This is a genomic window from Streptomyces sp. NPDC043908, from assembly GCF_056435525.1.
This window is the reverse complement of the sequence record NZ_JBWKEI010000010.1, coordinates 1-56673: the sequence shown is the minus strand read 5'-3', so window position 1 is coordinate 56673 and position 56673 is coordinate 1. Positions and strand designations below refer to the sequence as shown.

The following is a 56673-nucleotide window of genomic DNA, read 5'->3' as shown; positions in this document are numbered from 1 at the left end:
GACATCCGCACCCTCCTGGAGGGCGCGAAGTACCTCTTCTCCAACGAGTACGAGAAGGGGCTCATCGAGTCCAAGACCGGCTGGAGCGACGAGGAGATCCTGGGGAAGGTCGACTACCGGGTCACCACGCTCGGCTCGCGCGGCGTGCGCATCGAGCGCGTCGGCGAGGGCGCGATCGAGGTCGGCTGCCCGGAGGAGGACGCGAAGGTCGACCCGACCGGCGTCGGCGACGCGTTCCGCGCGGGCTTCCTCTCGGGGCTGTCCTGGGGCGTGGGCCACGAGCGGGCCGCGCAGGTGGGCTGCATGCTCGCGACGCTGGTGATCGAGACGCTCGGCACCCAGGAGTACCAGCTGCGCCGGGCGCACTTCATGGACCGCTTCACCAAGGCGTACGGGACGGACGCGGCGGACGAGGTCCGGACGCACCTGTCCTGACACCCGGCGCCCCCTCCCGTCGCACCTCCGGCGGGGCCGCTGTGTGTGGGGCCCCGTTGCTCCGGGCCCGCCGCCGCTGTCAGCGCCCCCGGCGCCGCTGTGGCCCCCCCGCGCCGCTGTGGGCATGCGTGCCGCTAGGGGCGGCACGGGTGGGCACAGCGGCGCCCCCGTTCCCGCCGGGCTGCGCACCCCGTCTGCCACGGTTCCGCCGTCGGCGGGTGCGGGTGCGTGGGGGGCTGGTCGCGCAGTTCCCCGCGCCCCTTAAGGGCCTGGGCTGCGCCCGGCCCCCCAGTACGCCCCCAGAGCCCCGCTCAGGAGACGCGTCGCACCACGTACGCCGAACCCCGCTCCCGCGCCTCCTCGCCCACGTACTCCTGTCCCCGCATCGCGCACCACGCCGGGATGTCGAGCCGGGCGGCCTCGTCGTCGGCGAGGACCGTGACCGTGCCGCCGACCGGGACGTCGCCGATCACCTTGGCGAGTTCGATCACCGGGATCGGGCAGCGCTTGCCGAGGGCGTCCAGGGTCAGGTCGCCCGAGGGCGCGGCGGGGGCGGGGGAGGACACCGGGGCGCCCAGCCGCGCCCGCACCGACGCCACCACTCGGGGCAGCACCTCGAGGAACCGGTCCACGTCCGCCGCCTCGGTGCCCGACGGCAGCGAGACCCGGACGTTCCCCTCGCTCAGCACCCCCATCGCGCGCAGCACATGGCTGGGCGTCAGGGTGCTGCTCGTACAGGACGAACCGGACGAAACCGAGAAACCCTCGCGGTCCAGCTCGTGCAGCAGGGTCTCCCCGTCGACATAGAGACAGGAGAAGGTGACCAGATGGGGCAGGCGCCGCACCGGGTCCCCGACCACCTCCACGTCCGGCACCAGCCGGGCCACCCCGGCGCGCACCCGGTCGACCAGCTCGCGCAGCCGCTCCGCCTCGGCCGCCGCCTCCGCCCGTACCGCCCGCAGCGACGCCGCCGCCGCCACGATCGCCGGGATGTTCTCGAAGCCGGCCGCCCGGCCCGACTCCCGCTCGTCGGCGGGGCCCTGGGGGGCGAACCGGACGCCCTTGCGGACCGCCAGCAGCCCGACCCCCGCGGGGCCGCCCCACTTGTGCGCACTCGCGGCCAGCAGCGACCAGCCCTCCTCGACCGGACCCCAGGCCAGCGACTGGGCCGCGTCCACGAGCAGCGGCACCCCCGCCTCCCGGCAGGCCGCCGCCACCTCGCCCACCGGCTGGGCGGTGCCCACCTCGTGGTTGGCGGACTGGAGGCAGGCGAGCGCGGTGTCGGGGCGCAGGGCGGCGGCGTACGCGGCGGGGGAGACCGCGCCGGTCCGGTCGACCGGCACCTGGGTCATCTCGCCGCCGTCCGCCTCCAGGGCCCCGCCCGCGTGCAGGACGGAGGAGTGCTCGACCGCCGACACCACCAGATGGCGGCCGACACGCCGGCGCCCGGCGACGGAACCGTAAATTCCGGAATGCACCGCCCGGGTACCCGAAGAGGTGAACACGAGCTCGTCCGGGCGGCACCCCACCGCCTCGGCCGCGGCCTCCCGGGCCGCGTCGAGCAGCAGCCGGGCCCGCCTGCCCTCGCGGTAGAGCCGGGCGGGATCGGCCCACCCCTCGTCGAGGGAGGCGACCAGGGCCTGACGGGCGACGGGGTGCAGGGGGGCGGAGGAGGCGGCATCGAAGTAGGGCACCCGATCACGCTATCCCCGGGGGGCAGCGGGGCGCCGGGTGCGGGGCCGTCCCCGGGGCGCGCCCCGGCTGTGTCCGGGGCGCCGGGTGCGGGGGCGTCCGGGAATGCTCCGGGCCTGTTGCCGCGCCGCCTCCGGGGGCTCCCCGCGCCGCTTCCGGAGGCTCCCCGCACCGCCTCACCCCCCGTACACCCGTACGGAAAGACCCGTCAGATGGCTCCCGGAGGCCCGGATTCCACCCCTTCGGGGGCCCCGGCGGCGCGTTGGGCACCCTCCCCGCGCGACCCCAAATAGCGTCCAGTAGGGTTTGGTCCGCATAAACATCCAAACCCCTGCCCGCGGCCAGGGCGGCGACCGACCAGCGAGACGGACGGCCGGAGCCGGCCGGCGCGGGCGAGACTCTCGGGAAGGCGCTACGTGAGTCCCAACGGCTCCGACCTCCCCCGCTGCCTAGAGGGCGCGGGCGGTTCCCCCACGTCGAGGCGCCCGATGCGGCGGAAGCTGCTGCAGGTGTCGACTGCGGGCCTGGTCCTGGCTACCGCCTCCGGTTGCTCGTACAACTGGAAAGACTTCCCTCGCCTAGGTATGCCCACCCCGGTGACGGAGGAGGCTCCGCGGATCCTGTCCCTCTGGCAGGGTTCGTGGGCGGCCGCGCTCGCCACGGGCGTGCTGGTCTGGGGCCTGATCCTGTGGAGCGTCATCTTCCACCGGCGCAGCCGCACCAAGGTCGAGGTACCTCCGCAGACCCGGTACAACATGCCCATCGAGGCGCTGTACACGGTCGTCCCCCTCATCATCGTCTCGGTGCTCTTCTACTTCACCGCGCGTGATGAGTCGAAGCTCCTAGAGCTCTCCCCGAAGCCGGCCCACACCGTCAACGTGGTCGGCTACCAGTGGAGCTGGGGCTTCAACTACGTCGAGAACGTGGACGGCAACCCGGCCACGGGCGACGCCGCGAAGTCCAAGGAGCTGTCCGCCATCCCGGACCGCTTCACCAAGGCCTTCCCGGCGGGCGCCGACGGCGTGTACGACGTCGGCATCCCCGGCACGCGGAACCCGCAGACCGGAAACCCCGGGCCCACCCTGTGGCTGCCCAAGGGCGAGAAGGTCCGCTTCGTGCTGACGTCCCGTGACGTCATCCACTCCTTCTGGGTGGTCCCCTTCCTGATGAAGCAGGACGTCATCCCGGGGCACACCAACTCCTTCGAGGTGACCCCGACCCAGGAGGGCACCTTCCTCGGCAAGTGCGCCGAGCTGTGCGGTGTCGACCACTCCCGGATGCTCTTCAACGTGAAGGTCGTCTCCCCGGAGCGCTACCAGCAGCACCTCAAGGAGCTGGCGGCGAAGGGTCAGACCGGCTACGTGCCGGCGGGCATCGCTCAGACCGACCCCGCCAAGAACGCGGAGACGAACAAACTGTGAGCATCCTCAACGAATCCCAGGGTGCCGCGGCAGCAGACGACTCGTACGAGAACGAGCTGCCGGTCCGGCGCAAGCAGCCGGGGAACGTCGTCGTGAAGTGGCTGACCACCACTGACCACAAGACGATCGGCACGATGTATCTGGTCACGTCGTTCGCGTTCTTCTGCATCGGCGGGATCATGGCGCTCTTCATGCGCGCCGAGCTCGCCCGCCCCGGCACGCAGATCATGTCGAACGAGCAGTTCAACCAGGCGTTCACGATGCACGGCACGATCATGCTGCTGATGTTCGCGACGCCGCTGTTCGCCGGTTTCGCCAACTGGATCATGCCGCTGCAGATCGGCGCGCCCGACGTGGCGTTCCCGCGGCTGAACATGTTCGCCTACTGGCTCTACCTGTTCGGCTCGACCATCGCGGTCGGCGGCTTCCTCACCCCGCAGGGCGCGGCCGACTTCGGCTGGTTCGCCTACTCCCCGCTGTCGGACGCGGTCCGCTCGCCGGGCGTCGGCGCCGACATGTGGATCATGGGTCTGGCCTTCTCCGGCTTCGGCACGATCCTCGGCTCGGTCAACTTCATCACCACGATCATCTGCATGCGCGCTCCCGGCATGACGATGTTCCGGATGCCGATCTTCGTGTGGAACGTCCTGCTGACCGGTGTGCTGGTCCTGCTCGCGTTCCCGGTCCTGGCCGCCGCGCTGTTCGCCCTGGAGGCGGACCGCAAGTTCGGCGCCCACATCTTCGACGCGTCCAACGGCGGCGCGCTGCTGTGGCAACACCTCTTCTGGTTCTTCGGCCATCCAGAGGTGTACATCATCGCCTTGCCCTTCTTCGGCATCATCTCCGAAGTCATCCCGGTCTTCTCCAGGAAGCCGATGTTCGGCTACATGGGCCTGGTGGGCGCGACGATCGCCATCGCCGGTCTGTCCGTGACCGTGTGGGCGCACCACATGTACGTCACGGGCGGCGTGCTCCTGCCGTTCTTCTCGTTCATGACGTTCCTCATCGCGGTACCGACCGGTGTGAAGTTCTTCAACTGGATCGGCACGATGTGGAAGGGCTCGCTGTCCTTCGAGACCCCGATGCTCTGGGCCGTCGGCTTCCTGATCACCTTCACCTTCGGTGGTCTGACCGGCGTCATCCTGGCCTCGCCCCCGATGGACTTCCACGTCTCCGACTCGTACTTCGTCGTCGCGCACTTCCACTACGTCATCTTCGGCACCGTGGTCTTCGCGATGTTCTCCGGATTCCACTTCTGGTGGCCGAAGTTCACGGGCAAGATGCTGGACGAGCGCCTGGGCAAGATCACCTTCTGGACGCTGTTCGTGGGCTTCCACGGCACGTTCCTGGTGCAGCACTGGCTCGGCGCCGAGGGCATGCCGCGCCGTTACGCGGACTACCTCGCCGCGGACGGCTTCACCGCGCTGAACACGATCTCGACCATCAGCTCCTTCCTGCTGGGCCTGTCGATCCTGCCGTTCATGTACAACGTCTGGAAGACCGCCAAGTACGGCAAGAAGATCGAGGTCGACGACCCGTGGGGCTACGGCCGTTCGCTCGAATGGGCGACGTCGTGCCCGCCGCCGCGGCACAACTTCCTCACCCTGCCGCGCATTCGCTCCGAATCCCCGGCGTTCGACCTGCACCACCCGGAGATCGCGGCTCTCGACCAGCTCGAGAACCACGGCGCCGGTGACAACGCGGCTCTCGCCGGCGGCAAGGAGGCGGGCAAGTGAAGATCCAGGGCAAGATGTTCCTTTGGCTCTCCGTCTTCATCCTGATCATGGCCGTCGTGTACGGCGTGTGGTCGAAGGAGCCGGCCGGTGCCACCGCTCTCGTGATGGCCTTCGGCCTGAGCGTGATGATCGGCTTCTACCTGGCCTTCACGGCCCGGCGGGTCGACGCGGGCGCGCAGGACGACAAGGAGGCCGATGTCGCGGACGACGCCGGTGAGCTGGGGTTCTTCTCCCCGCACAGCTGGCAGCCGCTGTCGCTCGCCATTGGTGGCGCGCTGGCGTTCCTGGCCATCGCGATGGGCTGGTGGCTGCTGTACTTCTCGGCGCCGCTGATCCTCATCGGCATCTACGGCTGGGTGTTCGAGTACTACCGCGGCGAGAACCAGAACCAGTAGGTCCCCGCACGCACCCGTGAAGGGCCCCGCGGCTCGTACGAGTCCGCGGGGCCCTTCCGCGTACCCGGGGGCCGCTCACGGGCCGCCCAGGGGGTGCGCCGCCCGTTTGCAGTCCTCCGGCGCGCCGAACCGGTCCGCTCTTCATAACGTGTGGGCATGAGTCAGGCACCGCGTACCCGTACCGTCCTCGGCTGCACCCTGCTGGTCACCGCCCTGGGGGCGGGCGCCGCCGGGTGCGGCGGCCACTCCGACGGCAACCCGCTCTCGGCCAAGCCGTACGACGCGGCCGGCCAGGTCGCGTACAACGGTCCGGCGGGCAGTGCGAAGGCGGACCCGGACAAGCCCCTGGAGATCACCGCCAGGGGCGGCCGCGGCCGGATCACGGACGTGACGGCCGCGGACGCGGCGGGCCGCTACCTCGCGGGCGAGCTCGACGGCGACGGCAACCGCTGGCACTCCACCTCCCCGCTGGTCGCCGGGACCCACTACACGGTGGTGGTCTCCACGGAGGACACGGACGGCGCTCCGGGGCGCCGTACGCTCACGTTCGACACCACCGCGCCCAAGGACACGGTGAAGGTCGAGTTCGGCCCGGACGCGGGCAAGTACGGCGTCGGGCAGCCCATCACGGCGGAGCTCAGCAAGCCGGTGAAGGACAAGGCGGCCCGCTCGGTCGTCGAACGCGCCCTCAAGGTCGAGTCCAAGCCCTCGGTGGAGGGCGCCTGGTACTGGGTGGACGACAAGACGCTCCACTACCGGCCCAAGGACTACTGGCCCGCGCACGCGACCGTCCGGGCCACCTCGCGCCTGGAGGGCGTGCGGATCGCGGACAAGCTGTACGGCGGTCCCGCCAAGCCCCTGAAGATCACCACGGGTGACCGCATCGAGGCCATCACGGACGCCGCCACGCACTACATGACGGTCAAACGCAACGGAGAAGTGATCAATACCATTCCGGTGACCACCGGGAAGCCGGGCTTCTCCACCCGCAACGGCGTCAAGGTGGTGCTGGGCAAGCAGTACTACGTACGTATGCGCGGGGAGACGGTCGGGATCTCGGCCGGCAGCGCCGACGCGTACGACCTGCCGGTCTACTACGCCACCCGGGTGACCTGGAGCGGCGAGTACGTGCACGCGGCCCCCTGGTCGGTGGGCTCGCAGGGCGCGGCGAACGTCAGCCACGGCTGTACGGGCATGTCCACCGGGAACGCGGCCTGGTTCTTCGAGACCGTGACCGAGGGCGACATCGTCAAGGTCGTCAACAGCATCGGCGAGGACATGACGCCCTTCGACAACGGCTTCGGCGACTGGAACGTCGACTGGGAGAAGTGGCGCAAGGGCAGCGTGCTCCAGGCCGACGCGAAGGCCGGGCAGAGCAAGCTGAACTCCGCCCGGCTGCGACCGCAGGTCTAGGGCCTGCCCGGTGGGGGTCGGGGTGGGGGGATCAGCCCTTGGTGGCCAGGGCACCGTCCGGGCGCCGCTGGCGCAGCAGGGCGGCCAGCGCGGCCGCGAACTCGACCGGCTCGACCGGGAGGGTCACCGCGGCGTCCGCGCGGCTCCAGGTGGCCAGCCAGGCGTCCTGCGGGCGCCCGATGAGCAGCAGCACGGGCGGGCACTGGAAGATCTCGTCCTTGATCTGCCGGCAGATGCCCATGCCCCCGGCCGGGACGGCCTCCCCGTCCAGGACGCACACGTCGATGCCGCCGCGGTCCAGCTCCTTGAGGACGGCGTGCGGGGTCGCGCACTCCAGGAAGGTCACCGGGGGAACGTCGGAGGCTGGCCTGCGCCCGGCGGCGAGCCGCACCTGCTCACGGGTGTTCGCGTCGTCGCTGTAGACAAGTACGGTGGCGCTCGACTGCATTGTTCCTCCGATTCGACGGCGGTACGGGCTCGGGAGCCGATGCGCGGATGCTACTCCGTCCGACACCGTGTCAACACCGGTTCGGCAAGCGCCCGGATGGGCCGTTCGGGCAGGACACGGGGTGCGGACACACCGAACGGCACCCCCCGGAGTGAGCGCGAGATAAGCGACCGACATAATGTCGGTCGTGGCGACAGCAACGACAGTAGAAACCGGGCACGCGCACCCGTCGGTCAATCGGCCGAACCTCACCAGCGTCGGAACCATCATCTGGCTGAGTTCCGAGCTGATGTTCTTCGCGGCCCTCTTCGCGATGTACTTCACCCTGCGATCGGTGACGGGTGCCGAGCACTGGAAGGAAATGGCGTCCTCGCTGAACCTTCCGTTCTCGGCGACGAACACCACGATCCTGGTGCTCTCCTCCCTCACGTGCCAGCTCGGCGTCTTCGCCGCCGAGCGGGGCGACGTGAAGAAGCTGCGCACCTGGTTCATGATCACTTTCGTGATGGGTGCGATCTTCATCGGAGGCCAGGTCTTCGAGTACACCGAGCTGGTGAAGAAGGACGGCCTCTCGCTGTCCTCCGACCCGTACGGCTCGGTGTTCTACCTGACCACCGGCTTCCACGGCATGCATGTGACAGGCGGTCTCATCGCCTTCCTGCTGGTTCTCGGCAGGACCTACGCGGCCAGAAGGTTCACCCACGAACAGGCGACCGCCGCCATCGTCGTGTCCTACTACTGGCACTTCGTCGATGTGGTCTGGATCGGCCTCTTCGCCACGATCTACCTGATCAAGTAATCGGGCACGCAGACCCGACACCATCCCGCACTGACGCAGAAGATCCTGACACCGGGGTAATCCGTGAAAAAGCTCTCCGCACGACGACGCCATCCGCTGGCGGCGCTCGTCGTCCTACTCCTCGCGCTGGCGGCCACCGGGGGGCTGTACGCCGCGTTCGCGCCCGCGGACAAGGCGAAGGCCGACGAAACCGCCCAGTCCCTCGCCATCGACGAGGGCAAGAAGCTCTACTCCGTCGGCTGCGCCAGCTGCCACGGAACCGGCGGTCAGGGCACCTCTGACGGCCCGTCCCTGGTCGGCGTCGGCTCCGCCGCCGTGGACTTCCAGGTCGGCACCGGCCGGATGCCGGCGCAGCAGCCCGGCGCCCAGGTGCCGAAGAAGAAGGTCATCTACTCGCAGGCCGAGATCGACCAGCTCGCCGCGTACGTCGCCTCCCTGGGCGCCGGCCCGATCAAGCCGACCGAGAAGCAGTACAGCCCGGAAGGCGCGGACATCGCCAAGGGTGGCGAGCTGTTCCGCACCAACTGCGCCCAGTGCCACAACTTCTCCGGCAAGGGCGGTGCGCTCACGCACGGCAAGTACGCCCCCAGCCTGGAGGGTGTGGACCCGAAGCACATCTACGAGGCCATGCAGACCGGCCCGCAGAACATGCCGTCCTTCCCCGACACGACGATGCCGCAGAAGCAGAAGCAGGACATCATCGCGTACCTGGACGCCGTGAACAGTGAGAAGACGGCGAGCCCCGGTGGCCTGTCGCTGGGGGGCCTCGGTCCCGTCAGTGAGGGTCTGTTCGCGTGGATCTTCGGCCTCGGTGCCCTCATCGCAGTCGCCATCTGGATCGCGGCCCACTCCGCTAAGGCCAAGAAGTCATGAGTAGCCAAGACAATTCCGAGAACCTGCCCAGCGAGCAGGACCCCGAGCACGGCTCGGTCGAGCGCGCCCGCGACCCGTTCGCGGACCCGGGGCTGCCGCCCCACCGTCCGCGCGTCCAGGACATCGACGAGGCGGCCGCCAGGCGCTCCGAGCGCGTGGTCGCCGGTCTCTTCATGCTCTCGATGGTCGCCACGGTCGCCTTCATCGCGTCCTTCGTGATCTTCCCGATCGACAAGATCGTCTACATCTTCCCGTTCGGGCACGTCAGCGCGCTGAACTTCTCCCTGGGTCTGACCCTGGGTGTCGCGCTGTTCTGCATCGGCGCCGGCGCGGTCCACTGGGCCCGCACGCTGATGGCCGACGAGGAGATGTCGGACGACCGTCACGAGATCGCCGCTCCGCCGGAGGTCCGCGAGAAGGTCATGCAGGACTGGGCGGACGGCGTCCGCGAGTCCGGCTTCGGCCGCCGCAAGCTGATCCGCAACACCATGTACGGCGCGCTGGCCATGGTGCCGCTGGCCGGTGTGGTGCTCCTGCGCGACCTGGGCACCCTGCCCGAGGACAAGCTGCGCAAGACGATGTGGGCCAAGGGCAAGGCCCTCATCAACATGAACACCAACGAGCCGCTGCGTCCCGAGGACGTGGCCGTCGGTTCGCTCACCTTCGCCAAGCCCGAGGGCCTGGAGGAGGACCAGCACGACTTCCAGACCCAGATCGCCAAGGCCGCCCTGATGATCGTCCGGCTCCAGCCGGAGAACATCAAGGACAAGCGCGAGCTGGAGTGGTCGCACCAGGGCATCGTGGCGTTCTCGAAGATCTGCACCCACGTCGGTTGCCCGATCAGCCTGTACGAGCAGCAGACCCACCACGTGCTCTGCCCGTGCCACCAGTCCACCTTCGACCTCTCCGACGGGGCCCGCGTCATCTTCGGCCCGGCCGGTCACGCTCTGCCGCAGCTGCGCATCGGCGTGAACAGCGAGGGTTACCTCGAAGCGCTCGGCGACTTCGAAGAGCCCGTCGGTCCTGCCTTCTGGGAGCGCGGATGAGCACCACCACGACTGACGAACGCCGCGAGGCCGGCAAGGGCGAGAAGTTCGCCGACTGGGCCGACGGCCGGCTGGGGATCTACACCCTGGCCAAGACCAACATGCGCAAGATCTTTCCGGACCACTGGTCCTTCATGCTCGGCGAGATCTGCATGTACACGTTCATCATCATCATCCTCACGGGCGTGTACCTGACTCTGTTCTTCCACCCGAGCATGAACGAGGTCGTCTACGACGGCTCCTACGTTCCGCTCCAGGGCGTACAGATGTCCGAGGCGTTCAACTCGACCATGCACATCAGCTTCGATGTGCGCGGTGGTCTGCTCATCCGGCAGATCCACCACTGGGCGGCGCTGATCTTCCTCGCCGGCATGTTCGTGCACATGATGCGCGTCTTCTTCACGGGCGCGTTCCGCAAGCCGCGCGAGGTCAACTGGCTCTTCGGCTTCCTGCTGTTCTTCTGCGGCATGTTCACCGGCTTCACCGGCTACTCGCTCCCGGACGACCTGCTCTCGGGCACCGGCGTCCGCTTCATGGAGGGCGCCATCCTGGGCGTGCCGGTCGTCGGCACGTACCTGTCGTTCTTCATCTACGGCGGCGAGTTCCCCGGCGGCGACTTCGTGGCCCGGTTCTACTCGGTCCACATCCTGCTGCTGCCCGGCATCATGCTCGGCCTGATGATCACTCACCTGATCCTGGTCTTCTACCACAAGCACACCCAGTTCGCGGGCCCCGGCCGCACCAACAAGAACGTCGTGGGCGCCCCGCTGCTGCCCGTCTACACGGCCAAGGCCGGCGGCTTCTTCTTCCTGGTGTTCGGTGTCATCGCGGTCATCGCCGCGATCGCCTCGATCAACCCGATCTGGGAGATCGGCCCGTACCGCCCGGACCAGGTGTCGACCGGCGCCCAGCCCGACTGGTACATGGGCTTCGCCGAAGGCCTCATCCGTGTGATGCCGGGCTGGGAGATCAACCTGTGGGGCCACACGCTGGTCCTCGGTGTGTTCATCCCGCTGGTGATCTTCCCGCTGGTGCTCTTCGCGATCGCGGCCTACCCGTTCATCGAGGCCTGGATCACCAAGGACACCCGCGAGCACCACATCGCCGACCGTCCGCGCAACGCTCCCGTCCGCACCGGTATCGGTGTGGCGTGGGTGACCGCGTACATGGTGATGCTGGTCGGCGGTGGCAACGACCTGTGGGCGACCAACTTCAACCTGTCGCTCAACGCCATCACCTGGTTCGTCCGGATCGCGTTCTTCGTCGGACCGGTCGTCGCGTTCATCGTCACCAAGCGGATCTGCCTGGGCCTCCAGCGCCGGGACGCCGAGAAGGTGCTGCACGGTCGCGAGACCGGCATCATCAAGCGGCTGCCGCACGGTGAGTTCGTCGAGGTCCACGAGCCGCTCGACGCGGGCCAGCTGTACAAGCTCACCGCGCACGAGCAGACCCGTCCGGCCGAGCTGCCGGCGGCCGTCGACGAGAACGGTGTCAAGCGCAAGGTCTCCCGCATGGAGAAGCTGCGCGTCAAGCTCCACAAGGGTTACTTCGGCGAGCAGAGCCAGATCGCCAAGCCGACCGCCGAGGAGTACGAGGAGATCACCAGCGGCCACGGCCACCACTGATCCCCACCCAGCGCGACGCTGTACGCCACACAGCACGGGGCCCCGTCCAGGCGATGGACGGGGCCCTTCGCCGTACCCGGGGCTGGATAGGGTGTTCCCATTCCCTATCCGTCGGTGGACCCAGGAGCGGACCATGAACGTTGTGACCCCGGCAGGCGGCGACAGCGTGGCGGCCTACTCCTGGCCGGGCGTACTGGACGCCCTGCTCAGCGGCACCGACCAGAGCGCCGAGGCGACCGCCTGGGCGATGGACTCGATCATGCGCGGCGAGGCGACCGACGCGCAGATCGCCGGGTTCGCGGTGGCCCTGCGGGCCAAGGGCGAGACCGTCGCCGAGATCACCGGCATGGTCCGCGCGATGTACGAGCACGCCAACCTGATCGAGGTGCCCGGCCGGACCGTCGACATCGTCGGCACCGGCGGCGACGGCGCGAAGACCGTCAACATCTCCACCATGTCGGCCATCGTGGTCGCGGGCACCGGCGCCAAGGTCGTCAAGCACGGCAACCGGGCCGCGTCCTCCGCCAGCGGCGCCTCCGACGTCCTGGAGAAGCTCGGCGTCAACCTCGACCTCACGCCCCGGCAGGTGGTCCAGGTCGCCGAGGAGGCGGGCGTCACCTTCTGCTTCGCGGTGAAGTTCCACCCCGCCCTGCGGTACGTCGCCGCGGCCCGGCGCGAACTCGGCATCCGCACCACCTTCAACTTCCTCGGCCCGCTCACCAACCCCGCCCGGGTGACGTCCCAGGCGACCGGCGTCGCGGACGCCCGGATGGCGCCGATCGTGGCCGGGGTCCTCGCCGAGCGCGGCTCCTCGGCGCTGGTGTTCCGGGGCGACGACGGCATGGACGAGTTGACGACCACCGCGACCTCCCGCGTCTGGGTGGTACGGGACGGGGCCGTGCGCGAGGAGGCCTTCGACCCCAGGGACGTGGGCATCGACCTGGTGCCGGTGGAGGCGCTGCGCGGGGCCGACGCCTCGTACAACGCGGACGTGGCCCGGCGGCTGCTGGCCGGGGAGACCGGGCCGGTACGGGACGCGGTGCTGCTCAACTCGGCGGCGGCGCTGGTCGCGCTCGACCCGGGCCCGGGCACCCTGGTGGAGCAGATCCGGGACGGGATCGCCCGGGCGGCCGAGTCGGTGGACTCCGGATCGGCCAGACGGGCCCTGGAGCGGTGGGTGGCGGCCAGCAACGCGTAGCCGCCGCCCGAAGGTGTGACGCACGGCGCGGTCCGGATGCCGGACCGCGCCTTGCGCGTACGCCGACGTATGGCAGGATGCTTTCCAAGGTCATGAGTGACAGCGACTACGGCCCCGGCCCGCTGTCCGGCAACCCTCCGTCCGTGGCGGGGTGCCCCGGGTGAAGACCAGGCCGCAGGCAGCGAGGTCGGCGGCAAGCGCGGACCCCTGCGCACCCGTTCTCCGGGTGGCGCGCCCCTGGGGTCCTGGTCCTCAAGGGAGCAGTCTCGTGAGCAAGCGAATGCGATAGGGCCTCCGGCCCCTTCTTCTGTACACCTCCGTACGCCCTCCGCGCGTACGTCGAGGTCACCCCCCGTGCATCCGGCGCCGCCGGTCGGTCCGCCGTGCCCCGGGGGTTCCACAGCCGATTCGGCTTGTCCCGCCGGGAGATACCGCCATGTCCGCATACGCGTCCACGTCCACCTCCGCCCCCGTCTCCACCGCCGCCGTTCCGTCCCCGGCCGAGGAGGCCTGCTGCGCGGGGCCGCTGCCGGTGCTCGGCCGGGACGTCACCGTGCCGCTGGTCACTGGCGGCGAGGTGACGTACGCGGCCCTCGACTACGCCGCGAGCGCCCCCGCCCTCCAGCGGGTGTGGGACGACGTGGCCGCGTACGCCCCCTACTACGGCAGCGTGCACCGGGGCGCCGGCTACCTCTCGCAGCTCTCCACCGACCTGTTCGAGAACAGCCGGGCGACGGTGGCCGAGTTCCTCGACTGCCGCCCCGGCGACCAGGTGGTCTTCACCCGGTCGACGACGGACTCGCTGAACCTGCTGGCCCGGGTGCTCCCCGCCGACTGCCAGGTCTTCGTCTTCGAGACCGAGCACCACGCGTCGCTGCTGCCGTGGCGGGACGCCCAGGTCACGTACCTCGACGCGCCGCGCACGCCGCAGCAGGCGGTGGCGATCCTGGAGCGCGCGCTGGCCGACCGCGAGCCCTACGGCCCGGCGCTGGTCTGCGTCACCGGCGCCTCCAACGTCACGGGCGAGCTGTGGCCGGTGAGGGAGCTGACGGCGGCTGCCCACGCGCACGGGGCGCGGATCGTGCTGGACGCGGCGCAGCTGGCGCCCCACCACCCCGTCTCCGTACGGGAGTCGGACGTCGACTGGATCGCCTTCTCCGGGCACAAGCTGTACGCGCCGTTCGGCTCGGGGGTGCTGGCCGGGCGCGCGGACTGGTTCCAGGAGGCCGAGCCGTACCTCGCTGGGGGCGGGGCTTCCCGTACGGTCGCGCGGCGCGCGGACGGCGGGGTGGACGTCGAGTGGCACACCACGGCCGCCCGGCACGAGGCCGGATCGCCGAACGTGATCGGGGTGTACGCCATCGCGTCCGCCTGCAAGGCGCTCACGGAGGCGGGCTTCGACGCTCTGGTGGAGCGGGAGCGGCACCTGATCGCGAAGGTGCGGGAGGGGCTGGCGGCGGTGCCGCAGGTGCGGGTGCTGTCCCTCTTCGGCGACGACGCGCCGAGGGTCGGGGTGATCTCGTTCGTCGTGGACGGCTGGAACAGCTCGCACTTCGCGGCGGCGCTGTCGGCGGAGTACGGGATCGGGGTCCGGGACGGCCTGTTCTGCGCCCACCCGCTGGTACGGACGCTGCTCGGCGGGGAGCCGCAGGAGCAGGGGGAGTGCGGGGCGCCGGAGGGGGAGCCGGGGCAGCGGTCCCTGAACGCGATCCGGGTCAGCTTCGGGGCGGGGACGCCGGACGAGCATGTGGAGCGGTTCGTGGGGGCGGTGCGGGAGTTGGTGGGGGAGGGGGCGAAGTGGGCGTACCGGGTGGAGGGGGGCCGCTGCGTCCCGGCGAAGTAACGTCCCCGGGACTACGCCCCGGCCCCCTCCGGGGGCTGCGCCCCCACCCCCTCGTTCGCCTGCGGACCGTGCCGGCTTGCTCGCGCAGTTCCCCGCGCCCCTGAAACCTGCGGTCTTCTGCGGGCCGTGGTCGGTTGCTCGCGCAGTTCCCCGCGCCCCTGAAATGCCGCTGCGCGGCATCCCCGGGGCGCCCCGAAGGGGCGCTTTGAGGGGCGCGGGGAACTGCGCGAGAAGCCCCACCGGCCCGCAGCCGAAGTCCGGGCCCTGAAGGGGCGCGGGGAACTGCGCGAGCGGCCACAGACGGCCCGCGGACGACAGCGCGTCCGGGGTTGCCCATGCGCCCCGCATCGGAGTTCGCCTGAGGAACGCACCCCGGACCGCTGTGCCGCCCGCTCAAGGGCTACGCGTCGAGGCCGATCGCGAACGCCGCCTCCAGGTCGTGCTGGGAGTACGTCCGGAACGCCACGTGCGTGTCCGTCACCTCGACCCCGGGGATCTTGCTGATCCGGCCGGGGATGATGTCCGCGAGGTCGTCGTGGCGGGCCACCCGGACCAGCGCGATCAGGTCGTAGGTGCCGGTCACCGAGTACACCTCGCTGACGTTCTCCAGCGACGCGATCGACTCCGCGATCTCGGGGATCCGGTCCACGCTGGTCTTGATGAGCACGATCGCGGTGATCACGGCTGGTTCTCTCCCTCGGTGGCGGCCGGCGCCGACGGCTTCGGCCGTTGCGGTCGTTTCACTCTAGCCGTCCCGCGGAACCGGACCCAGGCGTAGAGAAAGCCCAGGCCGAAGCCGACGAGATGGGCCAGATAGGCCACTCCGGGGCCCGCCGGAGCCGCCCGTACGGCCAGCCACTGGAGCACGAACCAGAACACCAGCACCGGCGCCGCGGGGAAGCGCAGCGGCAGGAAGAAGAGGAACGGGAAGAGGCTGGTCACCCGGGCCCGGGGAAAGAGGTACAGGAAGGCGCCCAGGACGCCCGAGATCGCCCCCGACGCGCCCACCAGCGTCTGGTCGGACGCCGCGTGCGCCACCGCGTACGCGAGCAGGGCGAGGTAGCCCGCGCCGAGGTAGAACAGCGCGAAGCCGAGCCTGCCCATGCGCTCCTCGGCCATCACGCCGAAGACGTAGAGGAAGAGCATGTTGCCCAGCAGGTGCAGCCAGTTGCCGTGCACGAAGAGCGCCGTGAGGGGGGTGAGGAGCGCGCCGGGGTCACCGGCCGTGAGTTCGTTCGGGATGACACCCCACCGGGCGAAATACGCGCTCTGGGCGGCGAGCAGCGCGTCCCCCGTCCCGTAGGAGGGGTTGAGGCCGGAGACGGGGCTGACGAGGAAGACCAGGCAGCAGGTCGCCAGCACGGCGTAGGTGACCGTCGGGCCCCGGACCACCGCCACCCGGACGGCGCTCGGCTTGATCATGAACAGAGCATGGCGTACCGGGACCGAACGGTACAGACCGCCTCGCCGTGCCGGGGGGTACCCGCTAGGCCGTAGGGTTACGGGCAGTACATCCGCAGTTCGACGGCGCACCGCGAGATCCCCGACCACATCTTCGACACGAACCGTGGGAAGACCGTGAAAAGAGGACAGCACCACATGACGAGCGTTCCCCTGCCCACCGCCACCACGCGGTGGCGCTGCACCCTCTGCGGCAATCTGACCCGCTTCGACGTGACCCGCTCGTCCAAGGTCGTCGAGTACGTCCATCTGGACCTCGCCGGAGAGCCGAAGGTCGAGGAACGCGAGGTGGTCAGTGAGACCATCGAGTCGGTGCGCTGCCGCTGGTGCAACGCGGTGGACCAGATCGAGCTGGTGGACAGGCCGGGTGCCGGCTCCGAGTGAACCCGCCCGGTGAGTGACGGACGACAGTTGAGGTGACGGATCGTGGAGCATGCAAGCGGTGCCGAACCGGCCGGTGCTGCCGGTGACGGCCCCGCCGAGGTGCTCGACCGACCGCTGCCCGAAGGGGTGCGGCGCCGGGTCGTCGCACTGGTCTCGGACGCCTTCGGGGGGCTGACCGTCGCCGAACTGCCGCCCCAGTTGCGGCAGTACGCCCGTTTCACCCGGACGCGTCGGGCCAAGTTCGCCGGCACCGCCATGGCCGCGGCACTGGAGTCCGACCCGGTCTTCCGGCAGCGGATCGGGGAGCGGTTCAAGGAGGCGCAGCCGGAGCTGGCGGGCGCGCTGGAGTCCGGCGCGCCGCCCGCGGCCGCCGACCCCGTGGACGTGGCGGCCGCCGCGTACGTCCTGCGCCCCGTCGGCTGGGTGAAGCTGGTCGCGGCGGCCGGCGAGGAGGCCCAGCGGGCGGATGCCGAGCGGGCCGACGAGGAGGGCCGGCGCGAGCTGGAACGGCTGCGCCGGGAGCTCGACGAGGCGCACGAGCGGCTGCGCACCGAGCAGGAGGAGCTCCGCGCCGACCTGGCCGCCGCCCGCAAGGAGGCCGAGGCGCTCCAGCGCAAACTGCGCAGCGCGCTCAGCGACGTCAAGCGCGGCGAGGCCGCCCTGCGCAAGGTCACCGGGGAGATCGACGGGATCAGAGCGGAGGCGGCGGCCCGGGTGGCCGCCGCCGAGAGCGAGTCGCGGCGGATCAGGACCCGGCTCACCGAGGCCGAGGCGTCCGCCGAGGCGAGCCGCCGCGCGGTGCGCGAGGGACGCTCGATCGAGGACATGCGGCTGCGGCTGCTCCTCGACACGGTCCTGGACGCCGCCTCCGGGCTGCGGCGCGAACTCGCCCTGCCCCCGGCCTCGGTACGGCCCGCCGACACCGTGGAAGCGGTCGAACCGGGGCAGATGACCCCGAAGGACATCGCGGCCCGGGCGCTCTCCGAGACCGATCCGGCGCTGCTCGACCAGCTGCTCGCGCTGCCGCAGGTGCATCTGCTGGTGGACGGCTACAACGTCACCAAGACCGGCTATCCGACGATGCCGTTGGAGAAGCAGCGGCTGCGGCTGCTCGGCGGTCTCTCCGTGCTCGCCGCGCAGACCGGCGCCGAGGTCACCTGCGTCTTCGACGGCGCGGAGCTGGCCGCGCCGGTGCTGCTGGCGCCGCCCCGAGGCGTCCGGGTGCTCTTCTCCAAGCCGGGGGTGACCGCCGACGAGCTGATCCGCCAGCTGGTGCGGGCGGAGCCGTCCGGGCGGCCGGTGGTGGTCGTCTCGACCGACCGCGAGGTGGCCGACGGAGTGGCGAAGGCCGGGGCGCGTCCGGTTGCGTCCGTCATGCTCTTGAAGCGGCTTTCGCGCGTCTAGCAACTCCTGCGTTCAATGCCCGAATTCGGGCGATCGGTTCCCAGCGCTCTGTCAAGTGCCCATTACTACGCGTGGGATGACTGTAAAGAATCCTTCTGTCGACCGAGTTTTTTCCTATCAGGATTTGAACTGATCACAGGGAGGTCACTAGGGTCGGCTCGAACCTTCACGCGGTTGATCACTCGTCCGGGTGGCCGTGGAGGTACCGCCGAGTCCTTCGCTGTTCGGCGCTGAGGAAGAAGGAGCTCGCCTTCGTGGCGTCCCACCGTCGACCCAAGCCTGCGAGCCGCACCCGCGTGACCGTGCTCACCGCGACCGCCGCCGCAGCCGTCGCTCTCACGTCCCAGGCCGCGCAGGCGGACCCGAAGCCGTCGAAGAGCGAAGTGAAGTCCAAGGTCGACAAGCTCTACGACGAGGCCGAGCAGGCCACCGAGAAGTACAACGGCGCCAAGGAGAAGCAGGACCAGCTGGAGAAGCAGGTCGGCGCGCTCCAGGACAAGGTGGCCCGCGGCCAGGACGAGCTCAACAAGCTCCGCGACGGCCTCGGTTCGATGGCCTCCGCGCAGTACCGCTCGGGCGGCATCGACCCCTCGGTCCAGCTCTTCCTCTCCGCCAACCCGGACGACTTCCTGGACAAGGCGTCCTCCCTGGACCAGTTGAGCGCCAAGCAGACCGAGGCGCTCCAGAAGATCCAGGAGAAGCAGCGCAGCCTGGCGCAGCAGCGCAAGGAGGCCCAGGACAAGCTCAAGGACCTCGCGGACACCCGCAAGGAGCTCGGCACCAAGAAGGCCGAGACCCAGACCAAGCTCGCCGCCGCGCAGAAGCTCCTCAACTCGCTGACCGCCGCCGAGAAGGCGTCGCTCGCCGCCGACGACGCGCGCGCCAACCGCACCAACGAGCGCGTCGACCTCGGCCACGAGGCGCCCGCCTCCGGCCGCGGCGCCGCGGCCCTGGCCGCCGCCCAGACGCAGATAGGCAAGCCGTACGTGTACGGCGCCACCGGCACCGCCTCGTTCGACTGCTCCGGCCTCACCTCCTGGGCCTACCGCCAGGCGGGCATCTCCATCCCCCGCACCTCGCAGGCCCAGGCCGGCGCGGGCACCCAGATCGGCCGCAGCCAGCTCAAGCCGGGCGACCTGGTCCTCTTCTACGGCGACCTGCACCACGTCGGCCTGTACGCCGGCAACGGCCAGGTGCTGCACGCCCCGAAGCCGGGCGCCAACGTCCGCTACGAGGCCATGGGCAACATGCCGTTCCAGTTCGGCGTCCGCATCGCCTGAGGTCCGGGCCCCGCGGCCCGCCGTATAACAACTCGGTTGCCACCGCCCTCCGAACGGGCGAATTCCGGCAACGCGCGCTGACGCCACGCCCCGCCGGTGACCTGTGTTCTCCGGCGGGGCGTCACTGTGCGTACACATCTTGGTCTTTGGACCCCGTGTGCTCGTCCGACTACTCTCCGGCGTGCGGTTCCCCGTGATCGTCCGAACTCGTCCGCCCGCCCGGGCGGCAGGGGCCCGCACCAGCGGAAGGAGTGCGGCTTCCCGTGGCGTCCCATCGCCGTCCCACGCAGTCCGGGCTCTCCCAGAGCACCCGGGTCACCGTCCTGTCCGCCGCGGCGGCCACCGCGGCCGCGGCCTTCGCGGCCCCCGCCGGCGCCGAACCGGCCGACACCGGCAAGGAGCGGGTCGACCGGCTCTTCGCCCAGGCGGAGGAGGCCACCGAGCAGTACAACAAGGCGGACGAGCGCGCCGACCTCCTGCGCGAGCAGGTCAAGCACGCGCAGGACAGCGTCGCGCGCGGCCAGGAGCGCATCAACCGGATGCGGGGCGCGCTCGGCGCGATCGCCGGAGCCCAGTACCGCTCGGGCGGCCTCGACCCCTCGATCGCGCTGCTGCTCTCCGAGGACCCCGACACGTATCTCGACAAGGCGGCGGCCCTCGACCGGATCGGTGAGCGCCAGAGCACCGAGCTGCGCGAACTCCAGCACGAGCAGCGGCGGATCGGCCAGCAGCGCACCGAGGCCACCCGCAAGCTCGCCGAGCTGGAGCGCAGCCGTCTGGAGGTCGCCCGGCACAAGCGGACCGTCGAGTCCAAGCTCGCCGAGGCCCGCCGGGTGCTGCTCGCGCTGCCGAGCGCCGAGCGGGCCGCCTTCGACCGGGTCTCGCGCTCCGGGCGCGGCGCGCTGCCCGACCTGAGCGGGGCGGTGCCCGCCTCCGGGCGCGCGGCGGCCGCGGTGGCGGCGGCCCGCCAGGCGGTGGGCCGGCCCTATGTGTGGGGCGCCAACGGGCCCTCCGGCTTCGACTGCTCGGGCCTGATGCAGTGGTCCTACGCGCACGCGGGCGTCGGGCTCCCGCGCACCTCGCAGGCGCAGCGGTACGCCGGGCGGCGGGTCTCCCTCGCCGAGGCGCAGCCCGGGGACCTGGTCGCCTACCGCTCCGACGCCAGCCACATCGGGATGTACGTGGGCAACGGCCAGGTCATCCACGCCCCCTACCCGGGCGCGCCGGTGCGCTACGACCCGGTGGGCATGATGCCCATCTCCTCGATCACCCGGGTGTGACCGTACGATCGGGGGGATGGCGGACGGCTGGCTGAGCGGCACAGGGCGACGGCGCACGGCGGGATACGGTCTCGCCGCGCTGCTGTCCGTGTCCGCCTGCGCGTCCCCCGCCCCGGCCCCCGACCCCGTCACCGGCCAGGTGCAGCGCACGCTGGACGGCCGGGCGGCGGCCGTCCTCGGGCACGACGAGCGCGGCTATCTGGCCGCCCTGGACCCGGGCGCGGCGGGTCTGCGGGACGCCCAGCGCGCCGAGTTCGCCAATCTGCGCCAGGTGCCGCTGAGCGCCTGGGCGTACCGGGTCACCGGCGTCAGCCGCCGGGGCGACCGCGCCACCGCCCGGGTCGAGCTGCGCTACCGGCTCACCGGGTACGACAGCGCGCCGGTGACCTCGGCCCGGGTGGTGGACCTCGACGAGCGGGCCGGGCGCTGGTACGTCACGGGGGACCGGGCGGGCGAGGGCGCGGCCGAACCGCTGTGGCGCCAGGGCCCGGTGTCGGTGGTGCGCGGCGCGCACAGCCTGGTGCTCGGCGTCGGCCAGGAGCGGCGGACCCTCCAGCGGATCGCAAACACCGCCGACCGCGCGGTGCCCGCCGTCTCGGCCGCCTGGCCCGGCCGCTGGGCGGGCCGGGTGGTGGTCCTGGTGCCCGGCTCGCTCGACGCGATGGCGGCGCTGCTCGCCGCGCCCCCGGCCTCGTACCGGGGGATCGCGGCGGTCACCACCGGCGAGGCGGGCGCGGCCGGGGCGGCGCCCGCGGACCGGGTGATCGTCAACCCCGAGGCGTACGGCGTCCTGGGCGATCTCGGCCAACGGGTCGTCCTCACCCACGAGACCACCCATGTCGCCACCCGCACCCGCACCTCCTCCGCGACCCCGATGTGGCTCTCGGAGGGCTACGCGGACTGGGTCGGCTACCGAGGCACCGGGCGCACGCCCGCCGAGGCCGCCCCGGAGCTCCAGGAGGCGGTGCGGCGCGACGGCCCGCCCGGCGACCTGCCCGCCGACGCCGACTTCGGCTTCGAGGGCGGCGCGGACCGGCTGGCGCGCGCGTACGAGGGCGGCTGGCTGGCGTGCCGTCTGATCGCCCAGCGCTGGGGCGAGGCGAAGCTCGCCGCGCTCTACGCGCAGGTGGGCGGCCAGAAGCACCGCGAGGGCGCGCTGGAGAAGGCCCTCAACGACCAACTGGGCACCACACCAAGGGAGTTCACGGCCCTGTGGCGGGCCTACGTCCGCGAAGAACTGGCCTGACGAACCCCACTCATCCCTCCAGGGCCGCGATCCTCGCCGGCGCGCCGGCCCTCGCCCTCGACCCGCCGCCGCTCCTCGGCTGCGGCCTGGGCGTGCGCGGCGCGGCCCTCGCCACCGCCACCGGCCGGGCCGTGGACCGCTCAGCGCACCAGGACCGAGAAGACCCTCGTGCGGACCTGCTGAACCGGCAGCGGGGGACGGGGGACCGTGGCGCGCCACAAGCGGCGGCACGCGGTCACCGACGCCGCCACCAGAAGCCCGTTGCGGACGGACAGGAGCAGCACCCCGAGCCAGTCGCTCGCCACCACGTGCGAGAACCAGATCGGGAACTCCAGCAGGGTCACCGCCGCCGCCGCCAATACCAGATACGCGGGGCGCGCCATCGGGGAGCGGCGCACGACCAGGCACACGGCCGCGAGGCCCACCAGCCAGATCAGGTACTGCGGGCTGATCACCCGGCTGGTGGTGGTGAAGAGCAGCACGGCCGTGAAGGCGGCGTCCGCCAGGGTGCCGGGGCCGGTGCGGCGCGCCCGCAGCCGCCACAGCAGCAGCCAGCCGAACGCCAGCCCCGTGAGCGCCATCGCCAGCGTGGAGACCAGCGGTACGTATGGACCGAGGAACTCCACCGACCCGTAGTTGAGCTGCACCCGGCCCCGCCAGCCCAGATGGCGGGCCACGTGGAAGACCAGGGCGCCGAGCGACTCCACCTCGGTGCCCCGGTCGCGCTGGAAGGTGAGGAACGCGAACGCGCCCGGCGCGACCGCGTGGCAGGCGAGCAGGAAGACGCCCGCGGTGACGGCCGCCGCCGCCCACGCCCGGCGCGGTGCCCGGACGAGCAGCAGCACCGGCCACACCTTCAGCAGCGCGCCGAACGCGGCGAGCGCCCCCAGCACCCGCGGTCGGCGCGCCCCGGCCAGCAGCGCGGCCACCGCGACCGCCGTCACTAGTAGGTCGTAGCGCGCGTACGCGGTGGGCCCCAGCAGCGGTACGCCCCACACCCAGAGCCGGGCCCCCGCGCGGGACCCGCCGGGGCGCCCGCCCGCGTACAGCAGCAGCCCGAGGACCAGGACGTCGGCGAGGAGCGCCAGGACGAAGAAGGCGGAGGCGTAGTCGAGGAAGGGCAGGGCCGCGGGGGAGAGGATCGCCAGCGCGGCGGCCGGCGGGTACTGCCAGGTGACGTCGTCCAGCGGATACGTACCGGTCCGCAGCACCTCGTACCAGCCCTGGTAGATCACCGACACGTCGCTGGTGACGTCCGGACCCGGCACGACCAGCACCCGCAGGACGCAGAGCAGCAGCAGGCACCGGGTGGCGGCGAACACCGCGAGGAGTCCCGGCACGCTCCTCGCGCGCCCTGTGCCGCTTCCTTCCGACATGCACACCCCGTCCCTGTATCGCGTGGATCGGGCCTTTCGCCCGCCGCAGTCATGATGCCGGGCGGGGACCGGCACGAGCGACGAGGCGGGGCCGTTGGGTACTGTCGGCGGCGATGCACAAGACGTTGATCGTGACCAATGACTTCCCGCCGCGCCCGGGCGGGATCCAGGCGTTCCTGCACAACATGGCGCTGCGCCTGGACCCCGAGCAGCTCGTCGTCTACGCCTCCACCTGGAAGCGGGGCCGCGAGGGCGCCGAGGCGACCGCCGCCTTCGACGCCGAGCAGCCCTTCACCGTGGTGCGCGACCGCACCACGATGCTGCTGCCCACGCCCCGGGTGACCCGGCGCGCGGTCGGCCTGCTCAAGGAGCACGGCTGCTCCTCGGTGTGGTTCGGGGCCGCGGCGCCGCTCGGCCTGATGGCGCCCGCGCTGCGCCGGGCGGGCGCGGAACGCCTGGTCGCCACCACGCACGGGCACGAGGCGGCCTGGGCCCAGCTGCCGGGCTCGCGGCAGTTGCTGCGGCGCATCGGCGAGGGCACGGACACGATCACGTACCTGGGTGAGTACACCCGCTCCCGGATCTCCGCCGCACTCACCGCGCGGGCCGCCGACCGGATGGTCCAACTGCCGCCCGGCGTCGACGAGAAGACCTTCCACCCCGGCTCGGGCGGCGACGAGGTCCGGGCCCGTCTGGGCCTCACCGACCGGCCCGTCGTGGTCTGCGTCTCGCGCCTCGTGCCCCGCAAGGGCCAGGACACCCTCATCCTCGCGATGCCGTCGATCCTCGCGCGCGTGCCGGACGCGGTGCTGCTGATCGTGGGCGGCGGGCCGTACGGCAAGGAGCTCCGCGCCCTCGCCGAGAAGACCGGGGTCGCCTCCTCGGTCCGCTTCACCGGCGCCGTCCCGTGGGCCGAGCTGCCCGCACACTACGGCGCCGGCGACGTCTTCGCCATGCCCTGCCGCACCCGACGCGGCGGCCTCGACGTGGAGGGCCTGGGCATCGTCTACCTGGAGGCCTCGGCGACGGGTCTGCCGGTGGTGGCGGGGGACTCGGGGGGTGCGCCGGACGCGGTGCTGGAGGGGGAGACGGGGTTCGTGGTGCGCGGGGGCTCGGCGCAGGAGTCGGCTTCCCGGATCGTCACCCTCCTCCAGGACCCTGACCTGCGTCGGCGGATGGGGGAGCGGGGGAGGGCGTGGGTGGAGGAGAAGTGGCGGTGGGATTTGTTGGCGGAGGGGTTGAAGGGGGTGCTGTGAGGGGGGTGGCGGTGGCCGGGCCGGGTGCTCGGGCGCGGGTCGTGTGCGGCTCGCCTGCGCAGTTCCCCGCGCCCCTTTCTGGCCCGGCTTTCGTCTGCGGCTGAGTCGAGGGTTGCTCGCGCAGTTCCCCGCGCCCCTGGGCAGTACGTCCCTGCGGGGCGGTGCTGCCGCGTCCCGGTGGCTTTCGTTCGTCTGCGGCTGAGTGGTGGGCTGGTCGCGCAGTTCCCCGCGCCCCTGGGCAGTACGTCCCTGCGGGCGGTGCTGCCGTGCCCGGTGGCTTTCGTTCGTCTGCGGCTGAGTGGTGGGCTGGTCGCGCAGTTCCCCGCGCCCCTAAAGGCCTGTGGCTGAGCTGGGTTCTCTGGCTACGGCCAACCCCCAGGGGCGCGGGGAACTGCGCGACAAGCCCCCACCGGCCCGCAGACGGCAAACCTCCCAGGGGCGCGGGGAACTGCGCGGCCAGCCACGCACCGGCCCGCGGGCGACGAACGACCTAGGGGCGCGGGGAACTGCGCGGCCGGCTACCCCGCCCGGCCGCAGGCGAAGTCCTGGCACCCAGGGGGCGCGGGGAACTGCGCGAGTGGGTCACCACCCCGCCGCAGACAACCCCCGGGCCCCCGCACACTCCCACCCCTGACGGTCACTCAGATTTAAGACAACGTGACCGCTGGGCGGAAGCCCGAATTCCGCCCATGCTGCGCGCATGACACCAAACCTGACGCGCCGTCACCTCCTGGGTCTCGGCGCCCTCCAGACGGCCGCCCTCCTGGGCCTGCCCAGAATCACCCTCGACCCCGCCCGCGCCGCGCAGGCGCAGCCCCCCACCCACACCCCCGCCCTGGTCATCGGCTCCGGCTACGGCGCGGCCGTCGCCGCCCTCAGGCTCGGCCGCGCCGGCGTCCACACGCTCGTCCTGGAGATGGGCCGCCTCTGGGACACCCCCGCCCAGGACGGCACGGTCTTCTGCTCGACCTCCGCCCCGGACCAGCGGTCCATGTGGTTCCGCACCCGCACCGAGGCACCTCTCGCCACGTTCCTCTGGCTGGATGTCGTCAACAGGGCCATCAGCCCCTACCCGGGCGTCCTCGACCGCGTGAACCACGGCGACATGTCCGTGTACGTGGGCCGCGGCGTCGGCGGCGGCTCGCTCGTCAACGGCGGCATGGCCGTCACCCCGCGCCGCGACTACTTCACCCAGGTCCTGCCGCAGGTCGACGCCGCCGAGATGTACGCCACGTACTTCCCGCGCGCCAACGCCATGCTCGGCGTCAACTCCGTCGACCCGGCCTGGTTCGAGTCCACCGAGTGGTACAGGTTCGCCCGTACCTCCCGCAAGGCGGCCCAGAATGCCGGGCTGAAGACCGTCTTCGTCCCCAACGTCTACGACTTCGGCTACATGCAGCGCGAAGCCGCCGGCACCGCCACCCGTTCCGCCCTCGCGGGCGAGGTCATCTACGGCAACAACCACGGCAAGAGATCCCTCGACAAGACCTACCTCGCCGCCGCGCTGGGCACCGGCAACGTCACCATCGAGACCCTGCACCACGCCCGCGCGATCCGCCGGGAGCCGGACGGCACGTACGTCGTCACCGCCGACCGCACCGACCTGACCGGCAAGGTCGTGGAGACCCGGGAGATCGGCTGCGGCAGGCTCTTCCTGGGCGCCGGCAGCCTCGGCACCACCGAACTGCTGGTGCGCGCCCGCGAGAAGGGCACGCTGCCGGCCCTGGACGCGGCCGTCGGCACCGGCTGGGGCCCCAACGGCAACATCATGACCGCCCGCGCCAACCACGTGTGGGAAACCGTGGGCGCCGACGAGTCCACCATGCCCGCCCTGGGCATCGACGACTGGGACAACGCCGCCAACCCGGTCTTCGCCGAGATCGCCCCGCTGCCGATGGGCTTCGAGCACTGGGTGAGCCTCTATCTGGCGATCACCAGGAACCCGCAGCGCGGCACCTTCTCGTACGACCGGGCCGGCGACTCCGTGAAGCTCAACTGGACCAGGGCGCAGAACCAGCCCTCGGTCGACGCCACGAAGAAGCTCTTCGACCGGATCAACCTCAGGAACGCGACGATGTACCGGTACGACCTGTTCGGCAACGGCACCCCGTTCGCGGACGGCTTCTGCTACCACCCGCTCGGCGGCTGCCCGTTGGGGCGGGCGACCGACGACTACGGGCGGGTGAAGGGGTATCCGGGCCTGTACGTCACCGATGGAGCCCTCATCCCCGGCTCCATCGGCGTCAACCCGTTCGTCACGATCACGGCGCTCGCCGAACGCAACGTCCAGCGCGTCCTCGCGGAGGACGCCCCGGTCTGAGCGGACCGGCCTGATGGGCCCGCCCTGAACGGACCGGCCTGGTCAGTGGGCGTAGATCGCCTCGATCTCGTCGGCGAAGTCCTTCGCCACGACGTTGCGCTTCAGCTTCAGCGACGGGGTGATGTGCCCCGCCTCCTCCGTGAACTGGGAGGTGAGAATGCGGAATTTCCGCACCGATTCCGCCTTGGAGACCGCGGCGTTGCCGTCGTCGACCGCCCGCTGCACCTCCGCCAGCAGCTCCGCGTCCTGCCGCAGCGAGGCCGCCGAGGAACCGGCCGGCTTGCCGTGGTCCGCGGCCCAGTGGGCCAGGAACTCCTCGTCCAGCGTGACCAGCGCGCCCACGAACGGCCGCCCGTCACCGACCACCATGCACTCCGCGACCAGCGCGTGCGCGCGGATGCGGTCCTCGATCACCGCCGGGGCGACGTTCTTGCCGCCCGCCGTGACGATGATCTCCTTCTTGCGGCCGGTGATCGCGAGGTAGCCGTCCTCGTCGAGGGTGCCGATGTCCCCGGTGTGGAACCAGCCGTCGGCCAGCGCCTCGGCGCTCGCCGCCTCGTTGTTCCAGTACCCCGTGAACAGGTGCTCGCCGTGCAGCAGCACCTCGCCGTCGTCCGCGATGCGCACCACGGAGCCCGGCAGCGGCTGGCCGACCGTGCCGATCTTCTGGCGGTCCCACGGGTTGAAGGCGGTCGCGGCACAGGACTCGGTGAGGCCGTAGCCCTCCAGGACCGTGAAGCCGATGCCCCGGAAGAAGTGGCCGAGCCGCTCGCCCAGCGGGGCGCCGCCGGAGATCGCGTACTCGCCCTTGCCGCCGAGCACCGCGCGCAGCTTGCTGAAGACCAGCTTGTCGAAGACCTTGTGCTTGATCTTCAGACCGAGCGAAGGGCCCTGCGGGGTGCCGAGCGCGCGGCTGTAGGCGATCGCGGTGTGCGCGGCCTTGTCGAAGATCGCGCCCTTGCCGTCCGCCTGCGCCTTGGCGCGCGCCGCGTTGTAGACCTTCTCGAAGACCCGCGGCACACCGAGGATCAGCGTCGGCCGGAAGGCGGCCAGCTCGTCGGTGAGGTTCTTGATGTCCGGTACGCAGCCGAGCTTGATCGGCGCCATCACCGACGCCACCTCGACCAGCCGCCCGAAGACGTGGGCGGCGGGCAGGAAGAGCAGGACCGAGCACTCGCCGGTGCGGAAGAGCGGCTTGAGGCGCTCGACCACGTTGCCGCACTCCGCGAAGAAGGCGCGGTGGGTCAGCACACAGCCCTTGGGGCGGCCGGTGGTGCCCGAGGTGTAGACGATGGTCGCCGGGTCGTCGGCGTGCGCCGAGGACATCCGCTGGTCGAGCAGCTCGTCCGAGATGTCCGAGCCGCCCGCGGTGAGCTGCGCCACCGCGTCCGCCTCCAGCTGCCAGACGCCCTTGAGGGCGGGCAGCGCCGACTGCACGGCGGTGACGGACGCCAGGTGCGCCTCGGTCTCCACCACGCACAGGGTCGCGCCGGAGTCGCCGAGGATCCACTGGATCTGCTCGGGCGAGCTCGTCTCGTACACGGGGACGGTGACCCCGCCCGCGCTCCAGATGGCGAAGTCGAGCAGCACCCACTCGTAGCGGGTACGGGACAGCAGGGCCACCCGGTCGCCGGGCTCGACGCCGGCGGCGATGAGGCCCTTGGCCACGCCGCGGACCTCGGCGAGGAACTGGGTGGCGGTGACGTCGGTCCAGCGTCCCGCGACCTTGCGGCCCATGACCGCGACATCGGGATGCTGAGCGGCATTGCGGCGGATCAGATCCGTCAGGTTGCCGTCCGTGGGGACCTCGTACAGGGCCGGAAGGCTGAACTCGCGCAAGACTGCTGCTCCTCATCGGGCGCCGGTGCCACGGCTCTGTGTGACGCACCGGCTGCGGTCCAAGATCGGGCAGGTGCCCGGAGCAACTTGTTGGGGGTCTGCTCCGAGCACGACTGGACTGCCCGGACGTTACCCACCGGTAGTGGGTTCCCGATAGGGGGTCCTGGCCAGATGTTCGCTGCGTCACACGGATTTCGCGCCGCTTCACGCACAGTAGTCCACTCCTTTCGCGACTCGGAAGTAACCGCAGGTCCGGCGGCCTAGGGTGGCTGCATGCGAGTACATGTGATCAGCGATGTGCACGGAAACGCCGAGGGCCTGGCGAAGGCGGGCGACGGCGCCGACGCCCTGCTCTGCCTCGGTGACCTCGTCCTTTTCCTCGACTACGCCGATCACTCGCGCGGGATCTTTCCCGACCTCTTCGGCGTCGAGAACGCCCACCGGATCGTCGCCCTGCGCACCGCCCGCCGCTTCGAGGAGGCCCGTGAGCTGGGCCGTTCGCTGTGGGCCGGGCTCGACCGGGAGGCCGCCATCGAGGCGGCGGTCCGCAAGCAGTACGCCGAGATGTTCGCCGCCTTCCCCACCCCGACGTACGCCACCTACGGCAATGTCGACATACCGACCCTCTGGCCGCAGTACGCCGGTCCGGGCACCACGGTCCTGGACGGGCAGCGGGTCGAGATCGGCGGGTGGGTCTTCGGCTTCGTGGGCGGCGGACTGCGCACCCCGATGCGCACGCCCTACGAGATCTCCGACGAGGAGTACGCGGCCAAGGTCGAGGCGCTCGGTGAGGTCGACGTGCTCTGTTCGCACATCCCGCCGGAGGTCCCCGAGCTCGTCTACGACACCGTCGCGCGCCGCTTCGAGCGCGGCTCGCGCGCCCTGCTCGAAGCCATCCGGAAGACCAGGCCCCGCTACTCCCTCTTCGGCCACGTCCACCAGCCGCTCGCCCGCCGGGTCCGGATCGGCCGCACCGAATGCGTGAACGTCGGCCACTTCGCCGCCACTTCCCGGCCCTTCGCGCTCCAGTGGTGACCCGGGCACCGGCGAGAGGCCCCGGCCGCACGCGATAGCCTGCACGTCTACCGACCCCCACACACCGGCCCGCGCACTGGAGGAGCCACGACGATGGCGGAACACACCAGCTCGTCTATCACCATCGAGGCGGCACCTGCCGAGGTGATGGGGGTGATCGCCGACTTCGCCCGGTACCCGCAGTGGACCGGAGAGGTGAAGGAGGCCGAGGTGCTGTCGCGGGACGCCGAGGGCCGCGCCGAGCAGGTCCGCCTGGTGCTGGACGCGGGCGCCATCAAGGACGACCACACCCTCAAGTACACCTGGGACGGCTCCCGCAAGGTGAGCTGGAGCCTGGTCAAGTCCCAGATGCTGCGCGCCCTCGACGGCTCCTACAGCCTCGCCGACGCCCCCGGCGGCCACACCGAGGTCACCTACCAGCTGACCGTGGACGTCAAGATCCCCATGCTCGGCATGATCAAGCGCAAGGCCGAGAAGGTCATCATCGACCGCGCCCTCGCCGGACTGAAGAAGCGCGTCGAGAGCGGCGCGGCGGCCGGCGGCGCCGACGGGGCCGAGAAGGCCTGACGTGCGTACGGTCCTCGTCACCGGTCCCGGCGGCGCGGGCCGCACCACCGTCGCCGCCGCGACCGCGCTCGCGGCCGCCCGGCGCGGTGAGCGCGCCCTGCTCCTGACCGCCGACCGCGAGGACCCGACGCCCCGGCTGTTCGACGGCGAGGAGCCGCCCGGCCTCGACGTCGTCCGCGTCGACTCCGGCGCCGACTTCCGCACCGAACTGCTCGCCCTCCAGGACCGCGCCGGAGCCGCCCTGGAGCTCCTGGGCGCCGGGCGCCTGGACGCCGAGGAGCTGACCGAGCTGCCCGGCGCCGAGCAGCTCGCCCTGCTCAAGGCGGTGCGCGAGGCGGCCGCCGGCGGCCACGACCTGGTCGTCGTCGACATGCCCCCGGTCCACCAGAGCATCGCCGTGCTCGCCCTGCCCGGGCAGCTGCGCCGCTATCTGCGCCGGCTGCTGCCGCCCGAGCGGCAGGCCGCCCGCTCGCTGCGCCCGGTCCTCGCCCAGCTCGCCGGGGTCCCGATGCCCGCGCGGTGGCTGTACGAGACGGCCGCCCGCTGGGACGCGGAGCTCGCCGCCGTCGAAGCCGTGGTGCGCGACCCGGCGACGACGGTACGGCTGGTCGCCGAGCCGGGCGCGGCGGGCGTCGCCGCCCTGCGCACCGCCCGCCTCGGTCTGGCGCTGCACGAGCTCACCACGGACGCGGTGATCGCCAACCGCGTCCTGCCCACCGGCTCGGCGGACCGCTTCCTCGCCGCGCTCTCCGGGCACCAGCAGTGCGCGCTCAAGGAGCTGGCCCAGGAGTTCGAGGACGTACCGCTGCACGAGGTCCCGCACCTGGGCCGCGACCCGCGGGGCACGGAGGAGCTGGACGAGCTGATCGACGGACCGACCGGCGAGATTGGGCCGTGGGAAGGGAAGGACGGGTCCGCCCGGCCCGAGCCCTGGCACGTCGAGGACCGGCTGGCCGGCGACGGCGTCCTGGTGTGGCACCTGCCGCTGCCCGGCGCCCGCAAGGAGGAGCTCGGCCTGGTGCGGCGCGGCGACGAACTCCTGCTCACCGCCGGACCGTTCCGCCGGATCGCCCCCCTGCCCTCCGCGTTGCGCCGCTGCACGGTCTCCGGCGCCGGGCTCACCGACGGCGTGTTGAGGATCCGGTTCACCCCGGACCCCGACCTGTGGCCCCGGACGTCCTGAACGCCGTACCCCCGTTCGGGTAACGTCGGAAGGACAGACCCTTCTCCTCAGCAGCTGGAGCCCGCCATGAGCGAAGCCACCGAGCGCCCCGCACCCGACGCGGATGCCTGGGCCGACGCGTGTGCCGAGGACCTCGCCGCGGAGAAGGCGCGCCGCCGCGCCGCCCATGGGGCGCCGCCCGGCTCGGCCGCCGAGGAGCTGCGCAAGCTGGTCGACGCCGTCGCCGACAAGGTCGCCTCCCTTCAGTCCTCCCTGCCCGGCGCGGCCGCGCAGAGCGCCGTACAGCAGCTGATCGGCCAGGCCAGGGCCGTGGTCGAGCCGGTCATCGAGCGCAACCCGGACGTCTTCGACCACCTCGCCGCGGCCGGCGGCGAGCTGCTGGCCGCCTACCGCTCGGCGGTCGAGGGCGCCGAACGCCGCTGGACGGCGGACGGCCCGGCGTCCGGCCGGACCTCCGGCGCGTCCGGCAGTGCCTCCGGCGGCGCGAAGAAGGACGACGGCGGAGCGGGCGCGGGACCGACCGAGCACATCGACCTGGACTGACTGACCGGTGCCCGCCCTCGGGTACGGTGGGCCTTAGCGGGGCTCGACCGAAAACTGAGGGACTTAATGGGACTCACCATCGGCGTCGACATCGGCGGCACCAAGATCGCGGCGGGAGTGGTCGACGAGGAGGGCCACATCCTCGAGACGCACACGGTGCCCACGCCGCCGACCGCTGACGCCATCGTGGACGCGATCTGCGCCGCGGTCGAAGGGGCCGGCAAGGGGCACCAGATCGAGGCCGTCGGCATCGGCGCCGCCGGATACGTCGACGACAAGCGCGCCACTGTCCTCTTCGCACCCAACATCCACTGGCGCCACGAGCCGCTGAAGGACAAGGTCGAGCAGCGGGTCGGGCTCCCCGTGGTGGTGGAGAACGACGCCAACGCGGCGGCCTGGGGCGAGTACCGGTTCGGTGCCGGCCAGGGCCACGAGGACGTCATCTGCATCACGCTCGGCACGGGCCTGGGCGGCGGCATCATCATCGGCAACAAGCTGCGCCGCGGACGCTTCGGCGTGGCCGCCGAGTTCGGCCACATCCGGGTCGTGCCGGACGGCCTGCTGTGCGGCTGCGGCAGCCAGGGCTGCTGGGAGCAGTACGCCTCGGGGCGCGCGCTCGTGCGGTACGCCCGCCAGCGCGCCAACGCGACCCCCGAGAACGCCAAGATCCTCCTCGGTCTCGGTGACGGCACCATCGAGGGCATTGAGGGCAAGCACATCAGCGCCGCCGCCCGCCAGGGCGACCCGGTCGCGGTGGACTCCTTCCGCGAGCTGGCCCGCTGGGCGGGCGCGGGCCTGGCCGACCTGGCCTCGCTCTTCGACCCCTCGGCGTTCATCGTCGGCGGCGGCGTCTCGGACGAGGGCGAGCTGGTCCTCGACCCGATCCGCAAGTCGTTCCGGCGCTGGCTGATCGGCGGCCAGTGGCGACCGCACGCCCAGGTGCTCGCGGCCCAGCTCGGCAACAAGGCCGGTCTGGTCGGCGCGGCGGACCTGGCCCGCCAGGGCTGAGCACCCGCCCCCCGTACGGTGGTTGAGCGCCCGCCGCGTCCCTCACGGACGCGGCGGGCGCTGCTCTATGTTGTGCCCCATGCCGCTCACCGATCTTCCCGCGTCCCGTACGGAGAACGGCTCGGCCGTGATCCGGGTCCTCAGCTACAACATCCGCTCGATGCGCGACGACACCGCGGCACTGGCCCGGGTGATCCGCGCCTGCGACCCGGACCTGGTCCTCGTCCAGGAGGCGCCGCGTTTCTTCCGCTGGCGCAAGGCCGCCGCGCGGCTCGCGGCGGCGAGCGACCTGGTGGTCCTCAGCGGCGGCGCCACGGCCGCGGGGCCGCTGCTGCTGTGCTCGCTGCGGGCGGTGGTGGAGCGCACCGAGGACGTCCTGCTCCCGCTCACCCCGGGCCTGCACCGGCGCGGCTTCGCCTCGGCGGTGGTACGGGTCGGGGGCGCCCGGCTCGGCGTCCTCAGCTGCCATCTCAGCCTCCAGGCGGACGAGCGCCACACCCAGGCGGGGCTGCTGCTCGACCACCTCGCGGCGCTGGACGTCCCCCACGCGGTCGCGGGCGGCGATCTGAACGACCGCCCCGACGGCCGCGCCTTCCGCCGCCTGGCGGACGGCCTCCAGGACTGCTGGGCGGTACGGCCCTGGGGCGGCGAGTACACCTCGACCCCGGCCGATCCCCATCAGCGCATCGACGCGGTCTTCGCCACGGCGGGGGTGGAGGTGCTGGGGTGCGGGGTTCCCGTGGGGCTGGAGGGGGTGTCGGGGGCGGATCTTCTGGCGGCGACGGATCATCTGCCGGTGCTGGCGGCGCTGCGGGTCCCGACGGATCCCCCCACCCCGCCCCTCCCCTGAACCCTCCGGGGACGGCTCGGTCCGGTGGGGGGGGGGCTTGCTGCGCAGTTCCCCGCGCCCCTGGGGGCCGTCGTCCGTCTGCGGGCCGTGGACGGTTGCTCGCGCAGTTCCCCGCGCCCCTCAGGGCCGTCGTTCGTCTGCGCCCCGGTGGATGGTTGCTCGCGCAGTTCCCCGCGCCCCTTGACGCGCCCCTTCGGGGCGCCCCGGGGATTGCCGCGCAGCGGCGTTCAAGGGGCGCGGGGAACTGCGCGACCAGCCCCCACCGGGCCGCAGAAGAGCGCCGGGCGTCAAGGGGCCCCGGGGAGGTGAGCTAGACCACCGCGCCCCGGCCCGGGTCGTCCTCGCCCTCGTCGTCCTGGCTCATCCGGGCGAAGAGGGTGGCGAAGCCCCCGATGAACCCGCCCACCCCCAGCGTGGTCAGCCACCAGGTGAACTCCCACCGCAGGATCGCCGCCAGCAGCATCAGCAGCGGCCCGCCGATCACCGCCAGCCAGGCGAACTTGGCCGTCACGTCCGACTCCGGCAGCGGCGGCGGCTCCGGCGGGACGAAGTGGCCCTCGTCGCCGTCGTCCGCCCCGTCGTCGGACGGCTCCTGCACCGTGAAGTCGCGCGGCCCGCCCACTCCCACCCCGGGCGCGAAGACCACCGAGCTGCCCAGCGGCTTGGGCTCGGGCGGCTCCGGGCGCGCCGGGGCCTCGGGCGTGAGGTTGGGCTCGCTCTCCAGGAGCGCCAGGTCCTCCACCGACTTGAACGGCTTGGCGCCCGGCGGGTCGGACGGCTCGTCGCCGTACCCCGCCACGATCGCCGCCCACGCAGCCTCTTCGTCGATCGGCTGCGGCTCGCGGTCCGCTTCGTGCTCAGCCACCGGTCGTGCTCCCCTTCATCCCGACACTAGGAGCGAGGCGGCCGATGAACGCGTAACTCTCCTCGAAGATCCGCTCCGCATCGTGGTCCAACGTCGCCACGTGATAGCTCTGTTCCAGCAGGATCTCCGTGACGTCCGCGGACGAGACCCGGCCGAGGATCCGCGCCGAGTCGGCCGGCGGCACCACATGGTCCTGCGGGCTGTGCAGCAGCAGCAGCGGCTGGGTGACCTGCGGCAGCTCGCGGTCGACCAGGCGGAAGAAGTTGCGCAGGGCGTGCGCCGAGTGCAGCGGCACCCGGTCGTACCCCACCTCCGCCGAGCCCTCCTTGGCGATGTCGCTGGCGATGCCCTTGGTGGAGCGCACGAAGTGGCGCACCACCGGCAGCGCGTGCGCGGCCAGGCCGTGCACCTTGTTGCCCGGGTTGACGACCACCACGCCGCTGACCGCGTCCCCGTGCTTCGCCGCGAGGCGCAGGGCCAGCGCGCCGCCCATGGAGAGCCCGAAGACGAAGACCTGCTCGCACCGGCCGCTCAGGTCGCGCAGGGCGCGGTCCACTTCCGCGTACCAGTCCTGCCAGCCGGTGAGCTGCATGTCCTGCCAGCGCGTGCCGTGTCCCGGCAGCAGCGGCAGCTCGACCGACAGCCCGCGCTCGGCCAGGAAGTCGGCCCAGGGGCGCAGCGACTGCGGGGAACCGGTGAAGCCGTGACAGAGGAGGACGCCGACCTCTCCGCCCTCGTGGCGGAACGGCTCGGCTCCAGGGAGGACCGGCACCGGGGTCTCCTGTTCATGAGCAGGGGTGGGGGAGTCGTACTTCACGGTACGCGACCGGACTGACACCGACCAGAGCCGTCACCGGCCCGCGCGCGGGAGGGCGGGTCCCGTACGGGTTAAGGTCTGTTCGACGGACAGAGGGAAGGCAACCGAGTTGATCTACGGCGCTATGAAGTTCTCCATCGGCGGGTCGCTGAAGCTTGCCTTCAGGCCCTGGGTGGAGGGCCTCGACAACATTCCCGCCGAGGGGCCGGCGATCCTCGCCAGCAACCACCTCTCCTTCTCGGACTCCTTCTTCCTGCCGGCGGTCCTGGACCGCAAGGTGACGTTCATCGCCAAGGCGGAGTACTTCACCTCGCCGGGGGTCAAGGGCAAGCTGACGGCCGCCTTCTTCAAGGGCGTCGGGCAGCTCCCGGTGGACCGCTCCGGCGCGCGCGGCGCGGGCGAGGCGGCCATCAGGAGCGGCATCGAGGTGCTGGAGCGCGGTGAGCTGTTCGGGATCTACCCGGAGGGCACCCGCTCGCCCGACGGCCGCCTCTACCGGGGCAAGCCCGGCGGCCTCGCGCGCGTGGCGCTGGCCACCGGCGCGCCGGTGATCCCGGTCGCGATGATCGACACCGAGAAGATCCAGCCGCCCGGGAAGGTCATGCCCAAGCTGATGCGGCCGGGCATCCGCATCGGCAAGCCGCTCGACTTCAGCCGCTACCACGGCATGGAGGGCGACCGCTTCATCCTGCGCTCGGTGACCGACGAGGTCATGTACGAGATCATGAAGCTCTCCGGCCAGGAGTACGTGGACGTCTACGCGACCGCCGCCAAGCGCCAGATCGCGGACGAGGCCAAGCGGAAGGCCGACGAGGAGAAGGCGGCCGAGCGGGCCGAGAAGGCCCGCGAAGTCGAGCAGGCCAAGCGGGCGGAGCGGCCCGGCGACTAGGGCCGCGGTGCTGGTCGCGTCCGTTCGTTTCAGGGGTGGGGGAGCATGGCGAAGCGCGAGCGCGTCATCAGGATGTCCGTGGAGCTGCCGCTGTGGCGCGCGCTCACCGCGTACCGCGTCCTGACGATGCTCTACGCGGTGCTGGTCTTCGTGTCCGAGTACCGGCACTTCGAGCGCGCCTGGGTGGCCGTGGCCTTCCTGTCGGTGCTGGCGGTGTGGACGCTGGCGACGGTGCCGCGGGTGGCGAACGCGGCGAGCTGCACCAAGCGGTTCCTCGGCGTGGACCTGACGATCGCGCTCACCGGAATCCTGCTCACCCCGCTGGCGGACGCCGAAGCCCAGTCGGTGAACGGCCCGACGCTGCCGACCATCTGGACGGCGGGCTCGGTGCTCGCGTTCGCGATCAAGGGGGGCTGGCGCTGGGCCGCCTTCGCCTCCTCGCTGGTCGCCGCCGCCAACCTGGTCGAGCGCGGCACCCCCACCCGGGACACGCTCCACAACGTGCTGCTCGTGTGGGTCGCGTCCATCGCCATCGGGTACGTGGTGGAGGTCGCCCGCGCGAGTGAGGCGACCCTCGCCCGCGCCCTGGAGATCGAGGCGGCGACCCGGGAGCGGGAGCGGCTGGCCCGCGACATCCACGACAGCGTGCTCCAGGTCCTGGCCATGGTGCAGCGGCGCGGCACCGCGCTCGGCGGCGAGGCCGCGGAGCTCGGCCGGATGGCCGGGGAGCAGGAGGTCGCCCTGCGGACCCTGGTCTCCAGCGGCCTGGTGCCCACCACGCGCGCGTCCGAGGACCCGGCTCTGGGGGCCCTGGTCCGTACGGTCGACGACGACGAGACCGAGGCACGGGCCGAGGCCGAAGGCGCCGAGGTGGACCTGCGCACCCTGCTCGCCCCGCACGCCGGATCGCGCGTCTCGCTGGCGGAACCGGGCGCTCCGGTACTGCTGGCGCCCCCGGCGGCCCGGGAGCTCGCGGCCGCTGTCAGTGCCGCGTTGGACAATGTCCGCAGACACGCGGGGGAGTCGGCCCAGGCCTGGATCCTGGTCGAGGACTGGGGGGACGAAGTGATCGTGACGGTCCGGGACGACGGTCCCGGCATCCCGGAGGGCCGGCTCGCACAGGCCGAGGGGGAGGGACGCCTGGGCGTCGCCCTCTCGATCCGCGGCCGGCTGCGGGACCTGGGCGGCACCGCCGAGCTGATCTCGGTGCCGGGCCAGGGGACGGAAGTAGAGCTGAAGGTTCCACGGGGGAAGGCGAAGGTATGAGTGAGCTGAACACGGTCAAGGTGATGGTGGTCGACGACCACCCGATGTGGCGGGACGCGGTGGCGCGCGACCTGGCGGCGGCCGGGTTCGACGTGGTGGCCACCGCCGGGGACGGCCCGCAGGCGGTCCGCCGCGCCCAGGCGGTCACGCCCGACGTGCTGGTCCTGGACCTCAATCTGCCCGGGATGCCGGGCGTGCAGGTCTGCAAGGAGCTCGTCGGCGCCAACCCGGCGCTCAGGGTCCTGGTCCTGTCCGCCTCCGGGGAGCACGCGGATGTCCTGGAGGCCGTGAAGTCCGGGGCCACCGGCTATCTGCTGAAGTCGGCGAGCACCGAGGAGCTGACCGACGCGGTGCGCCGCACCGCCGTCGGCGACCCGGTGTTCACCCCGGGCCTGGCCGGCCTGGTCCTCGGCGAGTACCGCCGTCTGGCCTCGGACCCGGCGCCCGCGGCCGCGGACGAGCCGAAGGCCCCGCAGCTCACCGAGCGCGAGACCGAGGTGCTGCGCCTGGTGGCCAAGGGCCTGTCGTACAAGCAGATCGCCGAGCGCCTGGTCATCTCGCACCGCACCGTCCAGAACCACGTCCAGAACACCCTGGGCAAGCTCCAGCTCCACAACCGCGTGGAGCTCGTGCGGTACGCGATAGAGCAGGGCCTCGACGGGGTGTGAGCCCCGCGCGCGCGGACGTGCTCCGCTCGTACGGGTGAATGACCACCCGTCAACACCCCGCTGAATTCAAGGAATTGACCTTTCGCCCCATCCCGGAGTGACGTGCGTCACCCTTAGCGTGACCCGTGGAGGCCTCTCGCGGCCTCCCATGCGTCCGTCACGGCGAAGGGACAATTCCATGCGGGTCGGAGTACTGACCGGAGGCGGTGACTGCCCCGGGCTCAACGCCGTCATCCGGGGCGTCGTCCGCAAGGGCGTGCAGGAGTACGGCTTTGACTTCGTAGGGTTCAAGGACGGCTGGCGCGGCCCGCTGGAGGGGGACACCGTCAAGCTGGACATCCCGGCCGTGCGCGGCATCCTGCCCCGGGGCGGCACCATCCTCGGCTCCTCGCGCACCAATCCGCTCAAGGCGGAGGACGGGGTGCGCCGCATCAAGGAGAACCTCGCCAAGCACGAGGTCGACGCGATGATCGCGATCGGCGGCGAGGACACCCTCGGCGTGGCGGCCCGGCTCAGCGACGAGTACGGCGTGAAGTGCGTCGGCGTACCGAAGACCATCGACAACGACCTCTCCGCGACGGACTACACCTTCGGCTTCGACACGGCGGTCGGCATCGCCACGGAGGCCATCGACCGCCTCCACACCACGGCCGAGTCCCATATGCGGGTCCTGGTCGTCGAGGTGATGGGCCGCCACGCGGGCTGGATCGCCCTCCACTCGGGCCTGGCGGGCGGCGCCAACGTCATCCTCATCCCCGAGCAGCGCTTCGACGTCGAGCAGGTCTGCGGCTGGATCGCCTCCCGCTTCAAGGCGTCGTACGCGCCGATCGTGGTGGTCGCGGAGGGGGCGATGCCGAAGGACGGCGACATGGTCCTGAAGGACCAGACGCTCGACTCCTTCGGCCACGTACGGCTCTCCGGGGTCGGGGAGTGGCTGGCCAAGGAGATCGAGAAGCGCACGGGCAAGGAGGCCAGGACGACGGTCCTGGGCCACGTCCAGCGCGGCGGCACCCCCAGCGCCTTCGATCGCTGGCTGGCCACGAGGTTCGGCCTGCACGCGATCGAGGCGGTCCGCGACGGCGACTTCGGCAAGATGGTGGCCCTCCAGGGCACGGCCATCGTCCGCGTACCGATCGCCCAGGCAACGGCCCGCCTGAAGACGGTGGACCCGGAACTCTACGCGGAAGCAGGCGTCTTCTTCGGCTGACCCCGGAACGGAACCCGGAGCGCAGTTCCCCACCCCCTCCAGGCCCCGCCCACCCCGAACGGACTGACAGCCGAATGGAGCCCGGGGGCCAAGGGCCGCAGGCCGGCCTCCCAGGGGCGCGGGGAGCTGCGCGCCCAGCCGAAACGGACCGGCAGACAAACGGGGCCCGGGGCGCAGGGCCGCAGGCCCGCCCTTTCAGGGGCGCGGGGAACTGCGCGATCAACCCCCACGGGCCGGCAGCCGAACGGAATCCGGGGGCTAAGGGCCGCAGGCCCGGCCTTCCAGGGGCGCGGGGAACTGCGCGAGCAACCCGCCACGACCGCGGCCGTACAACGCAGCCCCGGGGCGCAGCCCCGCAAGGGGTCCGGGGGCGGAGCCCCCGGAGAGCAACCACCCCCACCCCCGGAGGGTTCAGGGAAGGGGCGGGGCGGGGGACTCAACCCCGGACACAACGCCCCGCACCAACTCCCCCACCACCCCCACCCCCCGCACCGTCAACACCGACTCCGGATGAAACTGCACCCCCGCGAACCCGTCCCCCCGCACGGCGTGCACCTCCCCCGTCCCCGCGTCCCGGCTCACCTCCACCCTCCGCCCGGCCAGCGCCACCGCCTCCCGCTCCCCGCACCGCGCGGTGAAGCTGTTGTAGAACCCGACCCGCTCCGGACGGCCGAAGAGGTCGATCCGCACCTGCGCCCCCTGGTACGGCACCCGCTTGCGCACCAGCGGCAGCCCCAGCTCCGCCGCGATCAGTTCGTGGCCCAGGCACACCCCCAGCAGCCCGTGCCGATGGGAGCGCAGGAGCTCCGCCGCCAGCGGGCGCAGCACCCGCATCTTGGGGTCGGACCCGTCCGAGGGGTCCCCGGGGCCGGGCCCCAGGACCACCGGGCCCCGGTGACCGAGCACCCGCTCCCGCAGCCCCGCCGCGTCGTACCGCACCACCGACACCCCCAGCCCCGTCGACCGCAGCAGATGCGCCAGCATCGCCGTGAAGGTGTCCTCGGCGTCCACCACCAGCGCCTCGCCCCCCGAGGGCGCGACGGGCTCGCGCATCCGCAGCCAGAACGGCGCCAGGTCCGCCCGCCGCGCGTCCAGCGCCGCCCGCACCCGCGGGTCGTCGCCCAGGGCGGGCCCGGGGCGCGCGGCGGCCGGACGGCCCGGCCGCACCCCCAGCGCCGCCAGCACCCCCGCCGCCTTGGCGTGCGTCTCCGCCACCTCGCCCGCCGGATCCGAGTGGCGCACCAGCGTCGCCCCGACCGGCACCCGTACCCGCCCGTCCGGGGCGATGTCGGCCGTACGGATCAGGATGGGCGAGTCGAGCGTCTGGGCGCCGCTCGCGTCCCGGCCGAGCAGGGCGAGCGCGCCCGCGTAGTAGCCGCGCCCGCCCGCCTCGTACCGCTCGATCACCCGGCACGCGTTCTGCACCGGCGACCCCGTCACCGTCGCCGCGAACATCGTCTCGCGCAGCACCTCGCGCGCGTCCATCGAGCTGCGGCCCCGCAACTCGTACTCGGTGTGCGCCAGATGCGCCATCTCCTTGAGCCGCGGCCCGACCACCACCCCGCCCCGGTCGCCCACCGTGCACATCATCTTCAGCTCCTCGTCGACGACCATGGAGAGCTCGTCGATCTCCTTCTCGTCGGAGAGGAAGGCGAGCAGGTCCTCGGCGGTGGGGCCGGACGCCGGGTAGCGGTAGGTCCCGCTGATCGGGTTCATGACGACCGTCCCGCCCGCCATCCGCACGTGCGCCTCGGGGCTCGCGCCCACCAGCGTCCGCCCTCCCGTCTCCCGCCCCCGCCCTTCCAAGGAAGGTCCTTCAGGCCCTTTGCTCTTTCCGGTGTGGACGACGAACGTCCAGTACGCCCCCCGCTCGCCCGCCAGCAGCCGCCGGAAGAGCGCCAGCGCGTCCGCGCGGCCGAAGCCGGGGATCTCGCCCGTGTAGGTGCGCCGGATGACGAAGTTGGCGCCCTCGCCCTGCCCGATCTCGTCCTCGATCACCCGCCGCACGATCCGGGCGTACTCCTCGTCCCCGACGTCGAAGCCCCCGCCCTCGACCGCCACCTCGTGCCGGGGCAGTGCCGCCAGGACCTCCTCCAGCGGCAGCTCGTACCGCTCGTCGGCCTCCAGGACGGCGAGCGGGGTGCCGTCGTCGCGCACGTCGAAGCCGCGTTCGCGGATCTGCCGGAACGGCACCAGGGCCAGGGAGGGCAGCTCGCCGCAGGGGATGTCGGCGAGCCGCTCCACCTCCCGTACGCCGCCGGTCAGCAGCTCGACCACGTCGTGGTCGCGGCCGGGCGTACGGCGCCGGATCAGCGCGAAGGGCGGGCCGTCGTCGTCGAGGAGTCTGCCGAGGCGCGCGTGCGTCTGCGTGGGGTGGTGGGACATGCGGGTTCCTTCCGGTGCTGCGGGAGGAGGAACGGCCGCGGGAAACAGAGAAGGCCGCCCCTCGGGCGGCCTTCGCGTGGTCTGGAGTACGCGCGATCAGTGGGCCGCCGGATGAGCGGTCCACCACCAGTTCTGGTTCGGGTGCGCGAACATGCCCCGCACCCTAGCGGAAGAGGCGCGGAATGCGCGAAGGCCCGTCCGTCCCTCGGGATACGAGGGACGGACGGGCCCTGCTGAATCGATTCTGCTCAGACCAGCAGGTTGAACATCTGCCAGCCGCCGCCCACCTGGATCCGCGCGGCGAACGGAGCGCCGGTCGCGCTGCCGGTGCCCTTGTAGTACCAGAGCACGCCGGAGGAGTCCCGGGCCACCAGGTCCGGGAGACCGTCGCCGTTCAGGTCGCTCGGGCCGAGCAGGGTGTTGTAGCCCTGCCAGCCGCCGCCGACCTGGACGCGCGGGGCGTACGGGGCCGTCGGCGTGCCGGTGCCCTTGTAGTACCAGAGCACGCCCGAGGAGTCCCGGGCCACCAGGTCGGCCCTGCCGTCCCGGTTCAGGTCGCCGGTGGAGACCATCGCGTTGTAGCCCTGCCAGCCGCCGCCTATCTTCACGCGCGCGGCGAAGGGCGCCGCCGGGGTGCCGGTGCCCTGGTAGTACCAGAGCACGCCGGTGCCGTCGCGGGCGATCAGATCGGCCTTCCCGTCACCGTTGAGGTCACGGGCGCCGGTCAGGAAGTTGTACGTCTGCCAGCCGCCGCCGACCTTGAGGCGCCCCTTGAAGGGCACGTCCGGGTTGCCGCTGCCCTGGTAGTACCAGAGCGTGCCGGTGCCGTCCCGGGCCACCATGTCGCCGGTGCCGTCCGCGCGCAGCGCGGTCATCGCGGAGACGGTGTTGTACCCCTGCCAGCCGCCGCCGACCTTGTACCGCCCGTAGAACGGCGTCGAGGCGCTCCCCGTGCCCTGGTACTGCCAGAGCACGCCGGAGGAGTCCCGGCCGAGCAGGTTGTAGCGGGTGGTGCCGGGGTCGGGGGCGGTGCTGGTCGCCTGCTCGACGTCGGAGGCCTTCACCCACGCCATCCGGTGGTTGTACCGGATGGGGTAGAACGCGTTGGTCTTGCCCTGGACCAGGGTGCGGTCACCGGTGCCGGTGCCCGCGAAGGTACCGGCGAACCAGTAGTCGCCCAGCTGCGCCGGGCCCGCCTGGACGTAGGCCTGGCCGGCCGGGACCGTGTACTTGGTCAGCGAGGCCGAGTTGTTGGCCTGGACCGGGACGTTGGTCCCCGCGTAGGCCGCGTCCTCCGGGTAGGCGCGCCCGTACACCGGGATGGACGCGGCGCCCGCCTTCGGCTTGAGGACCGGCTGACCGGTCTTGCCCACCGGCGCGGTGAAGGTGCCGCCGGGGTTGTGGAACCAGGCCTTCTTGCCGCCGTACCAGATGGCGGTCCAGTCGGTCCGCGCCTCGGCGACGACGTACTGGCCGCCGGCGACGACCTTGTTGGACCAGTTCGGGCCCTCGGTCGCGGTCTGGCTGCCGAGGTAGGGGTCGGCCAGCGGCGTGCCCGACGTGGACGGCGTCTCGTACAGGTAGCCGAAGTTCGCCGGACGGCTGTAGGTGCTGCCGTTGTACGTCACCGTGGGCTGGTTGGCCGTGGTGAACGGCGGGACCACGCGGACCAGCTGGCCGGCCTTGAGCGGGCCGCCCGCGCCCTGGTCGCCGCTGGGCGCGCCGACCAGGCTCATGTAGTGGTTCCAGTCCCAGTACGGGCCCGGGTCCCAGTGCTGGGACTTCACATTGGTGTCCAGCACTCCCGGCACCTCGTCGTGGCCGACGATGTGCTCACGGTCGAGCGGGATGGAGAACCGGTTCGCCAGGTACTTCACCAGCGCGGCCGAGGACTCGTACTGAGGCTCGGTGTACCACGTGGCGTTGTCCTTGATGGCATAGCCCTCGTGCTCGATGCCGATCGAGTGCATGTTCATCGTCTTGTTGGCCGCGTGCCAGGCCTCGTCCTTGGTCGCCACCAGCTGGGTGACCAGACCGTCGGAGGCACGGACCATGTAGTGCGCGCTGGCGTACGACGCGGGGTCCTGGAAGGTCCGCAGGGACCCGTCGTAGCCGCCCTCGGTGTCGTGGATGACGAGGTAGCGGATGTCCTCGCCGTTCGTGGGGCGGTTCGACTCGTTGTAGTTGCCGAAGTCGTCCGGCGCGGAGCTGTTCTGCTTGTACGCCGCCGCCCGGAAGTCGCAGTTCAGCCCCGCCGGGCACTCCGGCGTCTGAGCCGTCGTCGCGGTGAACGCCGCCAGCGACATCGTCTCCGGCCTGACCGGCTTCACCGACGGGTCGGCCGGCAGGGCGAGCCGCTGGCCGTCCGCGGTGACGCGGGCCTCGCCCGTCCTGATCGACTCGTACACCCGCTTCGCGAACAGCGACGCGCCCTTGGTGTCCGGCGCCTGGCTGTAGCGGGCCACGGCCGCGTACCAGTGGCCCGCGTCCTCGGGCAGCGAGCCCGTCGCGTCCTTCTGGTACTTCGCGAGCAGCGCCGCGCCCGCGCGGACGGACTGGTTCTCGTCCTCGCGGACCGCGTCCACCGGCTGGTCGATCAGCTTGGCGGCCTCGTCCAGCGTGTGCAGCCGGGGGTCGCTCGTGTCGACGGCCTTCGGCGCCTTCTTCAGGGCGCGCCGGGCGTCGAAGTGCTTCATGACGGCCGGGTCGCCGCTCATGTTGAGGTGCGACAGACGCTCGGCGTCCGTCGGCTGCTCGACGTCGTCCGCCGTCACCCGGGTCAGGCCCATGACGTTGTACGCGCCGGTCGTCGACGGCTGCCCGTCGTGGCTCTCCCACAGCGTCTGCCGGTACGAGACCGCCATCAGCACGCTCTGGGGTACGTGGAACTCGCGCGCGGCGTCGGCGAACCGGGCCTGGAGCTCGGTGGCCGCACCGGCCGGCCCGGTGTGCGCGGTGGCGGGGCCGGGGGAGGCCACCGCCAGCCCGGTGATCGCCGCACCGGCGACGACCGCCGTGCTCACTCCGTAAGCGATCAGCTTCTTCCTGCGGTCTCTGCGGTGTCTCCGCTTCAACGCCCACCCCTGCATCGCTCTGTTGATTTCTGAAGCACTTCTGAAACGCGCAGAGGCTAGCAGGCGGGTCGCCGGGCCCCGTCACCGGGCGGCCGCCCGCGTGTCTCATCAGGTGGGCGGGCGTATGGACTGCTGGGGCGACCCCGTAAGGTAATGGGGGTGACCGTGAACGTAAACACCTGGCGTGACCTTCCCGCGGCGCAGCAGCCCGAGTACCCCGATGCCGAGGCTCTGCGCGATGTGATCGCGGACCTCGAGTCGTATCCGCCGCTCGTCTTCGCGGGCGAGTGCGACCAGCTGCGCGCCCGGATGGGGGCCGTCGCCAAGGGCGAGGCGTTCCTGCTCCAGGGCGGTGACTGCGCCGAGGCGTTCGACGGAGTGTCGGCCGATCACATCAGGGCCAAGCTGAAGACCCTCCTCCAGATGAGCGCCGTGCTGACGTACGCCGCCTCCGTGCCCGTCGTCAAGGTCGGCCGGATCGCCGGGCAGTACTCCAAGCCGCGCTCCAAGGGCACCGAGACCCGCGACGGCGTGACCCTGCCGACCTACCGCGGCGACTCCGTCAACGGCTTCGACTTCACCGAGGCCGCCCGGATCCCGGACCCCGAGCGCCTGAAGCGGATGTACCACGCGTCCGCCTCCACGCTCAACCTGGTCCGCGCCTTCACCACCGGCGGCTACGCCGATCTGCGCCAGGTGCACGCCTGGAACCAGGACTTCGTCAAGCAGTCCCCGTCCGGCCAGCGCTACGAGCAGCTGGCCCGCGAGATCGACAACGCGCTCAACTTCATGAAGGCGTGCGGCACCGACCCGGCCGAGTTCAAGGCCGTCGAGTTCTACGCCTCGCACGAGGCGCTGCTGCTCGACTACGAGTCGGCGCTGACCCGGACCGACTCGCGCACCGGCAAGCTCTACGACACCTCCGGCCACATGGTCTGGGTCGGCGAGCGCACCCGGCAGCTCGACCACGCGCACATCGAGTTCGCCTCCCGCATCAGCAACCCGATCGGGATCAAGCTCGGCCCCACGACCTCGGTCGACGAGGCGCTCACCTACGTGGACCGGCTCGACCCGGACCGCGAGCCGGGCCGGCTGACCTTCATCGTCCGCATGGGCGCCGACAAGGTCCGCGACAAGCTGCCCGAGCTGGTGGAGAAGGTCACCGCCTCCGGCGCGGTCGTCGCCTGGGTCACCGACCCGATGCACGGCAACACCTTCGAGGCGGCCTCCGGCCACAAGACCCGCCGCTTCGACGACGTGCTCGACGAGGTCAAGGGCTTCTTCGAGGTCCACAAGGGCCTGGGCACCCACCCGGGCGGCATCCACGTCGAGCTCACCGGTGACGACGTCACCGAGTGCGTGGGCGGCGGCGACGAGATCTTCGTCGACGACCTGCACCAGCGCTACGAGACGGCCTGTGACCCGCGCCTCAACCGCAGCCAGTCCCTGGACCTGGCGTTCCTGGTCGCGGAGATGTACCGGGACCAGTGATGTACCGGGATCGGTAGGGAGCTTCCTACGAGACGTGGGGCGCGGATCTGTGATCCGCGCCCCACGGGCGTATCCGGGGCTTTTCGTCCCCCGGGACAGCAGGTACGGTTAGGTTAGCCTCACCGAATAGGGGATGGCTGCCGGACCGTTCCTGCCAGGGAGGTGAACCCGCGTGTACGTCTGCTCTTGCTTCGGCATCACCGACAAGCAGGTCGAGCAGCACGCGGCCGCCGGCGCCTGCACCCCGCGCCAGATCGCCTCCGTCACCAAGGCGGGCACGGACTGCGGCTCCTGTGTGCGCACCATCCAGGGTCTGCTGGGCCGGGGTGCCTGCCCGCGCCGGGAGCTGCTGGAGAAGGGCGGGTCCGGCGCGGTCCTCGCCGCCGACCCCGAGCTCGTCGACACCGGACTCGTCGACACCGGGCTCGTCGACGCCGCCTAGGACCCGGGCGCGGGTCCCTGCCTAGCTCTCCGGCTGCTCGATGAGCTGCGCGATGTACAGCGCCTCACCGAGCTTCTCGACCAGTTCGAGCTGGGTGTCGAGGTAGTCGATGTGGTGCTCCTCGTCCGCCAGGATCGACTCGAAGATGTTCGCCGAGGTGATGTCGCCCTTGGCCCGCATGACCTCGATCCCGCGCTTGAGGCGGTCGATCGCCTCGACCTCCACCTGCCGGTCCGCCTGGAACATCTCGGTGACCGTCTGCCCGACCCGGACGTGGAAGAGCCGCTGGTAGTTGGGCAGCCCGTCCAGGAACAGGATCCGGTCGGTCAGCACCTCCGCGTGCTTCATCTCGTCGAACGACTCGTGGCGCGTGTACTTGGCGAGCTTCGTCCAGCCGAAGTTCTCCTGCATCTTCGCGTGCAGGAAGTACTGGTTGATCGCGGTCAGCTCGGCGGTCAGCTGCTCGTTCAGGAACTCGATGACCTCGGGGTCGCCCTGCATCGCAGAGGCTCCTTCCACACGGGTGAGGGGCAGATTCGCGCGCATCCTCGCATCGCGTGCGGGGAGCGTCCAGTAAGTGCACGCTTAGTAGGAGTTGCCCGAATCGGGGCGCCGCTGGTCATGACCACCCCTCGCCGTCTGTCACCATGGAGGCATGGGTCAGCCGGAACGCCCGGAGCAACGGGGAGCAGCGCAGTCGGAGCTTCCCCCGGGGCAGCGGCTCCAGCGCGGCTGGCCGGTCACCCACTACGGTCCGGTGCCCCGGTTCAAGCCGGAGCGGTGGGAGTTCCGGGTCTTCGGGGCCACCGCCGACGGCGACAAGCACTGCTGGAACCACGAGGAGTTCACGGCCCTGCCCTTCGCCACCGTCGTCGCCGATCTTCACTGTGTCACGAAGTTCTCGATGCTGGGGGCCGAATGGGGCGGAGTCCTCGCGCGTACGGTCGCCGAACTCGCGCCGCCCGCCCCGGATGTCACCCATGTGATGGTCTGGGCCGAGTACGGCTTCAGCTCCAATCTGCGCCTCGCCGACTTCCTCTCCGACCGCACGGTCTTCGCCACCCACAAGGGCGGCGACCTGCTGACCGCGGAGCACGGTTTCCCGGTACGGCTGGTCGTCCCGCACCTGTACGCCTGGAAGGGCCCGAAGTGGGTCCGCGGCATCGAGTACATGACGGCGGACCGGCGGGGCTTCTGGGAGGAGCGGGGCTACCACAACGTCGGTGACCCCTGGCGGGAGCAGCGCTACTCGTACCAGGAAGAGCCCGGGGACGGCCCCGAGCTCTGACTCCTGGTGCGTGACGTGCGTACGGTACGTGTGGTGCGTGGCGTGACCGCGGTGCTCAGTGGTGGTACTGGTGCACCACCGCGTGGCCCTTGCCGCGCCCGATCATCCACTTGTTGACCGGTGTGGTGATCACGAAGGCGAGTGCCAGCGAGACCGCGAGCGAGCCCCAGAACAGCACGTCCGAGAGCGTCGCGTCCATGGCGGACGGCCAGAGGGCGATCACCCCGTTGTCGATCAGCTCCATGACGGCGATGGAGAGGGTGTCGGCGGCGAGCGCGACCTTGAACGCGGTGCCGAAGTCGACGCCGGCGCGGGTGATGCCGCGCAGGGTGAGCGAGTAGCCGAAGAAGAAGGCCAGCGCGATGGCCAGCACCATCGTCGGCATGTTGCCCCAGCCGAGCGCGGTGCCCACGATCATGCCGAGCACCTCGCCGATGGCGCACCCGGTGAGGCAGTGCAGGGTGGCCTGGGCGGCCATCGACCAGCTGACCTTGCCGCCGCCGTGGGCGTGGGCGTGGTGTTCGCCGTGGCCCTGGTGTTCACCGTGGCCCTCATGGCCCTCATGGTTCTGAGGGGTCTCATGACCCTCATGACCCTCGTGGCCTTCGTGGCCTTCGTGGCCCTGGTGGTCCTTGTTCGGGCCGTGCTCGTGGTGGCCGTGCTCGGTGTGCGTGTGCGCCTCGTGCCGCATGACTTCCCCCAACGCCGGATGACCGTTCCTGTCGATGACAGGAACGGTATACCCCCTAGGGGTATTCCTCAAGGGAGAAGATCAGGTCCGCAGGGACTTCAGCAGCGCCACGTCCGCCGCCTGTCCCTCCTTCCCGCCGGGCGTCTCGATGATCAGCGGTACGCCCTCGGTCGCCGGGTGTCCGAGCAGCTCGCCGAACGGCTCGGCGCCTATGTGGCCCGCGCCGATGTTCACGTGCCGGTCCAGGTGCGAGTCGACGCCCTCCTTGGAGTCGTTGGCGTGGATCAGCTTCAGCCGCCCCACGCCGACGGTCTTCACCAGCAGGTCCAGGGTCTGCGCCGCCCCGCCGGGCGCGGCCAGGTCGTGCCCGGCGGCGTGGATGTGGCAGGTGTCCAGGCAGACGCCGAGCCGGGGGTGGGCGTCCAGCGCCTCGAAGTACGGGCCGAAGTCCCACGTCCGCGAGCACAGCGAGGACCCCTGCCCGGCCGTCGACTCCAGCAGCAGGAACGGGTCGTCGTCGTGGGTGAGCTCGTCCAGGAGGGGCAGCAGCCGCTCCCGTACCTGCGCCAGCGCCTCGGCGCGCGGCCTGCCGCCGGTCGCCGAGCCGGTGTGCACGACCACGCCGAGCGCGCCGATCTCGCGGCCCCGGCGCAGCGAGTGCCGCAGCGACTCCACCGACCGCTCGGCCGTCGCCTCGGTGTGCGAGCCGAAGTTGATCAAATACGGGGCGTGGACGTACGCGGAGATGCCCCCGGCGGCGCACTCCGCGCGGAACTTCTCGTCCTGGGCCGGGTTGCCGGGCGGTGTCGCCCAGCCGCGCGGGTTGGCGACGAAGACCTGGACGGTCTCGGCGCCGATGTCGCGCGCGTAGGCGAGGCCGGTCGTGGCGAGGCCGCCGGCCACGGGCACGTGGCCGCCGATGGGGTTGCGCATGGGGTGGTTCAGAGTCCCTTGGTCTTGATGGTGATGGTGGAGCCCTCGGGCGCCTGGGAGCCGGCCTCGACGGACTGGCTCGCGATCTCGTCGCTGAGGAACGGGAAGCCGTGGTCGACCTTTACCTTGAAGCCGGCCTTCTCCAGTTCCTTCTTGGCGTCGTCGCTCTTCTTGCCGGTCACCTTGGGCACCGTGACCATGCGCGGGCCCTTGGAGACGGTGAGCGTGACCGTGTCGCCCTTGGCGAGCCGGGAGCCCTCGGCCGCGGACTGGGCGGCGACGCTGCCCGCCTCCTCCGCCGAGTTGACCTGCTCGGGCGCGATGGTCACCTCCAGGCCCGCGTCCTTCAGGGCCGAGGTGGCGTCCTCCACCGAGTCCCCGACGACGCCGGGGGTCTCGATCGGGGCGCCCTTGCTGACGACGAGGGCGACCGCGGTGTCCGCGCGGCGCCGGGCGCCGGCGGCCGGTTCGGTGCTGACGACCGAGCCCTGGTCGATGTCCTCGTCGAACTCCTCGGTGACCGCGCCCGGGGTGAGCCCCGCGTCGGTCAGGGCCTTCTTGGCGTCGTCCAGCGACTTGCCGCCGACGTCCGGGACCTTGACCATCTCGGGTCCGCTGGAGATCACGACGGTCACCGAGGCGTTGCCGCGCACGCGCGCGCCCGTCTCGGGGTCCGTCTCGATCACCGTGCCGCGCTTGACGGTGTCGCTGTGGCGGCGGTCGACCTTCTTCACCGACAGGCCCGCGTCCTCCAGCCGCTTCTTGGCGGCGCTCTCGCTCTGCCCGATGACGGCGGGGACGTGGGTGAACTGGCCGGAGTTGATGTACCAGACCCCGGCGCCGACCCCCAGGACCAGCAGCACGGCGGCGACCACCGTGATCAGGCCGCGCCGGCCGTTCAGGACGAGGCGGGTCCGGCCGCCCCGCGCGCGCGTGGGGGCGGGCCCGGGCGGCGGCAGGGTGAGCCGGCTGGTGCGGTTGACGGAGTCCTGCTCGGCGGGGAGCGGGGCGGCGCCGGGGGTGGGCGGGGTGCCCCGGGGCGGGGTCGCGGCCGCGCGCGGTATGACGCTCGTACGGTCCTCGGAGCCGGTGGTCCGGGCCGTCGGCAGGGCCTGCGGGGGCTCCGCGTCCAGTTGCTCGTCGGTGAGCGCGGCACGGGCCGCGTGGGTCTGCGCGAGCAGGCCCACCGCGTCGTACGGCCGCGCGTCGGGGTGGCGGGCGGTCGCCGACGCCACCAGCTCGTCCAGCTCCGGGGCGAGACCGGGCACGGCGGCGGACGGGGCGGGCACGCCCTCGTGGAGGTGGGCGTAGAGGATCTGGGCGGCGTTCTCGCCGGAGTGCGGCTTGGCGCCGGTGAGCATCTCGTAGAGCACGACACCGCACGCGTAGACGTCGGCGCGGGTGTCCGCGGTGCCCTGCTCGATCTGCTCGGGGGCGAGGTAGGAGACGGTGCCGAGGACGCTTCCGGTGGTGCTGGTGACCGCGTCCACGGCCCTGACCAGGCCGAAGTCGGCGACCTTCACCCGGCCGTCGTCCCCTATCAGCACGTTCTCCGGCTTCATGTCCCGGTGGACGAAGCCGGCGCGGTGGGCCGCGCCGAGCGCGGCCAGGACCGGCTCCAGGATGTCCAGGGCGGCCCGGGGCTGGAGGGCGCCGCGCTCGCGCAGCACGTCGCGCAGGGTGCAGCCCGCCACGTACTCCATCGCCAGGTAGACGTATCCGCCGTCGGTGCCCTGGTCGAAGACGCCGACCACGTTGGGGTGGGCGAGCCGGGCGACGGACTTGGCCTCGCGGATGAACCGCTCCACGAAGGAGCCGTCGGCGGCGAGGGCCGGGTGCATCACCTTGAGGGCGAGCACCCGGTCGAGCCGGGTGTCGACGGCCCGGTAGACCGTGGCCATACCGCCGACGGCGATGCGCGCCTCGACGCGGTAGCGGCTGTCGAGCACCTGCCCGACGAGCGGGTCCTGAAGGGTCGTATCCACGCAGCAGAGTCTACGAGCGGCCTCGGACACGGCTGCCGTCCCGGGTGGGGGTGGGGCGGGACTGAAGCGGAGCTGTGACGTGGGGGTGGGGTGGGGGGCGGTCTTTGTCTGCGGGTGGTGGGGGTTGCTCGCGCAGTTCCCCGCGCCCCTTGAGGGGGTTGCGGTGCGTGTTCGGCAGCGGGTGTTCTGTGGCTGGTCGCGCCCCTGGGGGCTGGGGGCGGTCTTCGTCCGTTGCTCGCGGCGTTCCTTGCGCCCCTTGAAGGGGTTGAGGCTGGGGTGAGCTCTCGGCTGCGGTCGGCGACCCTATGGGCCCGCCGGGCCCTCTCAGGGGCGCGGGGAACTGCGCGACCAGCCCCCACCGGCCCGCAGACGAGAACGCGCCCCAACCGCCCCGCAGTCGAGCGCACCCCACCTGCCCAGGCCCGCCGCCAGGCGCCCCCTCAGAACGCCGGGCGTTCCGGGTCCAGGGCCGCTCGGCCCTCCCGTGGTGACGACGCCTCGGCGAAGTGGCGGCGGGGGATGCGGCCCGCCCGGTACGCCAGGCGCCCCGCCTCCACCGCGTACCGCATCGCCTCCGCCATCAGCACCGGTTCCTGCGCGCGCGTGACCGCCGAGGCGAGCATCACCGCCGAGCACCCCAGCTCCATGGCGAGCGCCGCGTCGGAGGCCGTGCCCGCGCCCGCGTCCAGGATGACCGGGACGGTGGCGCGGTCCACGATCAGCTCGAAGTTGTGCGGGTTGCGGATGCCGAGCCCGGAGCCGATGGGGGAGCCCAGCGGCATGATCGCCGCGCACCCCACGTCCTCCAGCCGCCGGGCCAGCACCGGATCGTCGCTGGTGTACGGCAGCACCGTGAATCCGTCGTCGACCAGCACTTCCGCCGCGTCGAGCAGCTCGACCGGATCGGGCAGCAGGGTGCGCTCGTCGGCGACCACCTCCAGCTTCACCCAGTCCGTGCCGAGCGCCTCGCGCGCGAGGCGGGCGGTGAGCACCGCCTCCCCGGCGGTGAAGCAGCCCGCCGTGTTCGGCAGGACGGAGATGCCGAGCTTCTCCAGGACGGACAGGACCGAGCCCTGCACGGTCGGGTCGAGCCGGCGCATCGCGACGGTCGTCAGCTCCGTGCCGGAGGCGGCGAGCGAGCGCTCCAGGACGTCCAGGCTCGGCGCCCCGCCGGTGCCCATGATCAGCCGTGAGGTGAAGGTCGTACCGCCGAGGGTGAACAGGTCGTCGGCCATGGTCAGCCCCCCTGCACGGCGGTCAGGACCTCGACGCGGTCGCCGTCGCCGAGCGTGGTCGCGGCCCACCGGCCGCGCGGCACCACCGTCTCGTTGACGGCGGCGGCGACCCCGGCGGGCGCGGGGGTCAACGTGGCGACGAGGACGTCGAGGGTGGTGCCGGCGGCGAGGTCGCGCGCCTCGCCGTTCACGGACACGGTCGTCAAGGAGGCGGTCATACGGTCAGCTCCTGCGGTACGGACTCCGCCGGGGCGGAGGTGAAACGGCCGGGGGTGAAGGGGCGCGCCTCGGCGGGCAGTTCGCCGGTGGCCAGCGCGTGCGCCAGCGCGTCGCCGGTGACGGGGGTGAGCAGCACCCCGTTGCGGTAGTGGCCGGTGGCCAGGTGCAGCCCGGGCAGCGCGGTCGGGCCGAGCAGCGGCGCGTTGTCGGGGGAGCCGGGGCGCAGCCCGGCGCGGGTCTCGGTGAGGGGGAGTTCGGTGATGCCGGGCACCAGCTCGTGCGCGTCGCGCAGCAGTTCGTAGACACCGCCGGCGGTGACGGTGGTGTCCCAGCCCAGCTCCTCGCTGGTGGCGCCGACGACGAGCTCGCCGTCGGCGCGCGGCACGAGGTAGACGTGGCTGCCGCGGACCACCGCGCGGACCGTGCGGGACAGGAACGGGGCGTACGCGGGCGGCACGGTCAGCCGCAGCACCTGTCCCTTGACGGGGCGGACGGGAGGGCGCACCTCGTCCGGGACCCCGGCGAGCCGGGCGCTGAGGCTGCCGCCCGCGAGGACGACCTGGTCGGCGGCGAGCTGGGTGCCGTCGGCCAGGACCGCCCCCGCGGCCCGCTCGCGGACCACCGAGAGCCGTTCGGCCCAGCCGTGGTGGAACTCCACCCCGGCCCGCTCGCAGGCCGCCAGAAGGGCCCTGGCGAGGCGGCGCGGGTCGATCTGGTGGTCGCCGTCGACCCGCAGGCCGCCGCGCACGCCGGGCGCCAGCATCGGCTCCAGGCGGCGGCACTCGCGCCCGGTGAGCCACTGGGAGTCGAGCCCGAGGCGCTGCTGGAGCGCGTGCAGCTCGCGCAGATGGGCGCGGTCGTCGGCGTCCAGGGCGACCGCGAGGGTGCCGCAGGCGCGGTAGCCGGTGGTGAGGCCGCTCGCCTCCTCCAGCTCGGACACAAAGTCCGGGTAGCGCCGCGCGGAGGCCAGGTTGAGGCCGAGGAGGGTCTCCTCGCCGTAGTGGAGCTCGGTGACGGCGGCGAGCATGCCGGCCGCGACCTGGGCGGCTCCGCCGCCGGGCGCGGGGTCGGCGAGCGCGGTGCGCATACCTTGCCGCGCGGCCCGCCAGGCCGTGACGAGGCCGATGATGCCGCCGCCGATCACCAGCACGTCCGACCCGTGGGGAACTGCCCCTTTTCGGGATGAATGCATGGGCGTCCAGCCCCTCCCTTCGCCGGCATGACCCGGATCAGGTTCGTACGGTCGGAAGCCGCCGCAGCCTCCCTCTCAGCCCGGTGCGTCCGGGCTCCCGCGAGATGGTTGTCGTGCCGCCGCGCGTCCCCGGGCCGGGGCCTCGGAGTGCGGGCGGTACGTCGGCCAGACTAACCCCAGCGGCCCATCGGCAGTAGGGAGCGTCCGGGCCGGGCTGTCTGACGATTCGTCAGCTGTTTATGGTGATCGGGTGAGCGAACAGCAGACGCATGCGGAACAGCGGCACGTGGTGGTCGTCGGCGCGGGCATGGCCGGGGTCCAGACCGCGGTGGCCCTGCGCGAACAGGGCTTCCCCGGCCGGATCACCCTCATCGGCGCCGAACCCCACCAGCCCTACGACCGGCCCCCGCTCTCCAAGGCGGTGCTGCTCGGCAAGGCCGAGAGCTCGGCCTTCGAGGTGGACTTCGAGGGCCTCGGCGTGGAGCTGCGCCTGGGCGAGCCGGTCATCGGCGTACGCGCGCGTGAGCACGAGGTCGACACCGCGGCCGGGCCCGTCCGGTACGACGCGCTGGTGATCGCCTCCGGCGCCGAACCCCTCACCCTGCCCGGCATCGAGGACCTTCCGGACGTCCATCTGCTGCGCACCCTCGACGACGCGGGGCGGCTGCGGGCGGTGCTCGGCGCGCAGCGGCGCGTCGTGGTCGTCGGGGCGGGCTGGATCGGGGCCGAGTTCGCCACGGCCGCGCGCGAGGCGGGCTGCGCGGTCACTGTCGTCGAGGCCGCGGACCGCCCGCTCGCGGGCGCGCTGCCCGCCGAGGTCACCGAGCCGATGGCCGCCTGGTACGCGGAGAGCGGCGCGGAACTGCTCACCCGCGCGCGCGTGGCGGCCGTCGAGCCGGGGGCCGTCGTCCTCGCGGACGGCCGCAGGCTGCCCGCCGACGCGGTCGTCGTCGGCATCGGCGCCCGGCCCACCACCGACTGGCTGGCGGGCACCGGCATCGAGCGCGGGGCGGAGGGCGCGGTCACCGCCGACGACCGGCTGCGCACCTCCCTGCCGGACGTCTACGCGGTCGGCGACTGCGCCTCCTTCCCCTCGGGCCGGTACGGCGAGCGGCTGCTCATCCACCACTGGGACAACGCCCTCCAGGGGCCGCGCACGGTGGCCGCGGACATCATCGGCGAGGCGGTCCTGCCGTACGACCCGGTGCCGTACTTCTGGTCCGAGCAGTTCGGCAGGTTCGTGCAGTACGCCGGCCACCACGGCGGGGCCGACCGGCTGCTGTGGCGGGGCGACCCGGCCGGCGCCGCCTGGTCGGTGTGCTGGCTGCGCGAGGGCGTGCTCGTCGCCCTCCTGGCCGTCGGCCGACCGCGCGATCTGGCGCAGGGCCGCAAGCTCATCGAGGCAGGTGCGAGGCTGGATCCGGTCCGCGCCGCCGACCCGTCCGTCCCCCTCAAGGCGGCACTCGGCTGACCTCCGGCTACCGAGTGTCAGTCCGGGATGGCACGCTTGTCCCGTGACCGAGATTGACGCGAAAACCGATGCACTCGTCCCCGCCTGGCTCCACCTCCCCGACATCGCGGAGATGCTCGACGTCGAGGTGACGCGGGTGCGGCAGCTGGTCAGGGACGGGCAGCTCATCGCCGTGCGCCGCGGCGAGAACAGGACGTTGCAGGTGCCCGCCGCCTTCATCGACGGCGACAAGGTCGTGAAGGGCCTCAGCGGCACCCTCACCCTCCTGCGGGACGACGGCTACTCCGACCAGGAGATGCTGGAGTGGCTCTTCACCCCCGACCCGACCCTGCCCGGCACCCCCGCGCAGGCCCTGAGCGAGAATCGCGGCACGGAGGTGAAGCGCCGCGCCCAGGCGCTCGCCGTCTGACCCGATCGCCACCAGGTGCGGGGGGGGGGGGGGGGCCCCCCCCCCCCTCCCCCCCCCCCCCCCCCCCCACGCCCCCCCCCCCCCCCCCCCCCCCCCGCCGTGCCGCCCTGGCCGCACTCACCGACGACTGGCTGGCCCAGCTCTTCACCGGAGCCGCCCGCGCGGCCGGGGTGCGCGGCGCCGCCCTGGT

General features: G+C 72.0%; 51 protein-coding genes and 2 riboswitches (1 of these 53 only partly in view). Of the genes, 33 read left to right on the top strand and 18 right to left on the bottom strand.

Features of this window, described 5'->3' with window-relative positions; all coding sequences use genetic code 11:
* Positions 1-435 carry the 3' portion of a carbohydrate kinase family protein gene (locus AC069K_RS22130; protein ID WP_365114033.1) on the top strand. The gene continues 540 nt to the left of window position 1, outside the view, so only the last 435 of its 975 coding nucleotides appear in the window; its start codon lies off the left edge, out of view; its stop codon occupies positions 433-435.
* 311 nt (positions 436-746) lie between these two features.
* On the opposite strand, the gene AC069K_RS22125 is transcribed toward AC069K_RS22130, so the two are convergent.
* Positions 747-2129, bottom strand: coding sequence for a cysteine desulfurase/sulfurtransferase TusA family protein (locus tag AC069K_RS22125; RefSeq protein WP_365114035.1), 1383 nt, complete (start codon positions 2127-2129; stop codon positions 747-749).
* Between the two features lie 414 nt (positions 2130-2543).
* Between AC069K_RS22125 and ctaC the strand changes: the two genes are divergently transcribed.
* From ctaC to AC069K_RS22105, 4 genes are all read left to right on the top strand, one after another.
* Entirely contained in the window at positions 2544-3548 is a 1005-nt protein-coding gene (gene ctaC, locus AC069K_RS22120) for an aa3-type cytochrome oxidase subunit II (RefSeq protein ID WP_478618854.1), read from the top strand.
* Positions 3545-5284: an aa3-type cytochrome oxidase subunit I gene (gene ctaD / locus AC069K_RS22115; RefSeq protein ID WP_358833663.1), complete on the top strand. Its 1740-nt coding sequence runs from the start codon at positions 3545-3547 to the stop codon at positions 5282-5284. The genes ctaC and ctaD overlap by 4 nt, the downstream gene beginning before the upstream one ends.
* Complete coding sequence (locus tag AC069K_RS22110) at positions 5281-5679, top strand: cytochrome c oxidase subunit 4 (RefSeq protein ID WP_358833664.1); 399 nt, start codon at positions 5281-5283, stop codon at positions 5677-5679. The genes ctaD and AC069K_RS22110 overlap by 4 nt, the downstream gene beginning before the upstream one ends.
* 156 nt (positions 5680-5835) lie before the next feature.
* Positions 5836-7092 (top strand): L,D-transpeptidase, encoded by a 1257-nt coding sequence (locus tag AC069K_RS22105; protein ID WP_365114038.1) that lies wholly within the window; start codon positions 5836-5838, stop codon positions 7090-7092.
* A 31-nt stretch (positions 7093-7123) separates the two neighbouring features.
* Here AC069K_RS22105 and AC069K_RS22100 read toward each other — a convergent pair whose 3' ends face one another.
* Complete coding sequence (locus AC069K_RS22100; RefSeq protein WP_468897460.1) at positions 7124-7540, bottom strand: hypothetical protein; 417 nt, start codon at positions 7538-7540, stop codon at positions 7124-7126.
* Positions 7541-7718: 178 nt separating this feature from the next.
* Between AC069K_RS22100 and ctaE the strand changes: the two genes are divergently transcribed.
* The 6 genes from ctaE to AC069K_RS22070 all read left to right on the top strand — a co-directional run bounded on the left by ctaE (position 7719) and on the right by AC069K_RS22070 (position 14924).
* Positions 7719-8339 (top strand): aa3-type cytochrome oxidase subunit III, encoded by a 621-nt coding sequence (ctaE, locus tag AC069K_RS22095; protein WP_358833667.1) that lies wholly within the window; start codon positions 7719-7721, stop codon positions 8337-8339.
* Positions 8340-8402: 63 nt separating this feature from the next.
* A complete protein-coding gene (gene qcrC / locus AC069K_RS22090; RefSeq protein ID WP_358833668.1) occupies positions 8403-9212 on the top strand; it encodes a cytochrome bc1 complex diheme cytochrome c subunit in 810 nt (269 codons plus the stop codon).
* Positions 9209-10258, top strand: a complete 1050-nt coding sequence (gene qcrA, locus AC069K_RS22085; protein WP_358833669.1) for a cytochrome bc1 complex Rieske iron-sulfur subunit — start codon at positions 9209-9211, stop codon at positions 10256-10258. Before qcrC ends, qcrA begins: the two co-directional genes overlap by 4 nt.
* Positions 10255-11883, top strand: a complete 1629-nt coding sequence (qcrB, locus tag AC069K_RS22080; RefSeq protein ID WP_358833670.1) for a cytochrome bc1 complex cytochrome b subunit — start codon at positions 10255-10257, stop codon at positions 11881-11883. Before qcrA ends, qcrB begins: the two co-directional genes overlap by 4 nt.
* Positions 11884-12016: 133 nt before the next feature.
* Positions 12017-13081, top strand: coding sequence for an anthranilate phosphoribosyltransferase (gene trpD, locus AC069K_RS22075; RefSeq protein ID WP_478618848.1), 1065 nt, complete (start codon positions 12017-12019; stop codon positions 13079-13081).
* 88 nt (positions 13082-13169) lie between these two features.
* Positions 13170-13287, top strand: a riboswitch (SAM riboswitch).
* Between the two features lie 230 nt (positions 13288-13517).
* Positions 13518-14924, top strand: a complete 1407-nt coding sequence (locus AC069K_RS22070; protein ID WP_478618845.1) for an aminotransferase class V-fold PLP-dependent enzyme — start codon at positions 13518-13520, stop codon at positions 14922-14924.
* Between the two features lie 400 nt (positions 14925-15324).
* On the opposite strand, the gene AC069K_RS22065 is transcribed toward AC069K_RS22070, so the two are convergent.
* Entirely contained in the window at positions 15325-15606 is a 282-nt protein-coding gene (locus AC069K_RS22065) for an Lrp/AsnC family transcriptional regulator (RefSeq protein WP_067158275.1), read from the bottom strand.
* On the bottom strand, positions 15603-16346 hold the full coding sequence (locus AC069K_RS22060; protein WP_365114462.1) for a rhomboid family intramembrane serine protease: 744 nt from the start codon (positions 16344-16346) through the stop codon (positions 15603-15605). Before AC069K_RS22060 ends, AC069K_RS22065 begins: the two co-directional genes overlap by 4 nt.
* A gap of 177 nt (positions 16347-16523) precedes the next feature.
* Here AC069K_RS22060 and AC069K_RS22055 point away from each other — a divergent pair, with 177 nt between their 5' ends.
* The 5 genes from AC069K_RS22055 (at position 16524) to AC069K_RS22035 (ending at position 21979) form a co-directional block, all read left to right on the top strand.
* Complete coding sequence (locus tag AC069K_RS22055) at positions 16524-16769, top strand: hypothetical protein (RefSeq protein WP_067158271.1); 246 nt, start codon at positions 16524-16526, stop codon at positions 16767-16769.
* A gap of 42 nt (positions 16770-16811) precedes the next feature.
* A complete protein-coding gene (locus tag AC069K_RS22050) occupies positions 16812-18173 on the top strand; it encodes an NYN domain-containing protein (RefSeq protein WP_478618840.1) in 1362 nt (453 codons plus the stop codon).
* A 254-nt stretch (positions 18174-18427) separates the two neighbouring features.
* Entirely contained in the window at positions 18428-19453 is a 1026-nt protein-coding gene (locus tag AC069K_RS22045; protein WP_358835257.1) for a C40 family peptidase, read from the top strand.
* A gap of 263 nt (positions 19454-19716) precedes the next feature.
* On the top strand, positions 19717-20733 hold the full coding sequence (locus AC069K_RS22040; protein WP_365114464.1) for a C40 family peptidase: 1017 nt from the start codon (positions 19717-19719) through the stop codon (positions 20731-20733).
* Between the two features lie 16 nt (positions 20734-20749).
* On the top strand, positions 20750-21979 hold the full coding sequence (locus tag AC069K_RS22035) for a hypothetical protein (protein WP_478618835.1): 1230 nt from the start codon (positions 20750-20752) through the stop codon (positions 21977-21979).
* Between the two features lie 140 nt (positions 21980-22119).
* Here the strand turns inward: AC069K_RS22035 and AC069K_RS22030 are convergent, their stop codons facing one another.
* Complete coding sequence (locus AC069K_RS22030; RefSeq protein WP_478618832.1) at positions 22120-23355, bottom strand: glycosyltransferase 87 family protein; 1236 nt, start codon at positions 23353-23355, stop codon at positions 22120-22122.
* Positions 23356-23468: 113 nt separating this feature from the next.
* Here AC069K_RS22030 and AC069K_RS22025 point away from each other — a divergent pair, with 113 nt between their 5' ends.
* Together AC069K_RS22025 and AC069K_RS22020 are read left to right on the top strand one after the other, a co-directional pair.
* Entirely contained in the window at positions 23469-24611 is a 1143-nt protein-coding gene (locus tag AC069K_RS22025; RefSeq protein ID WP_478618829.1) for a glycosyltransferase family 4 protein, read from the top strand.
* A gap of 700 nt (positions 24612-25311) precedes the next feature.
* Positions 25312-26931: a GMC oxidoreductase gene (locus tag AC069K_RS22020; RefSeq protein WP_478618826.1), complete on the top strand. Its 1620-nt coding sequence runs from the start codon at positions 25312-25314 to the stop codon at positions 26929-26931.
* A 42-nt stretch (positions 26932-26973) separates the two neighbouring features.
* On the opposite strand, the gene AC069K_RS22015 is transcribed toward AC069K_RS22020, so the two are convergent.
* Positions 26974-28770: an AMP-dependent synthetase/ligase gene (locus AC069K_RS22015; protein WP_478618823.1), complete on the bottom strand. Its 1797-nt coding sequence runs from the start codon at positions 28768-28770 to the stop codon at positions 26974-26976.
* Positions 28771-29043: 273 nt separating this feature from the next.
* Between AC069K_RS22015 and AC069K_RS22010 the strand changes: the two genes are divergently transcribed.
* The 6 genes from AC069K_RS22010 to AC069K_RS21985 all read left to right on the top strand — a co-directional run bounded on the left by AC069K_RS22010 (position 29044) and on the right by AC069K_RS21985 (position 33956).
* On the top strand, positions 29044-29805 hold the full coding sequence (locus AC069K_RS22010) for a metallophosphoesterase family protein (RefSeq protein ID WP_478618820.1): 762 nt from the start codon (positions 29044-29046) through the stop codon (positions 29803-29805).
* A gap of 93 nt (positions 29806-29898) precedes the next feature.
* Positions 29899-30372: an SRPBCC family protein gene (locus AC069K_RS22005; RefSeq protein WP_358835265.1), complete on the top strand. Its 474-nt coding sequence runs from the start codon at positions 29899-29901 to the stop codon at positions 30370-30372.
* Position 30373: 1 nt separating this feature from the next.
* Positions 30374-31555: an ArsA family ATPase gene (locus AC069K_RS22000; protein ID WP_478618816.1), complete on the top strand. Its 1182-nt coding sequence runs from the start codon at positions 30374-30376 to the stop codon at positions 31553-31555.
* A gap of 66 nt (positions 31556-31621) precedes the next feature.
* Entirely contained in the window at positions 31622-32098 is a 477-nt protein-coding gene (locus AC069K_RS21995; RefSeq protein WP_478618813.1) for a DUF5304 family protein, read from the top strand.
* Between the two features lie 66 nt (positions 32099-32164).
* Positions 32165-33106 (top strand): ROK family glucokinase, encoded by a 942-nt coding sequence (locus AC069K_RS21990; RefSeq protein ID WP_358837808.1) that lies wholly within the window; start codon positions 32165-32167, stop codon positions 33104-33106.
* A 79-nt stretch (positions 33107-33185) separates the two neighbouring features.
* Positions 33186-33956, top strand: a complete 771-nt coding sequence (locus AC069K_RS21985) for an endonuclease/exonuclease/phosphatase family protein (RefSeq protein WP_358836927.1) — start codon at positions 33186-33188, stop codon at positions 33954-33956.
* Positions 33957-34266: 310 nt separating this feature from the next.
* Here AC069K_RS21985 and AC069K_RS21980 read toward each other — a convergent pair whose 3' ends face one another.
* Together AC069K_RS21980 and AC069K_RS21975 are read right to left on the bottom strand one after the other, a co-directional pair.
* A complete protein-coding gene (locus AC069K_RS21980) occupies positions 34267-34821 on the bottom strand; it encodes a hypothetical protein (RefSeq protein ID WP_478618810.1) in 555 nt (184 codons plus the stop codon).
* Positions 34814-35593, bottom strand: coding sequence for an alpha/beta hydrolase (locus tag AC069K_RS21975; protein ID WP_365113784.1), 780 nt, complete (start codon positions 35591-35593; stop codon positions 34814-34816). Before AC069K_RS21975 ends, AC069K_RS21980 begins: the two co-directional genes overlap by 8 nt.
* Positions 35594-35747: 154 nt before the next feature.
* On the opposite strand from AC069K_RS21975, the gene AC069K_RS21970 reads away from it, so the two are divergent.
* From AC069K_RS21970 to AC069K_RS21955, 4 genes are all read left to right on the top strand, one after another.
* On the top strand, positions 35748-36527 hold the full coding sequence (locus tag AC069K_RS21970) for a lysophospholipid acyltransferase family protein (RefSeq protein WP_365113771.1): 780 nt from the start codon (positions 35748-35750) through the stop codon (positions 36525-36527).
* A gap of 45 nt (positions 36528-36572) precedes the next feature.
* On the top strand, positions 36573-37793 hold the full coding sequence (gene macS / locus AC069K_RS21965; RefSeq protein WP_358836931.1) for a MacS family sensor histidine kinase: 1221 nt from the start codon (positions 36573-36575) through the stop codon (positions 37791-37793).
* The gene (locus AC069K_RS21960; protein WP_365113774.1) at positions 37790-38461 is read left to right on the top strand and encodes a response regulator transcription factor; all 672 of its coding nucleotides are present in this window, start codon (positions 37790-37792) and stop codon (positions 38459-38461) included. Before macS ends, AC069K_RS21960 begins: the two co-directional genes overlap by 4 nt.
* Before the next feature lie 178 nt (positions 38462-38639).
* Entirely contained in the window at positions 38640-39668 is a 1029-nt protein-coding gene (locus AC069K_RS21955; RefSeq protein ID WP_478618805.1) for a 6-phosphofructokinase, read from the top strand.
* Positions 39669-40079: 411 nt separating this feature from the next.
* On the opposite strand, the gene AC069K_RS21950 is transcribed toward AC069K_RS21955, so the two are convergent.
* From AC069K_RS21950 to AC069K_RS21940, 3 genes are all read right to left on the bottom strand, one after another.
* Complete coding sequence (locus AC069K_RS21950) at positions 40080-42053, bottom strand: anthranilate synthase family protein (protein ID WP_478618802.1); 1974 nt, start codon at positions 42051-42053, stop codon at positions 40080-40082.
* A 96-nt stretch (positions 42054-42149) separates the two neighbouring features.
* Positions 42150-42206, bottom strand: coding sequence for a trp operon leader peptide (locus AC069K_RS21945; RefSeq protein WP_358836186.1), 57 nt, complete (start codon positions 42204-42206; stop codon positions 42150-42152).
* Between the two features lie 95 nt (positions 42207-42301).
* Positions 42302-45127, bottom strand: coding sequence for an N-acetylmuramoyl-L-alanine amidase (locus AC069K_RS21940; RefSeq protein ID WP_365113780.1), 2826 nt, complete (start codon positions 45125-45127; stop codon positions 42302-42304).
* A gap of 153 nt (positions 45128-45280) precedes the next feature.
* On the opposite strand from AC069K_RS21940, the gene AC069K_RS21935 reads away from it, so the two are divergent.
* Both AC069K_RS21935 and AC069K_RS21930 read left to right on the top strand, forming a co-directional pair.
* A complete protein-coding gene (locus AC069K_RS21935) occupies positions 45281-46618 on the top strand; it encodes a class II 3-deoxy-7-phosphoheptulonate synthase (RefSeq protein WP_365113782.1) in 1338 nt (445 codons plus the stop codon).
* Between the two features lie 172 nt (positions 46619-46790).
* A complete protein-coding gene (locus tag AC069K_RS21930) occupies positions 46791-47060 on the top strand; it encodes a (2Fe-2S)-binding protein (protein ID WP_365106315.1) in 270 nt (89 codons plus the stop codon).
* Between the two features lie 21 nt (positions 47061-47081).
* Here AC069K_RS21930 and bfr read toward each other — a convergent pair whose 3' ends face one another.
* Positions 47082-47561 (bottom strand): bacterioferritin, encoded by a 480-nt coding sequence (gene bfr, locus AC069K_RS21925; RefSeq protein WP_188274092.1) that lies wholly within the window; start codon positions 47559-47561, stop codon positions 47082-47084.
* A gap of 154 nt (positions 47562-47715) precedes the next feature.
* Here bfr and AC069K_RS21920 point away from each other — a divergent pair, with 154 nt between their 5' ends.
* Positions 47716-48348, top strand: a complete 633-nt coding sequence (locus AC069K_RS21920; protein ID WP_358836181.1) for a sulfite oxidase-like oxidoreductase — start codon at positions 47716-47718, stop codon at positions 48346-48348.
* A gap of 55 nt (positions 48349-48403) precedes the next feature.
* Here the strand turns inward: AC069K_RS21920 and AC069K_RS21915 are convergent, their stop codons facing one another.
* From AC069K_RS21915 to thiO, 6 genes are all read right to left on the bottom strand, one after another.
* Positions 48404-49039: a DUF4396 domain-containing protein gene (locus AC069K_RS21915; protein WP_478618795.1), complete on the bottom strand. Its 636-nt coding sequence runs from the start codon at positions 49037-49039 to the stop codon at positions 48404-48406.
* Between the two features lie 81 nt (positions 49040-49120).
* A complete protein-coding gene (locus AC069K_RS21910) occupies positions 49121-49972 on the bottom strand; it encodes a deoxyribonuclease IV (protein WP_478618792.1) in 852 nt (283 codons plus the stop codon).
* An 8-nt stretch (positions 49973-49980) separates the two neighbouring features.
* A complete protein-coding gene (gene pknB / locus AC069K_RS21905; RefSeq protein WP_478618789.1) occupies positions 49981-51957 on the bottom strand; it encodes a Stk1 family PASTA domain-containing Ser/Thr kinase in 1977 nt (658 codons plus the stop codon).
* 440 nt (positions 51958-52397) lie between these two features.
* A complete protein-coding gene (locus tag AC069K_RS21900) occupies positions 52398-53192 on the bottom strand; it encodes a thiazole synthase (RefSeq protein WP_365106328.1) in 795 nt (264 codons plus the stop codon).
* Positions 53193-53194: 2 nt separating this feature from the next.
* Positions 53195-53410, bottom strand: a complete 216-nt coding sequence (thiS, locus tag AC069K_RS21895) for a sulfur carrier protein ThiS (RefSeq protein ID WP_365106331.1) — start codon at positions 53408-53410, stop codon at positions 53195-53197.
* A complete protein-coding gene (gene thiO, locus AC069K_RS21890) occupies positions 53407-54603 on the bottom strand; it encodes a glycine oxidase ThiO (RefSeq protein ID WP_478618784.1) in 1197 nt (398 codons plus the stop codon). Before thiO ends, thiS begins: the two co-directional genes overlap by 4 nt.
* Positions 54601-54714, bottom strand: a riboswitch (TPP riboswitch). It overlaps the preceding gene by 3 nt.
* 196 nt (positions 54715-54910) lie before the next feature.
* Between thiO and AC069K_RS21885 the strand changes: the two genes are divergently transcribed.
* Together AC069K_RS21885 and AC069K_RS21880 are read left to right on the top strand one after the other, a co-directional pair.
* The gene (locus AC069K_RS21885; protein ID WP_478619398.1) at positions 54911-56074 is read left to right on the top strand and encodes an NAD(P)/FAD-dependent oxidoreductase; all 1164 of its coding nucleotides are present in this window, start codon (positions 54911-54913) and stop codon (positions 56072-56074) included.
* A 43-nt stretch (positions 56075-56117) separates the two neighbouring features.
* Positions 56118-56483, top strand: a complete 366-nt coding sequence (locus AC069K_RS21880; protein ID WP_365106337.1) for an Rv2175c family DNA-binding protein — start codon at positions 56118-56120, stop codon at positions 56481-56483.
* Positions 56484-56673: the final 190 nt, after the last annotated feature.

Bases quoted from the DNA above. Each gene is read 5' to 3' on its own strand.
- AC069K_RS22105 (WP_365114038.1), top strand. From the start codon at position 5,836: ATGAGTCAGGCACCGCGTACCCGTACCGTCCTCGGCTGCACCCTGCTG.
- AC069K_RS22100 (WP_468897460.1), bottom strand. From the start codon at position 7,540: ATGCAGTCGAGCGCCACCGTACTTGTCTACAGCGACGACGCGAACACC.
- ctaE (WP_358833667.1), top strand. From the start codon at position 7,719: ATGTCGGTCGTGGCGACAGCAACGACAGTAGAAACCGGGCACGCGCAC.
- qcrA (WP_358833669.1), top strand. From the start codon at position 9,209: ATGAGTAGCCAAGACAATTCCGAGAACCTGCCCAGCGAGCAGGACCCC.
- qcrB (WP_358833670.1), top strand. From the start codon at position 10,255: ATGAGCACCACCACGACTGACGAACGCCGCGAGGCCGGCAAGGGCGAG.
- trpD (WP_478618848.1), top strand. From the start codon at position 12,017: ATGAACGTTGTGACCCCGGCAGGCGGCGACAGCGTGGCGGCCTACTCC.
- AC069K_RS22070 (WP_478618845.1), top strand. From the start codon at position 13,518: ATGTCCGCATACGCGTCCACGTCCACCTCCGCCCCCGTCTCCACCGCC.
- AC069K_RS22060 (WP_365114462.1), bottom strand. From the start codon at position 16,346: ATGATCAAGCCGAGCGCCGTCCGGGTGGCGGTGGTCCGGGGCCCGACG.
- AC069K_RS22055 (WP_067158271.1), top strand. From the start codon at position 16,524: ATGACGAGCGTTCCCCTGCCCACCGCCACCACGCGGTGGCGCTGCACC.
- AC069K_RS22035 (WP_478618835.1), top strand. From the start codon at position 20,750: ATGGCGGACGGCTGGCTGAGCGGCACAGGGCGACGGCGCACGGCGGGA.
- AC069K_RS22030 (WP_478618832.1), bottom strand. From the start codon at position 23,355: ATGTCGGAAGGAAGCGGCACAGGGCGCGCGAGGAGCGTGCCGGGACTC.
- AC069K_RS22025 (WP_478618829.1), top strand. From the start codon at position 23,469: ATGCACAAGACGTTGATCGTGACCAATGACTTCCCGCCGCGCCCGGGC.
- AC069K_RS22020 (WP_478618826.1), top strand. From the start codon at position 25,312: ATGACACCAAACCTGACGCGCCGTCACCTCCTGGGTCTCGGCGCCCTC.
- AC069K_RS22010 (WP_478618820.1), top strand. From the start codon at position 29,044: ATGCGAGTACATGTGATCAGCGATGTGCACGGAAACGCCGAGGGCCTG.
- AC069K_RS22005 (WP_358835265.1), top strand. From the start codon at position 29,899: ATGGCGGAACACACCAGCTCGTCTATCACCATCGAGGCGGCACCTGCC.
- AC069K_RS21995 (WP_478618813.1), top strand. From the start codon at position 31,622: ATGAGCGAAGCCACCGAGCGCCCCGCACCCGACGCGGATGCCTGGGCC.
- AC069K_RS21990 (WP_358837808.1), top strand. From the start codon at position 32,165: ATGGGACTCACCATCGGCGTCGACATCGGCGGCACCAAGATCGCGGCG.
- AC069K_RS21985 (WP_358836927.1), top strand. From the start codon at position 33,186: ATGCCGCTCACCGATCTTCCCGCGTCCCGTACGGAGAACGGCTCGGCC.
- macS (WP_358836931.1), top strand. From the start codon at position 36,573: ATGGCGAAGCGCGAGCGCGTCATCAGGATGTCCGTGGAGCTGCCGCTG.
- AC069K_RS21960 (WP_365113774.1), top strand. From the start codon at position 37,790: ATGAGTGAGCTGAACACGGTCAAGGTGATGGTGGTCGACGACCACCCG.
- AC069K_RS21955 (WP_478618805.1), top strand. From the start codon at position 38,640: ATGCGGGTCGGAGTACTGACCGGAGGCGGTGACTGCCCCGGGCTCAAC.
- AC069K_RS21950 (WP_478618802.1), bottom strand. From the start codon at position 42,053: ATGTCCCACCACCCCACGCAGACGCACGCGCGCCTCGGCAGACTCCTC.
- AC069K_RS21935 (WP_365113782.1), top strand. From the start codon at position 45,281: ATGGGGGTGACCGTGAACGTAAACACCTGGCGTGACCTTCCCGCGGCG.
- bfr (WP_188274092.1), bottom strand. From the start codon at position 47,561: ATGCAGGGCGACCCCGAGGTCATCGAGTTCCTGAACGAGCAGCTGACC.
- AC069K_RS21920 (WP_358836181.1), top strand. From the start codon at position 47,716: ATGGGTCAGCCGGAACGCCCGGAGCAACGGGGAGCAGCGCAGTCGGAG.
- AC069K_RS21915 (WP_478618795.1), bottom strand. From the start codon at position 49,039: ATGCGGCACGAGGCGCACACGCACACCGAGCACGGCCACCACGAGCAC.
- AC069K_RS21910 (WP_478618792.1), bottom strand. From the start codon at position 49,972: ATGCGCAACCCCATCGGCGGCCACGTGCCCGTGGCCGGCGGCCTCGCC.
- AC069K_RS21900 (WP_365106328.1), bottom strand. From the start codon at position 53,192: ATGGCCGACGACCTGTTCACCCTCGGCGGTACGACCTTCACCTCACGG.
- thiS (WP_365106331.1), bottom strand. From the start codon at position 53,410: ATGACCGCCTCCTTGACGACCGTGTCCGTGAACGGCGAGGCGCGCGAC.
- thiO (WP_478618784.1), bottom strand. From the start codon at position 54,603: ATGCATTCATCCCGAAAAGGGGCAGTTCCCCACGGGTCGGACGTGCTG.
- AC069K_RS21885 (WP_478619398.1), top strand. From the start codon at position 54,911: ATGGCCGGGGTCCAGACCGCGGTGGCCCTGCGCGAACAGGGCTTCCCC.